Source organism: Flavobacterium sp. 1, from assembly GCF_002797935.1.
Classification (GTDB): Bacteria; Bacteroidota; Bacteroidia; order Flavobacteriales; family Flavobacteriaceae; genus Flavobacterium.
In genome coordinates, this window is record NZ_PGER01000001.1 from 4,152,335 (window position 1) to 4,210,005 (window position 57,671).

Below are 57,671 nucleotides of genomic sequence, written 5' to 3' on the forward strand. Positions count from 1 at the left end.
GCGCTTTTAGAAGTGAAGCCAATGCTCAAAAGAGATACAATCAATTGGTTGCCAAAGGTTTTGATGCAAGAGTATTGGGTGTAAACAAAAATGGCTACTACCCAGTTTTATACGGAAGCTATACTACTTTTGCGGAAGCAGAAAAAGAAAAAAATGAAATTATCGAAACAGATAATCCACAAGCATGGATTTTGATCCAATCTTTGTAGAAATCTAATTTTTCAAAATACAAAATCACGAATAAAACCAAATCAGAAGAGTGGTTTATTCGTGATTTTTTGTTTACCGCTTTTTCATTATGAAATCAAAAAGCTGTTTTAAAGCGCCTGATGCATTTTTATTCCAAAATCAATCGAGAAGAACCATAGATCTTAAAACTCTTTTAAAACAAATAAAATGACCTTTGTAAGACATAAAGCAAATGTCTTAAGAACTCAATCATTTTATAAAGGCAATTTTCAAGAGCAATTGAAGAATCAGCAATTACAGGGCAAAGAAATTGATTACTTGCTATTATAATTTTACAGTCACTCTTGGTTAGTGTCTGATTCCGTTTCGATCTTCCTGCTGCCGAAAGAAATCAGGGGGATTATGACTTCAAAATACAATTTCTGTCCGATGCTGTTTCATAACCTCTTTTAGAAAAAACATTAGCTGCATTTTGCAAAATGAATTTATAGGTCAAAAGTGTTCAGGATTAAAACAGCCGCAGATAAAATGATTTAATCTGTGGCTGTTTTTTGCTAACAACTCTCTATAAATTTAATTGCCAATTTCAATTAATTAAAAACTGACTAATCAGTCATTAATCTTCAATCATTTTCCAAAAAAGTTCAAAAGTTTCATTAATCAATTCCGCTGTTTCGTCTTTAAACGTATCAGCAGAAATAAGATAATAATACAGACCATTTATTTGGGCTGTAAAAAGGGAAAAAATAAAAGCTGCGGGCAAAGATTTTAAAAGTACAAGATCAATTCCTTTTTGAATTAAAACATATAGCGGATGTTCATCTTGACTTAAAGTTCTTGTTATCGCAGATTTGTAATAAGGGGAATTAATAAATTGCTGTAAATACTTAAATTCAATTACGTTTTCTAAATTCCACTGCACAGAAGCTGCAAACAAGGAACGAAATGACTCTTTGGAAACTGAATGCGGTCCTAAGCTTTCAATAATAAAATCATCCATTTTCTTGACAATGCTGTTATAAATTGCAACAACGAGAATCTCTTTGGTTGCAAAATAATTAAACAGCGTTCCGTTTGCAATGCCTGCTTCTTGAGCAATTCTGCTCGTTGCAGTTCCATGAAACCCATTTTCAGCAAAGAGCTTAAGCGCTGCTGCGATAATTACCTGATCTTTATTCATTTTTAATAACTGATTAATCAGTCGTAAAGATAATCAAAAAAATACTTAACTCTGATTCCATTTTACAAATCTAATAGACCTGAATTCTTCTTCAAAATTAAACACTTTTTTTAAATCCTTTAAGCATAAATAATTTGAATGAATATAATTTCAAAATCACAGTATCTATTTGTTAAGCTTAGGTACAAATTTTACCAATCACTTTTATACTCTTTATTTAACAGACAATTCATTTACCTATTACAAAATCAATACAATAACTTTTAGTCTTTAATCGGATTATCGTGTTATATATCAGATTTATTTTTAACAAAAATAACCTTATTATATATTTGTATATATCTTATTCTCAGAAATATATAATAAAACTGGAGTTATTATTGAAATTAAAACTAAAAAAACTAAAGATGAAAACCAATCAAATTACCACCAAAGAATGTGCATATTTAATCTATGCCTATGTAAGCATCTCTACATTTGTATTGATGGCAATTAGCAAAATCACAGACAGTCTTGAAAAAGCCCTAAATTTCAATTCAACGGTGTCACTAATAATTATTTTAAACATGATAATATTTGTCTCTTCGCGTTTTTTATTCAAAAAAAATCATATCGTTCACAAATAATCATCTTACTAAATCCTGCAATTAGATTTTAAACAGATTGACATCAAAAGAGGCTGAATCGGTATTCAGTCTCTTTTTTTTTACCAAAAAGCCATAAGAAATACTTTCCTTATGGCTTCATGAGTTTTCAACCTAATCTCAATTTATAAAATGTAAATATTATCTAACAACTTTATTTACCTGTTTCTACGAACTTTATGGCACGTTCTAAAACTTCGTCTTTTCCCTGCTGAATACTAAGAAGTGCGGGTTTAACTTCAATGTCAGGAATGATTCCGATTCGTTGTGTTTCGCGTCTGTCTGGATAATAAACACCAATTCCTGACATTATTGTAGATATTGCTGACTCTCAGCAGTTTCGTTCAACACCCGTTTCATTGTTTGTGCTGCGCACGCAACGAGACCTTTGCCGTTATGCGAGGTATTTCTATTCGATTTTGAATTTAATATAAATTTGGCTTTCAATTCTAATTTTTTCAAACTCAATATCAATTGGAACATAGTTTTGTTTGTTTCTGTTTGAGTAACCGACGACCACAACTTCTTGTAATTCGAAGTTGCTATTATTATTTCTGTCAACTACTGTTTTTAAGTCAGAGATAAATATTGCGTTTCCAATTTTTTGATTCAATGCTTCAGCCATATAATTGGCTTGATTTTTTGCCTTTACAACTGCTTTTTGTTTTAAAGGCAAAAACATTTCGTTTATTTTGGAATATTCAGTTTTTTCAAGTGTAACATTTGAAATTCCAATTTCTTCTAATTCAGCTAATACTTTGCCTGCAACTTTTGAATCATAAACAACTAAAATATAATTTTTTGTTTTCTGGATATCTTGTTGCTTTAAAAGATATTTTTTATAATTACTCGCTAAATCTTTAAGAGTTAATTGAGTTTGAGTATTTATTCCAAGTTTTTTTAAACTTTCATTCATCGTAGTTTCTAATTCTTCCACCGAAATTTTCCCTTTAGTGTCTTTTTCAGAAATTACAATTTTTAGAAATATTCTGTCAGGTGTTACTAACGTATCACATTTTGCCGAAGTTTCTAAATAGGGTAAATCAATAAAATTTTTCTCTTGCGAGAATGCATTCAAACTTATTAAAGTAAAAATTAAGAGTATTATTTTTTTCGTTTTTATTTGTTTACGTTTTTTTGGTAATATCTCGCCTGACGTCAGTCTGTGAAAAAACTAAAATCAGTCTCTTGAGAATCTCATATTTGAGATTTTTCTTTGGTATTTCCTCCGAATATTTTCTAAATTTAAAGTAGTTTTTTCACAGCCTGACGTTCTCGCGCTACACGCAGTTTGAGATTAAATTAAGTCCTATTTTCGGATTTGCCAAATCTCCCAAATACAAAACCGTTTTTCCATTAAGCCTATTGCCCAGATCCGTTGTAGTACCTGTTGAACTAAACCTTCGGTAGCTGTATTACGTGAATACAACGTCTCAAAAAATAGCTCTAAATCAAATTTCAAAAACAATAGTGCAACATAAATATATTTCTTATTTTTGAGCTGTAAAAAACTAATCAACAAAATTTTAATTCATTTAAAATTAGATATTTGTCGATAAATCCATAATAAGCTTAGTAAGCTTTCTTAAATATTCCTTTTCACACTTTTCGATAACTCCATAGGGATGGATGTACAGCGGTTCCGTTCAACACGGGTTTCATTGTTGGTGCTACGCACCCAACGAAACCCTTGTTGTTAGGCGTTCATTATTTTATTTCGTTTGTCATTCGGTTAAATAATTGTTTTATTTCTGACCAGTCTGTTTTGTCCGTTGGTTCTTGGTCAAGTAATAGAAGAGTTGAGAAAAAGTCATCTTTTCTTTCTTTGTGTTCTTCAACTAATCTTTGCTTGTCAATTTTTATATTTCCCCACTCTTTAGAAACAGCTAACTCAATTTGCTTTTCCATTTCGGCAAAGAAAGACTGACCAAATACTTTAATTTTATTTACAAAGTCAGAATAGTCCATTTCAAAACTACCGTCCTTCGCTGTCCACAAACTTATTCCATTTTCCAAAATATGTTCTGTGTCCCAAACAATTCTCACTTTGTTGTTTCTTCTGAAAAATGACAAATGTGGTCCACCAATTAAGTGTCCAGAGTCAAAGGTTCTTTGGTATGTCCACGAAATCAATTTGTCATACTCTTCAAAATAAAAATCGCTGTATTCGTCTTCGTCTGTGTCGTAAATGTCAAGCCATTTTTTTGAGTCAGATTTGAATTTATTTAGGTCTTTTGTCAATTCGTAAAATTCTTCGGGAATTGTCTCTCTAAACTTGTCAAAAAGTTCCGTGAAGTCTTCAATAAATCTAGCTAACGGATAGTCGTTGTATGGTGTAGGTTTATTTACCCAATGATTAATAGCTTCTGATGAATATTCATAAATTGTTTGGTCGCCAAATTTCAGCCATAAGTCACCATCTGTCAGCCAAAACCAACTTGTAGACAAATTGGGTTCCTGTCCAACGGGTAATATTTTGTCTAATTCTCTTAGTTTAAAATGTATCACTGTCGTTTTTTTATAATGACGCCTAACGTCAGTCTATGAAAAAACTAAAATCAACCTCTTGAGAATCTTACTATTTGAGTTTTTTCTTTGGTAATCCTCCGAATACGTTCAAAATTTAAAGTAGTTTTTTTACAGCCTGACGTTCTCGCGCTCTTATGATGGTGGGGATTTGATAATCCGCTATCCAGATTTGTTAGTTTATTTTTATAAGGATATTTTTGGTAACTGGATCTTGGCTAGAGGTTTTTATGTTAAAAATTTCAAAGCAGTTTTAGAATATTTCTAAAAACTACTTCTAAAACAAGATTATTCTCCAATAATGCAATAATTTATATACCAAACTCTATATAACATGATGCCTTTATCTTTTCTTTCTGAAAAATCAAGAATGTAAATTATTTTGCCCCTATGAAATAAATTACATGCAATGTCTTGATAATCTAAATTTTTTACAGAATTTATTTCAATAATATTTTTTTTATTTTTTTTAAAAATGATTGGTTTACTCTTTTATGTTCTAAAATTTTATCATAATTTCTGACAAATTCAAAAGACAAAGTTGTTTCCTTTGAATTATTTTTCTTATAAGTGTATTCTCTATTTTTAAATCCGTTTTTTTCTTCAGGGTAGTCTATTTTAGTGTTAAACTTTCCTTCTTTAAAAGGTATATAAATAGTGTCTAGTTTTTTTATGTCTTCATAACTCTGTGAAAACATTGTGTTCGAAAAAAAAACTAAAATCGATACATATAGATACTTCATAATAACATATTTTAAGGTTGTAATTCATTATGCCCATACTCTATATATTTGGCAAACAACTTCCATTGATCTGAATTTACTGGAAGATCTTGTTTAAAACAACTTGTCCCATCCAATCCTTTAAAACTAAGATATTTGTAGTATTCAGACCAAATCCACTGTGTTGATGTTAGAGGTGTAGGGTGCATTGTAATTTCAGTATCAACTACGTTTCTCCCTGTTTGAGTCGTTACCAAATCTCTAATTTCTCCAAGCACCTTTTGCATAGTAGGAATCATTTTACCATACATAAAATCGTGTTGTTCATTCGCAGTTGGATACATTGTATTAATTACACCCGTAATATCCATTCCAACAGTCTGATTTGCAAGCTTTATCATAAGATATGCGTGAATACATTCGTGTAAAACGGTTTTAGCATTTTCTATTTTGCTTTGGTTCATAGTTCCATCAGCGGTTAATATTTGCTTGCTAATTTTTATGACAATATTTTTGGTAACTGGATCTTGGCTAGTGGTGGCATGCACTTCTTTATTTGTAGAATCATATACATGCTCTGCAATTTCAAATTTCACATTGAATCTTGTTTGAGTACCGCCAAACAAATCTGTAAAAAGTGTTTTAAATTCAGGTGACTTTGTTAAGGCATCATAAACTTCATTGAATTTCTGTTTTTCTGGAGTGTCATTTCCTTCTACACTGGTTAGGTCAACATTAAAAGGAGAAAGAGCAGAAGCTGCCATATTAATGGATGGATTAATAGAAATCCCTACAGTACCATTGGTCGATGTACCATTACAATCTACGGTAGTTTTATCTTGGCTATTAATTGTCGGATGGAAATAATAAAAATAATATGAACCACTATTTGTGCCATTAGCAGCACCACCAGTGTTGCTTGAAGTTTGCGTACCATCGCTATAGCTTGTATATGTAGTGCCTCCACTAGTCCAACTTACTGAAAAATTATCCGAACCAGTAGAACCAATAGTACTAAAATAGGAAGTGTTGTCTACGTTTGAGTCTGAATTATTTGATTCTATAAAGTCTCCGCTACCCCCTCCAGTATAAGTGATTTCTACAGGAGGGCAATCTCCAGCCGCTTTACTAATATTTTTTTTGTTTTTAGAAAAAATATCGGTGTATTTGTGTAACGAAATAATTCCCTTAAAATATCTAAAGTCATAATTATGAGCTTTGAAACTATCTAAAGCTGATGGACTGCAGGTGTATTTAACAACACTAACTGATTTTTCTCCTGAGGATGAAATATTTACTACAAGATTGTAATAAATATTTTCGGGAGTATCTTCGATTGCAAAATAAATACTGTAATTTTTGTTATCGACTTTATCAATGGTTTCTACAATGCTATTTTCATTAAAGATAGTTTTTGACATTATATCTGAACTGTTATTATTTCTAGAAATAATACTCCCAATTTTACTTTCTATGAAGCTATCGACTTCTGGGATATCTTTGAGGGATACGTTATTTATAATAAGATCAGAGTTTGTAGAATTAGGATTTATTGTCTCTTGATATAAATCTTTCTCGCAGCTTGATAGGATAATAACAAAGCAAAATAGTATTGCTTTTGTGATTTTTTGCAGTTTTTGTTTCATTTCTTCTGTTTTTTTTATTTGTTTCATCTCTATTTGTGCATAACGGGTTTTGAAATATTATTTTTCCAAGAAATATTACTTTTCAAACTGTTAAATATTCGCGACTTTTTATAGCAGTTTGTTTGATAAAATCTCTTGCGACTAATATTTATATGACAAACATCAGATTATTCTTCAAATATAAAGATTTATCTCGATCCAATTCGTTTATTTTTGTATTAATTCTCTCATGGTTTCGAGCCGAATTTCCATTTTTTGTATGATTGCCTCTTTTTCAGCCAGTTCTTCTTTTAGGGCTTTTTCGCGAATGGTTTCAAAACGAAACGGCAGGTATTCGCCCAAGTGCGCAATAAAATTGTAATTCATTGCCATACTCAGCTTCCATAAAATGGCAAACTGCAAGGACTCTTTCTTAAAATATTCGTTCAATCCCGTGGGGAGTATGCCCAATGCTCTGGCAACATCGGCTTTCTTAATTTTATTCTGGATGATGTGATAATGGATAAAATTGCCAATCGCTGGGTAATGTTCCCCTTTTCCATTCTTGTATTTGTTGCTGGTGGATATCATCTTTTGTGTGTTTTAGGTTATGAATACAGGCTGTTTTTCTAAAAAAATGGTGCTAAACACTAATAGTATTGGTTCGAACTACATAGTTTATTGGTTTGAACTACATACATTGTTGGTTCGAACTACATATCTTATTGGTTCAAACTATATGTTTTATTGGTTTAAACTACATACATTGTTGGTTCGAACTAATGGTTCTATTGGTTCGACAAACCAATAAAGCTGGTTTAAACTACCAATACTATTGGTTCGAACTACATAGAATTGCTTTTGGATACCAAAAAAAACGGCAAAAAAATTGCCCCTTTTGAAATAAAAGAGGCGATTGCGGTTATTTAATAAACAAATTGTTTTACGACACCGCTGGTAGTACTGGCGGAGATGTAACGGCATTACCACCACTAGTTGCAAAACGTTTTTTGAGCTGATCGACTATGCTGTCGGCGCCCAGAACTCCAGCATCGGCTGCCGAGCCAAAAGATTTATAAAGTGCCAGTGCCACGCCATAGGCCTCACTTCCTGCCAGCATTTTGGTGTCTTCAATGCGCTCACAAAGCTGGTTGGCCAATCCCGAGATCTCATCCAGCTGGACAAAAAGCGTTAAATCGTTTTGCATATTCGCCACCGAAAGATAAGACGGAACAAGCGTAGTGTTGTTTACTGCCGCATTAATGGCATCTTCGGTAAACGCTTTGTTGCTGACATCGACGGTGTTTAATGATTTTCGCTCATCGGCGGTTAACCCCACCAGAAAAGGAAGATTGGTCAAGATAGTTTGAAAAGCGGCTTTGACTGCCGTTACCTGTGCTGCCGTTGCAGTCGCGTTTACGCGGTTGTTGAGCAAATTTGACATAAATAGTTGTTTTAATGGTTATTACAATAATAGATTGTAAAACCAAAGCTAAACTATTCTTGCTTTTTTGCATAGCGTTTTTTCTTTCAAAACAAACAATTTTGTTATATTTATAAGTAAAAAACTACTCTATTAGTCTACAATAGAAAGATTTATAGCACTAAAATATCGGAGTGCTGCCTAAAAATGGCACACAGCTGACCGCAAAGAATACCATGTATATTTTTTTGCCACTGATTACACAGATTCTCACAGATTTCATTACACTTTAAAAAAATCTGTGTAAATCTTTTTAATCTCTGGCTAATAAGATTCTTGTAACAACTTGAAGCCCGCATGAGGGTAGTGTCATTAAGTTAAGGAATCCAGCGGATTTCAATGTTTATAGAATAATTCAATTATCGAAGTTCCTACAACCCCGCTGGGGTCGGACGTACACCCTGCATTTTTTTCTATAAACATTTGACCTCTCTGAGTTCAATAAAATCCTTAACTCAATGACATTGCGCGTGAGGGATAGAAATAAGCTGCCGAAGCAGCATGGATAGCCCGACCGCTTTGAGAAAAGGAGGCGGATAACCGCTCCAATAAGCTGCCTCCTTTTCTCAAAGGGGTCACGCCCAAACGAGCATTAACGCATTTAATAAGTGATTAATCCTGAATTTATTAGTTCTAATGAAGATTCAAACTCGCCTTAAACATCCGGAGTTCTTCCCAGCTGAAGGTGTCGCCGTATTTTTCTTTTAAGGGCGAAACCGATTCTTCCTTGTAGCCTTCAAAAGCCTCACGGAGCGCTGTGACTTTATCTTCGGGAAGCACTTCGCTGATGGTAATGGTTTTGGACTGAATCAGTTTGGTCAGGTGCGACAAAATGGTTTCCTGGTTGTATTTTCGGATGAGCGCAATTTCGGGAACGGTTTTCTTTTCCAGCCACAGTTCATAGGTTAATTCCACTGTAGATTTTTTGGGTTCTTTAGTGCCGGATTTTTTAGGTGCGTATCGTTCGGCATCTTTTTCGTCCTCAATCAGCGTGATATTGGCTTTCTTGAAATCTTCGAACACACGATTGAGCTTAATGGTTTTGTATTCTTTAATTTCGGCTGAAGTTAATTTCTCCTTCGAAATAGCTTCGCCTTTTACCAGCGTTGCCACCATAAGCTTGGCTTTCAGCAGCTGCAATACTGCCTTGGTCTGTAAGTCGTCGAGTATAGTCAATTCATCATAAAATGATTTGGCTTTTTTGAGCCGTTTTACTTCTTCAATTTTCCACAGGATTTCATATACCAGTTTGTCCATGGGCTCCATGAAATAATTGAACGCGGCATTGATGCGGTCCGAAATATGATTGAACTCCACTTGTTCGCTGTGGAACAATCTGTCCAGCTGTACCAAAAACTTGGATGATGGCTCTAGTAGCTGCCAAATAATTCCGGCTTGGTTTTTGGCCCAAGCAGCGTGTTTGGATTTAGCAGAATTTTCGGCATCTTCGTTGTAACTAAACTGGTGGTTGCGCCATTCTTGTGCCAGTTCGTTCCAGTCGAAGCTGTTTTTCAGATAGTTGAGGATAAAATTTTTGGTTTCCCGTTTCAAAGCATTGGCTAAGGCTTCTTCCGAAGCTTTGTTCTCGGCATAATCCATCACTTCCTGATCGTTTGAAATGCCGTTCATCCGCAGCGGAGAAAGCAAAATAAGCCCGTTTAAGGAGCGTAAACGCGATAATGCTACATACGCTTGTCCGGGCAGAAAAACTTGCGATACATCAAGCGCAGCTTTGTCAAAAGTTAGTCCCTGGCTTTTGTGGACGGTTATCGCCCATGCCAGCTTGATTGGATAATGGACAAATGAGCCAAGAACCTCCTCCTCTATTTCCTTGGTCATTTCGTTTACCGTGTATCGGATATTCTGCCACTCGTACTTATCGACTTCAATGGTTTTGCCCTCATCGGGAAAATGAACCCAGATTTCTTTACTGGTCATCGTTTTTACAATTCCCATTTTTCCGTTGAAATAATTTTTCTCCAGCGACAGATCGTTTTTGACAAACATAACCTGCGCTCCTTCTTTCAGCTGCAGATTGGAATCTACGGGATATATTTTCTCCGGAAAGTCTCCTGTAATTACAGGCAGAAAAGTCATTTGTTTCCCTTCAAGATCTTCAAGCGATTGGGCATTCATTACATCGGCTTTGGCATTATGCGTAGTCAAAGTGATATAGCCTTTATTGGCTTTCAGATCAAAATCGGGTTTCACAAATTCATTCAGTGTTTGTATATCGCTGGGGGTTATCTCGTTGTTGCGCAGATTATTCAAAACCGAAATGAAACGGTCGTCAGTCTGGCGGTAAATTTTGGACAGTTCAATATACAGCGGCGGATACTGCTGAATCACATGTGCATGAAAAAAGAATTTTCCTCTGTAGTAATTTCGAAGTGTGCGCCACTCTTCATCGCGGATAATTGGCGGCAATTGTAACAAATCGCCGATAAACAATACTTGAACCCCTCCGAAAGGCGCCGATTTCTTCCGGACGGTCTGCATCATATAATCCATTGCATCAAGCAAATCGGCACGTAACATACTGACTTCGTCAATGATAAGCAATTCCATGTTCCTGATTACAGCCCGTTTTTGGCCGCTCATTTTGAAATGCCTCCGCAAAGTCGCCTTAGTTTCAAACTTCGAAGTATCAGAAAACTGCGGATCTGAATTATCAGGAATAAAACCGCCAAAAGGCAACTGAAACATTGAGTGTATGGTAACACCGCCAGCGTTCAGGGCCGCAATTCCTGTTGGCGCCACTACAACGGTATTTTTGTGAGTAGTCGCAATAATTTCCTTAAGGAGTGTCGTTTTTCCGGTCCCAGCCTTTCCAGTCAGAAAAACCGATTGGTGGGTTTGGTTGATAAAACGGAGAGCATAAGCGGCGGCTTCAGAGATGGATTGCATTTGGCGTATAATTTAAAGCACTAAAATAGTATAATAATGAAATAAAAAAACCTTCAATCTAATTCAAGATGAAGGTTTTATAAATTTATGAAACTAAAAATTACTTCTTAACTTCTTCCGTTTTTTCAGCTGATTTGTATTTTTCGTTCAATAATTTTGTGATTTCTTTTGTAATGTCATAAGAATCTTTAGCATACAAAACAGAAGCAGCATCACCAGTACCGTAGATATAATCATATCCTTTTTCTTTACCGTAATCTTTGATGAATTTTTTAACTCCTTTTACAAGAGAATCCATTTCTTTTCCGCTTTCCTGCTGTAACTGCATTTGAAGACCCTGTTGCGCCTGAGCTAATTGCTGCTCTCTGCGCTGTAGTTCTGCACCCTTTTTTTGAGCCCATTCCTGACCGTTCGCTTGTGCACTACTTTGAAAACTGGCAGCTTCTTGTTTGAATCTGTTAATCTCAGCTTCTAACTGTCTTCCTTTTTCTGCAGCCTGTCCTTTGTATTTTGCCTCTAAATCTTTAGTTTCTGTATATTCTTTCATCAACTCAGCGGTATCCACATAAGCTGTTTTAAATTCTTTTGCTTCGGGAGCTTTTTTATCACAAGAAATAAGTGATATTGAAATTGCGATAAATAATAATACTTTCTTCATTTTGGTGTATTTCAGTTTTTTTATGTATGGTTGACAAAAATATAAAAAAATAGATAGTATTAATAAAAAGTTTTAAATAATGATTACTCATTTAACATTATCAATTTTAATTATAAATAATACTATTTTAATAAAATTTAGCTATTTTAAATGCTATTGTAATTAAATCCTTAAAAAAGGTTTTATTTGTTTCCAATGATATAAATATGAGACGAATATTCCATATTTTTCATGGCTTTCAAGTTAGACTGGAGTCCAATGAAAAAGGCTTTAAAATAATTCATTTTACCGTTTTTATATTTCTCAGAAAGCAGGCTTACATAGAATGAATCAAATTTCATTGGCAGTACTTTTTGCAGATGCATGTTTTCTTTATCAAAGAGCAATTCGATTGCTTTTTTAGAAAAATGCCAAAAGTGAATCGGCACATCATAAGCCGCCCAAAAATGTCCGTAATGCTTGGCATCAAAAGATTTAAAATTTGGAACCGCCACAATCAAAATTCCAGTCGGTTTAAGCAATCGCTTCAATTCTTTAATTTGTTCTTCCAAATTGGGAACATGCTCTAAAACATGCCACATCGAAATTACATCAAAAGAATGACTTTCTAATTCGGAAGTATTTTCTACAAAAGAAACTCCTTTGCTTTTGGCAATTGCTTTAGCTTTATCACTAGGCTCCACTCCTACCGTTTTCCATCCGTCTTTTCCAGCTACTGCTAAAAACTCACCAGTTCCAGCACCAATGTCCAAAATCTGCCCTTTTGAAGGTTGATACGAATTGATTAAATCTAATTTATTTTTTAATGCAATGTTTTTCACAAAATGATATGCTTTTTCAAAAAGTGATCTTTTGGAATCAGTATGCGAAATGTAATCGGCACTTTCGTAATATTTACCAAGAATATCTAAACTCGGCTGCGGATGCGTAATTAACATGTCCAAAGTTTCGTCATGATACAAATCGAAAGTTTCCTGAGAAACAGAGTAATCTTTTACAGTAAGAAAATGTTTTTTGCTTGTAATGTCCATTAGTATTTTTAAATAAATAATTTCAGCCTTTATTGTAAAAGCTGAATGAAAATCTTTTTTTTATCAGAACAGAAATGCATTTATGCTATTTCCTATCCCATCTTATTTTAACAGCAGAAATTTTATCATTTTCAATTCTTATGTTTTCACAAATAGAAAAGCCATTTTTAAAATAAAATTCCATAGGCGACAAATAAGATTCTTTATTTTGTTTTACATCATTTTGATGATCGGTTGCCCACCCATTCAAAACCGAACTGCACTTTTTTAATTCATTTAACAAAAGAGTTCCATAGCCTTTCTGATGCACATTTGAATTAACAATAATACCAAACCAGTTTTCATTTTCCCTTTCAAAATTAAAAGCCCAGCCTTGCAGTTTGTTTAAATCATCAGCAAGCAAAAAATGTTTTAATTCAGAAAGTCCGTCAAGATAATCCTCAAATTCGGACAATTCAGTATAAACTAATTTCTCAGGATATTCTGAATTCCAAAGTTCAAACAAGGATCGTTTTTGTTCTAAATTTAAAAGCTTGGTTAGAATAACATTCATTTTTAAAATAATTTTAAAAACCGTTTATCCAACAAATATAGGCTTTACAGCTGTGGTTTCACGTGGAACATTTAAAAAAAATACAATATTCAATTTTTAGAATTCAGAACAAAAAACTTAGCAAAAAATTAATTTTGACGAAAGAATTTAAAAAAATTAAAATCCTTATCGTTTCAATTTATCATAACTAAAAACTGACTTAAAGTAAAACTTTACATAAATTTAAAATTTGAATACCGAAGTCATAAAAGCAAAAATCGTTAATCCTCTCTCAAAAAAACTAAAATCTTTAGCGTCCCATATAAATCAAAAGCACCGAAACATCGCTTGGCGAAACTCCGCTAATTCTTGAAGCCTGTGAAATCGTCACAGGACGAATCCTGCTTAATTTTTGTTTTGCTTCAATCGACATGGATTTGATTTTATTATAATCAAAATTTTCAGGGATTTTCACATCTTCCAAACGAGAAAGCTTGTCAGCATTATTTCGTTCCTTTTCAATATAACCAGAATATTTAACCTGAATTTCGGCCTGCTCTAAAATTTCCTGATCCAAATCATTTTCAGCTACATATTCTTTAACTTTTTCAAATTTCATAATATCTTCCAAATCTATTTGAGGTCTGGAAAATATTTTAAACATTTTATCGCCTTGATTAATTAAGGCTGTTTCTTTAGATTCCAAAATAGGATTTGTTTCTGCAACCGAAACACTGGTCTCTTTGAAAAAAGCAACCATTTTTTCAGATTCATTTAATTTATGCTCCATGCGACGCAAACGCGCATCTGATGCCAAACCAATTTCATAAGACAAAGGCGTTAATCTAAAATCGGCATTATCCTGACGCAATAATGTTCTATACTCCGCACGGGACGTAAACATACGATAAGGTTCTTCCGTTCCTTTCGTAATTAGGTCATCAATCAAAACTCCAATATATGCTTCATCTCTTTTTAGAATTAACGGAACTTGTTCATGAACTTTGAGATGCGCATTAATTCCAGCCATCAAACCTTGAGAAGCCGCTTCTTCATAACCAGTAGTTCCGTTTATCTGTCCAGCAAAATACAAACCTTCTACCAATTTAGTTTCAAGCGTATGCTTCAACTGTGTTGGGGGGAAATAATCATACTCAATAGCATAACCTGGACGAAAGAATTTCACATTCTCAAAACCAGCAACTGAACGCAGCGCTTTAAATTGAATATCCTCCGGTAAAGAAGTTGAAAAACCATTTACATAAACCTCACAGGTATTCCATCCTTCGGGTTCAACAAATAACTGATGACGTTCTTTATCAGCAAAACGATTAATCTTATCTTCGATAGACGGACAATATCTTGGTCCAAGACTTTTTATTCTACCATTAAACATTGGTGAACGATCAAAACCTTCTCTCAAAATATTATGCACTTCATTCGAAGTGTACGTCATGTGACAGGATTTTTGAAACTCCAAAGGTTTCGTCAAATCAGAATATGAAAACTTATCAGGACGCGCATCACCTTTCTCTTCATTCATTTTAGAATAATCCAAAGATCGCCCGTCCACTCTAGGAGGCGTTCCTGTTTTCATTCTTCCAGCTTCAAAACCGGCATTGACCAAATCTTCTGTTATTCCATACGCAGCACTTTCTCCGGCACGCCCACCTCCAAATTGTTTTTCTCCAATATGAATCAAACCATTCAAAAAAGTGCCATTTGTCAAAACCACAGATTTGGATCGAATCTCAACACCCAAAGAAGTCCTGATTCCTTTTATCTTTCCGTTTTCAATTATCAGACCTTTTACCATCTCTTGATAAAAATCAAGATTTGGAGTTCCCTCCAACATCATTCTCCATTCTTCAGCGAAACGCATACGGTCACTTTGAACACGCGGAGACCACATAGCAGGTCCTTTTGATTTATTCAGCATCTTGAATTGAATAGCAGTTCTATCCGAAACAATTCCAGAGTAACCCCCAAGTGCATCAATTTCCCTAACTATCTGTCCTTTTGCAATTCCGCCCATTGCCGGATTGCAAGACATTTGTGCAATGTTTTGCAAACTCATTGTCACCAGCAAAGTTTTGGAACCTAAATTTGCGGCCGCAGCCGCAGCTTCAGAACCAGCGTGACCCGCTCCCACCACAATTACATCATACTCTTCTAAAAACATTTTATTATATATTAATCCTTTTTAAAAAGGAATTATGAAACTTCAAAATTTCGTTCCACGTGAAACAATCTAAACAATCTAAACAATCTAAACAATCTAAACAATCTAAACAATCTAAAATGTTTCACGTGAAACATAAAATCTTAACTAACTAAACCACCCAGCACTTTCAGTATAGAGAATTCTTTTACCAAGAGCTTTCAATTCCTGACCATCTTTTATTCAAGAATAAAATTTTGATCACTATTAATATCTTCCCTCAGTAGTTCTAAAAAGATTCATTTACATTTTACAAGTAATATTTCTAATACTTCTAAAATCACAACCACTTGCTTAAAATATCACCAAGAACAACATAGTTTTAATTAAAGAAAAAATACTCGTATGTTTCTTAAAATCTCCCTTAAAACTTTTCAAAGCCTAATTAATATTGTTTTTTACACATATACAAAACCAACTTAATTTTTTAAAACTTCAACTTATTCTGCATCGTATATTTGTATCAAAACTTTACGTAACGCTTTCAAACATCTTCTTGCGTAAATTCAAATCTATAATTCATAACACAAACCACACAGCAGATCAACGAGACTACTACACATAAACCTTTTCTTCTGTTTGCATTCATAGCATGAAAAATAATTTTCCAATATTACAAAAACCTAACGATAAACCACAGAATTAAAACCTATTCAAAAAAACTGTTCCACGTGAAACATATTCATTTCGAAGTAGAAAATTCAAATAACGTTCCACGTGGAACAAGTTGATTTTTTATATGTTTTTAATAAAAACAGAACTATTGTTCCACGTGAAACATAGCTAATTTTTCGTCTTCTTTACTTCTCATTAAAGCTTCATCTTTCTCTGATTTATCTTTGTATCCACAATAATGCAATATACCGTGAACTAAAACGCGCTTTAATTCATCTTCGAAAAAAGTATTGTAATCTTTAGCGTTATCTAAAACTCTTTCGGTCGAAACAAAAATATCGCCACTTATCTCATTACCCATCGTGTAATCAAAACTGATAATATCCGTAAGCGTGTCATGATTAAGATACTCTAAATTAATCTTGTGAAGGTATTCATCATCACAAAAGATATAACTGATTTCTCCTTCTGATTTGTTCTCCGAAACTATTACAGCACTTAACCAAGCAGCGATTGCTTCCTCTTTCTCTAATATAAATTCGGATTCGTAATTAAAATTGATCATTTGTTGTTAAAATATACTTGAACCTTTTGATTAAAATTCGAGCGCAAAGGTAACGATTGTCTGTTTAATATTTCGATACTGTTCAAATAATCTAAAAGCTCCTTTGGTAACGGACTTGCTTGATTACTAAAATTAGTTTTATTAGTTTCAGACTGGCGTTTCGGATCCTCTCCCTGCAGGCGAATAGCAGTGTCTAATTTTAAAAGTTCTTGTTTAATATTGTTTATTCTTTGAAGCGTTTCGTTACTAAAACCTTTATTCAATAACTGTTTTTCTAACTGCTTCATTTGTTCTAAGGCATTGTTTCCATTGTTCCCAACACCCTTTTTATTCAGTTCTTCCTGAAGAGCTTCACGCAACTGTTTTTGCTCTTTGTAAATATCCATAGTTGCTTTTGCATCTCCTTCACCATCTCCATCAGACTCTCCGTCTTGACCCTGTCCTTTACCAGATTGCGACCCTTTATTGTTACTATCACCTGGCTTATTTCCTTCACCAGGTTTGTTGCCAGACTTCATGCCCTGCTTCATTTTATCCTGTAACTCACCCTGCTTTTTAATGATATCAGGTAACTGCATACCTGAACCTTTGCCTGGCTTAGGTTTTCCTCCACTGCTTCCAGACATTTGCATCTGCATACTGTTAAGAGAATCACTTAATAAATCAGCTAACTTATTAGCAGATGAAACAGCATATTGCTGTTGGGAAACTCCTCTTGAAACCTGAGATTCAGTAAAACTATCAAGAGATTTGTCAATGTTGTATTGTACATCCGCAACCTCTTTGGTAACAGATTCAGCTATTTTGGGCTGACGCAAAGACAATGCAAAAAGGCTGTCGTCAATATGCTTGAATTGTGTTTTTAAATTCTGCTGATTTCTAACATACTTACTGAAAGATGGCGAACCCAGCCTAGTTGCCTTGAATTGGTTCATTACATCTTCTTGAGAAAAAGAATAAGCCAATAAATTATCTAATATTTGACGTAACATCTTTACATCTTCTTCTATCTGATCCTTGTCTGATTCTTCCATAGCCTTCTCCATAGCTTTGGACATTTCCTTCATCTTCTTTGATGCGCTTTTTTGATTCGATTTCGCTTTGGATTTATTATTATTCTGCAAATCCGAAGTCGCTTTTTTTAGATCATCCTTTATACTATCTTCCTTATTTAAGTCAGATGGGATATCCATGGGTGACTTTAAATCTTCATTGTCTTTATCTAATTGCTTTAATTCTTCTTGAATTTTCTCAAATTCTTCATTCAATTTCTTTTGTTCAGCAGCAGAATTTTCTTTTTCATTCTCAGATAATTTATCTTCTTTCTGCGATAATTTATCAAGCTTATCCGCCAATTGTTCAGCCTTCTTATCTACATAATAACGCTTCGTCAATTCAACTAACTGAGCTAAATTTTTATTCTGGCTCTTACTGTTCTGTTTAAACTTTTCTAATTTTTCAACAAAATCTTCATCTTTAATTTTATTGTTTAATTCGTTAAGTTCGTCCAATAATTTTTTATTCTTATCTAATTCTTTGTTTGTGTTTTCAAGTCTTTTTTGGAGTAATTCTTTAGTTTCACTTTTCTGATCGGGATTAGATTTATCAAGATTCTCTTTCATCTTATTAGCGAAATCTTTCATGCTTTCGTTTTGCTTTTGCTGCTCGTTAATAAAATCATTGATTTTTTGACGGTCTTTAAAATCTAAACTGTTCTTTTCTTTGCCAGTTTTTTGCAATTTGTCTATTGCCGCAAACTGCTTATCCTGTTTAGATAATGTTTTTTGCAAACTGTTAATTGCACTGTTTTGCTCCTGGAGCGCATTATTTTGCTTTTCCTCATCAGACAAAATTCGATTAGAATAGACAGAAGACCGTGAACTTTTAAAATGATGAATAGCATCATTATCAAAAACTTCGAAATAAAACTCATAATTTACTCCTTTTTCCACATCAAGATTACTTGGGAAGTTGAAAACAATCTGATCAAAAGTATCGTGCTTAATAGCAATTGTTCCACGCTTGGCACTTAGCGGTTTTCCTGATTCATAATAAACAACCTGCAATCTGGAAAAACCATAATCATCGGCAATCTGCCCAACAAAATAAGAACTTTCAACACTTAAACTATCTGGTGCTTTAGCAATATTGATCGTTGGAAACTGATCTTTAACCACATTCAGCTGATAAGTCAATTTTTCGAAGTTTTTTACATTATTATTTGATGTAACTATTTGGTATTCTGTATTTTGAACTATATTTTTAGTCAAATTAAAAGCATTATCGCTCTTAGCAAAGAGAAAAGCTTGTAAATCATTTTTCCACATCACATTTTGGGTCGCATTTGTATTCATTACCCAAGTAACCTGAGTTCCTTCTGGAATAATTCCGTTACCTGTTCCTTTTACAACAGAGCTTTTTTTATTTAAATAAGCTGGATATACAAACCTCATTTCAAAATTAGAAATGGTGGGAACTGCAATAACTTTCAATTCATAATCACGAGAAACAACTGCATTAGCTTCCAAATAAAATGGAACATTTGTAATAGGTTTAGCAATTTTAAATTGAAATTCTCCTGGGCGAATCGTTTCAAGAAAGTAACTTTCATCACCTATATGAATCATAACATTTTCTGGAACAACCGCTCCATCAGATTTGATCTTTAAAACAAAATCTTTGCCTTGTTCTGTAATTAAATTTGAATTTAAAACTTTGAATTTAAAAGGTGCTGGCGGAGCAAATGCAGAATTGAAGTGCACTACCCTATCTAAACTTTGAGAAATAATACGGCTGTTACCTGATAGAAAAAAGAACAATAAAAAAAGAATTGGTAAAACAGCCAAAGGCAGATACTTTTTATTAGTACCAAAATCAATAGCTTTTCCAAATGGTATTGGCCGTAAAGAATTAGCCTTTTGCTCGATGGAAGCTAATAATAATTCGGAATTATAAGCAGAAACATTCTCCTTTGAAAGCTGTAAATAATTAGTTAATGTATCATTTACTTCCGAAAAATGACTTCCAATAATCAAAGAAGCCTGAGTATAATCGATTCCTTTTTGAAATTTTAATATTTTGAAGATTGGAAACAAGATAAAACGAAGCAGTAAAAAGACTTCTACGGTAATAAAAAACCAAAATAAAAAGGTTCTTCCTTGTGGTCTTAACCAAAGGAAATACTCAATAAAGAGTGTAAAAAGAAAATAGATTAATCCCAGCCCAATAAAAAATATAGTGCCACGGATCAATTCATTTGTATAATACTTCTTTATAAAAGCTTCTAACTTTTGATGTATCGAATTTGATTTTTCCAAAATTCACGTATTAATTTAATAACCAATAAAAGTAATAATTTTAATGCTTACGAAAAGGTAAATAAAACATAATATTAAAGCCTTGAAGAAACAGTATTTACAGTTATCGAAAGGACGAATTGAAATTGTATATTTGCAAAAAAATTTACAATAATGTCTAAACCAGTTCGTGTGCGTTTTGCACCAAGCCCGACGGGGCCTTTACATATTGGCGGCGTACGTACCGCTTTATTTAATTATTTGTTTGCAAAAAAAAATGGAGGAACTTTTTATCTACGAATAGAAGATACCGACCAAAACAGATTTGTTCCAGGAGCCGAAGAATACATATTGGAAGCCTTGGAATGGTTAGGAATTGCACCTGAAGAAACCGTTGGAAAAAATGAAAAATTCGGTCCATACAGACAAAGCGAAAGAAAACACCTTTACAAACAATACGCAGATACATTGATAGAATCTGGTAATGCATATTATGCATTTGATACTGCCGAAGCTTTGGATGTACATAGAAAACAGCACGAAGCTGAAGGAAAAACTTTTATTTACAACCATCACAATCGTGAAAAACTAGATACTTCATTAGTAATTTCGAAAGAAGAAACTGCTAAAAGAATTGCCAACAATGAAGATTATGTAATCCGTTTTAAAACTCCGGTAAATGAAACACTGCATTTGCAGGACATCATCCGCGGAGAAGTAAAATTTGAAACTAATCTTTTGGATGATAAAGTGTTATTCAAAAGTGACGGAATGCCTACTTATCATTTAGCCAATATTGTTGATGATCATTTAATGGAAACCTCACACGTTATTCGTGGTGAAGAATGGCTTCCTTCTATGCCGTTACACGCAATGCTTTACCGCTCATTTGGTTGGGAAGCACCAGAATTTGCACACCTTCCATTGATATTAAAACCAATTGGTAATGGTAAATTATCCAAACGTGATGGAGACAAAATGGGATTTCCAGTGTTTCCATTAGAATGGAAAACTGCAGAAGGTGTTTCATCAGGCTATAGAGAAAAAGGATTTTTCCCAGAAACAGTTGTAAACTTTTTAGCACTATTGGGCTGGAATGACGGGACTGATAAAGAACTTTTTTCATTAAAAGAGTTGTCAGAAGCATTTGATTTGAAAAGAGTTCACAAATCAGGAGCTAAATTTGATCCAGAAAAAAACAAATGGTTCAATCATCAGCATTTGATGAAAAAAGATAATACGGTTTTGGCCGAAGAATTCACAAAGATTATTGAATTAAAGAATCTAAACAGGTATTTTTCTTTGGCTGAAATGACAAAAATTGTTTCATTAATAAAAGACAGAGCCGATTTTGTTTCTGATTTTTGGGAAATGAGTGACTTCTTTTTTATAGCTCCAACAAACTATGACGAAAAAGCTACTAGAAATTGGAAAGCTGAAACTCCTGCATTAATGCAAGAATTAATATCGGTACTCGAAGAAATAAGTGATTTCACTTCTTTGAATATTGAAACAATCGTAAAAGATTGGCTGACCAAAAATGAAATTGGAATGGGCAAAGTAATGCAACCGTTTCGATTGAGTTTAGTCGGAGCTCTTAGAGGCCCTCACCTATTTGATATTGTCGAAGTCATTGGAAAACAAGAAACTATTACAAGGCTACAAAAAACAATAGCAACATTATAAAAACAAAAAAAGCTCCCAAATCATTGGGAGCTTTTTTTATACTAATCTTTAAAAAGTGTTACTTTGAAATATTCATTTTCAACGCTTTCATTTAACCAAATTCCTTTATCCGAAAATTCTGCTGAAAAAAACATTTTGTTACTTGAGTTTTTACTGCTTATATAAGCAGCAATTTTAGAATTTAAATTAAAAGCAACGACCCCATTAAAGTCAAACGTTGTATTCTTAAGCTGTTTAAGATTTTTAAAACTCGAATTAATATCAAAATAATTGTTATTAACATCGTTTAAATGAGCGAAGGTTTCATTAAATTCTAAAGCTTGTGTTTTTACTGTTTTCCCAGAAACTTTATCTACAATACTATAATTAAAAAAATCTTTCAGCCCATTAATTCTAATTGTAAAACAAACATTATTATTTAATTGAAATAAATCAACAAAAATGGTGTTCATTACATGTCCTTTATTAAAATCAGAATCATTAATATTATTGATTGATTCCCAAATCTTATTCCCTGATTTATCAAATTTGAAAATATAAAAACCTTTAGGATTAGCCATAGTATTTAACTTTCCTGATTCATCGCCAAATAGTCCATAAATATAAATATCACCATTATTTACATCTTCAATATAGTTGTTTATAGAAAGATCATCTGAAAAATGGAGAAAATCATTATCATAACCGCCATAATTATATTTTCCAGCATCATTTTTTGAATACAGAAAAACATGATTTGGAATTTTTAAATTATAAACTAAATTGTTAACTTTTTTTCCTTCATTTGATAAACGAGTTTTATACAAAATAGTATTTAAATAATCTTTTGAAATAGATTTACTTACTAAATCAATTGTTTCATCATAATTAACAACTAAATCAAATCTAAATTCTTCTTTTATATTTATAAAACCTGATCCAATATAATTGTCTAAATTAGGTTTTTCGATTTTATAAGTATTCTTCTTTCTGGTTAAAATATCTTTTACAGATAAATAAATATCATCTTTCAAAAAATCAATTTTGAAATTCCCTTTTTTATCGACTAAATTATATTCATATTTTGATGTAAAATTATGCTTCTTTTCGAAAAATAAAATATTAGAATCCTTAACTTCAGATTTATTTATCTCAATAATTTTACCGTCAATGATATACATGTATTGAGGATTAAATTTGCTTTTAGATTGATCTACATTAAAAAAAGAGTTCTCAGAATTTGCATGAATTAACATATCAGGTTTAAAACCATCTGAAAGCGGTTTTTTATTGCCATTAACATCATAAATATCTTTCCATATCAGTACAGAATTACCATTTGGCAGTAAGGTAGATTTATAATATAAATATTGTTTGTTATCCTTTACTTCAAAAATTGTTGTAGTCTGAGCAGAGACATAAAGGCAAGAAATTAAACATAAACTAAATAAAATTCTTTTCATAATGAAAATCAGTTGAATAAAATTAATAAGAGCTAAAATAAGTAAATAAAATTTAACAAATAAAATCTTTATTAAACAATTATTATAGCTCAATAATTAATAATAACAAAAAAGAGGCTTAAAAGCCTCTTTTTCTATTAATAAAATAACTTATGAGATAAGGAACTATTGTCTGTAATATAGACCTCAAAGGATTGGGAAAACTGTCTTTATAAGGAGCTAAAAAACCTTTAACAATATTTTCGGGTGTAATCGCATCTCTAGTTTTCTGAATACTCAAAACTAATCTTTGATAACTGATTTGCTTTTCTAATTTCAAGATCTCAAGATCACGATCAATAGCTGCATAAGAAGAATACTTTTTGTTTTCCATAATTAATCATTAAAAAAGATTTCAGAGAATTTTTCTAAAATTGGTCCTTCTATTACTTTGTCTTTAACCAAAAATAAAAGTAAAGTAGCAATTAAGTACATACCTGCTACAGAAATAAAACCTATAGCATAACTGTCAAAATAATTCCCAATAAATAAAGCTAAAGCAACAGACACAAATAATAAAACCATACTAAAGCATAATAAGATCAAAGTAAATTTTAAAATCATGGTAGTTGATTTCATTGCAACCTTGAAACCCCATAATTTATAATAAGATACTGATTTTTCAAAATAAGCTTGAGCTTCATTTTGAATATCTTCTGAACTTTCTTTTATCTTATCAAATGCCATAGTCTAGATTTTATGACTGAAATTTAGCATTTTTTTCTTTAAGTTCAGCTAATTTGTTTTCTAAGTAAGAAACAACATCTTCAGTTTTTTCACTAAGACTAGCTACAATATGATCATAATTGCGATCAATATCCTCTTTATTCAAAATACCTCTGCTTTTAAGCTTTTCAGTAACCTCATGTAATTTACCATTAAGATTGTGTTTTACATCATCAAAACCATCTTTGATTTTTTCTCTAGTATTAGAACCTTTATCTGGGGCAAATAAAATTCCAAGCCCTGCGCCAATAGTTGCACCAACTAAAATAGCTATTAATGTATTTCCTGTGTTGTTTGACATTTTATTAAAATTTAAAAGTTACTATTTAATAAATTTACAACTTTATCAACAAACATGTGTTAACAAGCCGTTAAACTACAAATTAATAGCTAAAAAAGTAAAATAAAGCCTCTATTTGGATTAAAAAAGATAAATGATATATAGATATAAAAACTAAACAAAGTTATATTAAAACAAATATATGAAGGTGATTTTTAATCAAAAATATCAATTAAAAATTATTTTAAAATAGATAAAATAAATAATAAATATATTTTATCTAAAATCAAATAACAATAATTAAAATAAACCAATAAAAAATAAAAAAAGGCTATTTTAAGTTAAACCTTAAATTAAAACTCCTAATTAATCAAAAAATAAAAAACATAAATTGATATAAGCTAAATCAGAAAATAGCTTAGAATCAATTTATGAAAGCTGTTTTTTATAAAAAATATTTATAAAAATTTAAAAAATAATCACTAATATATATAATAAAAAAATCGCTTAATTAAAAGCGATTTATATTGATAAAAACTATAATATAAAATTTATATTGAATTTAAAACTTCCATAACTTTTTCATTCTTTTCTATATTTCTTAAATCAGCAATTTGAGATTCAAAAACAGAATGATTAATTAAATCTTTTTTGATATTTAATAAAACGAAAATTCGAACCGATGCCAATTGACTTTTTAACGACATTGTATATAATTTATGAACAACATCTAAATCAATATCATTAGCCTTAACTTTATCAGAAAAATGTAAAAGTAAATTAGCAAACAATAAAGAATTATTATCATTCTTAACATTCTTAACAACCGTTTGACTCAATAAACTAAAATTATCAATTGATTTAATATTATCAACAATACTATTCAAAAGAGTAATTGCAATACTTTCATCCTTTTCTTTTACATATTTATTGATCTCTTTTTGAGTATTCATCAACAAATTAACCTCTTTCTTATCCTTTTCTTCCCAAGCATCTTTAAGACTCACAGTTTTGTTAAATACTAATTTTGAAGCAGTTGAATCTTTATCAACAACAAAATAACCCAAACGTTGAAATTGGAAATGTTCACCTATTTTAGCATCAGCTAAACTTGGTTCTACATATCCTTTTACAATTTGCAAAGAGGCTGAATTCATAAATTCTAAGAAATTTTTCTCTTTATGACTGTCAGGCGCTTCATCAATAAACAAACGATCATACAAACGAACTTCCGCTTCAACAGCATGTGAAATTGAAACCCAATGCAATGTTCCAGCTACTTTTCGTTTACTCGCCTCACTCCCGCTCCCGCTTAAAGAATCAGTATCATAACTAACTTGAATTTCAGTAATAACACCATTTTCATCTTTAGTAATACTCTCACCTTTAATAATATATCCGTTTTTAAGACGTACTTCATTTCCAATACTTAATCGGAAAAACTTAGCTGGAGCAACTTCAAGAAAATCATCTCTTTCTATATATAATTCACGAGAAAAAGGCACTTTTCTATAACCAGCAGATTCATCTTCTTGATTATTTTCTGCATCCAGCCACTCTTCTTTTCCTTCTGGATAATTAGTAATTACCACTTTTACAGGATCTAAAACAGCCATAACTCTTGGAGCCGTTTTGTTTAAATCTTCACGCAAACAGAAATCCAAAAGAGAAACATCAATTATATTTTCACGCTTTGCTACACCAATCACCTCGCAAAATTTACGGATAGCGGCAGCTGTATAACCGCGTCTTCTAAGTCCGGAAATAGTTGGCATTCTAGGATCATCCCAACCATTTACTATATTTTCCTGCACCAATTGCAAGAGCTTACGCTTACTCATGACGGTATAGTTCAGATTTAAACGAGCAAACTCATATTGATGCGGACGCACTTGATTTTCATCATAGATTTGATCCAAAAACCAATCGTATAATTCACGGTGCATCACGAATTCCAAAGTACAAATCGAATGTGAAATTTGTTCGACATAATCACTTTCACCATGCGCATAATCATACATTGGATAAATATTCCATTCATTTCCAGTACGATGATGGTGGCGGTGTAATATTCTGTACATCAATGGATCACGCATGAGCATATTTGTCGAAGCCATATCTATTTTCGCTCTTAAAACATGACTTCCTTCAGGGAAATCACCATTTTTCATTCCTTCAAAAAGAGCTAAATTTTCTTCAATAGAACGATTTCTGTATGGTCCATCGACTCCCGGTTGTGTAGGGGTGCCTTTTTGAATAGCCATATCTTCAGAAGATTGACTATCAACATAAGCTTTACCATTTTTAATCATAGCAATTGCCCATTCGTATAATTGCTGAAAATAATCAGATGAATACAATTCTTCAGACCAATTAAAACCTAACCATTTTATATCGTCTTTGATAGCATCAACGTACTCCTGCTCTTCTTTAGCTGGATTGGTATCATCAAAACGTAAATTTACCGGTGCATTGTATTTTATACCTAAACCAAAATTTAAACATATAGATTTAGCATGACCAATATGTAAATAACCATTAGGTTCTGGAGGGAAACGAAAACGTAATTTATCTTGTGAAAAACCGTTTGTTAAACTGTCTTCTATAATTTGTTCAATAAAATGAAGGGATTTCTCTTCTGATGCCATTTTTTAAAATTTTAGCAAAGATAAAAAATTGAACATAGATAACACTCAATAAGATAATAGACTTTAAAGAAAAAACAGTTGTCATATTTTAATACATTTGTATAAATTATCTACGCTTATAAATATAAAGAAATGCTTTCTGATTACATAAAAACAAAAAAATGGGAACAATAAAATTAAAAAATATCCGCACTTTTTCATACCACGGCTGTTTGATAGAAGAAGGAAAAATAGGTTCAGATTATAGTATTGATTTAGAAATAAAAACAAATTTGAAAGAATCCTCCATTTCAGATAATTTAAAAGATACGGTAGATTATGTGCATCTGAATAGAATTGTAGTTGAAGAAATGGCTATCAGATCCAATTTATTAGAACATGTAGCCAAAAGAATTATTGATAGAGCCTTATCAGAGCTTGAAACAGTTTCAAAAATCAAAGTAGCTGTTTCAAAAATAAATCCTCCTATTGGCGGTGATGTAGAAGCTGTTACCATAGAAATGGAAGAAGAACGTTATTTCAATTTATAACAATTGTCATAAAAAAGGAAAAAAGTTAACTTTTAGCTTTTAAACTTTAAAAATTTGAGTTACTTTTGCCATCCGTTCAACAATGGCGTCGTGGCCGAGCGGCTAGGCTGGGCTCTGCAAAAGCTCCTACTCCGGTTCGAATCCGGACGATGCCTCAGGAACCTCTAAAGCAATTTAGAGGTTTTTTTTATGTTTAATTTTTAGAAAAAATTAGTTAAAGATATAGTTCGAATCCGGACGAGATTCATAACCCTTAAAGCAATTTAGAGTTTTTTTATGTTTAATTTTTCTAAAAATTAAATAAAGGTTAGGTTCGAATCCGGGTGATATATCTAAAACCTTTAAAGCAATTTTAGTCATTTTTATGACTTATTTTTTATAAAAAAAAAGTAAAATTTAGGCACGAATCCAAATAATTCTTTCGAAACTTCTATAGTAATTTAGAATTTTTTTATTTCTAATTTTTCTAAAAAACATAGAATGAGATTGCTTAGTTCCTCGCAAAGACTTGATATGTCTTTGCGAGGAACTAAGCAATCTTACTAAAATAAGCTAATTATTAGTACAAAAAAAGAGGCTAATTACAGCCTCTTTCATATTATATTTCTTTTAAAAATTACTTATCAATTTTCTCAAAAGCATTCTTTACCATTTGTTTTTCTTCTGGAAACCAGCCTTGAAAAATTAATGCAAAACCAAAAATTATTAAAATAACACTTATTCCTCTTTTAATTTTATAGATATTAGTTGGTGTCATTTTGTGCTTCAATTGCTTTGCCAATGCAATTTTAATACAGTCAATTATTAAATAAGTTAAAATAACTGAGATAAAAAATGTTAATACTCTTGAAGTCTCCATTTCTAATTTTGGTCCTACTGAAATAATTACAGCCAGCCAAAATCCAAGAACGCCAATATTGATAATATTCAGAAAAAAACCTTTTAAAAAAAGACCCAGATAATTCTTTTTTATAATCTCGTTATCAATAGTTTTGGTGTTTACTCTTTTCTCTTTTTTAATTCCAAGGAAAGAAATAAAACCATAAGCCATCATTATAAATCCTCCAAAAATGAACAATGAAGAATTATCATTTAAACTTTGAATCAATCTGTAACTGCCTAAATAGGCAATTGTTATAAAAAAAACATCACCTAAAACTACACCTAAATCAAAAACTAAAGCGGCTCTAAATCCTTTAATAATACTTGTTTCAAGTAAAATAAAAAATACTGGACCAATCATAAAACTTAATAATACTCCCCAAGGAATACCTGTCAAAATATCGTTTATCATTAAAAAATGACTTTAAAAATTAGTTACAAATTTATTATTTCTGAACTATAGTTCCACCCATAAAGGTTTCTTGTCTTAATTCTTTTGGTTTACCATGAACAGTAATAGTTCCTCCGGCTTTTACTTTTGCGTCAACCAGAATACTGGCTTTTACATCAGCGCTTCCCCCTGCAGATAAACTTACTGTAGTTTGAGAAGTTTCTAAATCACCAGCTTCTAAAATCCCTCCAGAATTAATTAAAACCGATTGAGTGACTGCTTTGCCTGTAATTTTAATAATTCCTCCAGAATACGCTTTAATAGTCGCTTTATCGACATCCAATACAGCAGTAATCTTAGCTCCTTCCTGTGTTCCTAAAGTAATAGTAGTTTGCTTGAAAACATCAGCACAGATTACGCTGCTGCCTTCATTAGCATCAATACTCTGGATTTTCTTGAAGTATATTGTAACTTTTGCTTCATCACCAGACATTATTTTTGTTAATGGCATTTTTATTTTTAAAAGTCCATTTTTATTAACAATTTCAACTTTACTTTGATTTGTTCCAGTTATTTCGGCTTTGTTTTCATTGGAAGCTATTAAAGTTACACTCAATTTATCAAATACTTTCAAATCTGTAAAGTCCCCAAGATCTATAGTGGTTTGCGCGAAAGTAATTTGTGCAAGAAGTACAAAAAATACTAAAATTATTCTTTTCATTTCAAAAAAATTTAATTGTTAATATATCTATTTAAAATCCTACTCATTTCTTTTTATAAAATTGAAATCCAATTGTTTTTTAACCAAATCAGCATTTTTTACTTTTACATAAATCTCATCACCCAATTGCAATAATCGATCGGAGTTAGATCCTACCAATGCATACTGTTTTTCATCAAAAGTATAATAATCCTCTTTTATATCACGAGTTCTTACCATTCCTTCACATTTATTTTCTATGATTTCTACATAGATTCCCCATTCGGTAACTCCTGAAATAACACCTAAAAATTCCTGATCTTGATGGTTCTGCATGTATTTTACCTGCATGTATTTTATAGAATCTCTTTCGGCATTAGTGGCCAAACCTTCCATTGTTGAGGAATGCAGACATTTCGCTTCATACACATCTTCATCTACTGATTTTCCTCCATCCAGATAATATTGCAATAAACGATGCACCATTACATCAGGATAACGGCGGATAGGCGATGTAAAGTGTGAATAATAATCAAATGCCAGTCCGTAATGACCAATATTATCAGTAGAATATTTAGCTTTGCTCATCGATCGAATAGCCAAAGTATCGATTAAATTCTGCTCTTTTTTACCATTAACTTCTTCCATCAAAGCATTCAATGATTTGGAAATATCACCTTTATTTCTGAAATCAATTTTATAACCAAACTTAGCAATCAGATTTTGCATCGCTATTAATTTGTCTTCATTCGGCTCATCGTGAATTCTATAGATAAACGTTTTCTTTTGTTTTCCAATGTATTCCGCAACTTTTCTATTAGCTAAAAGCATAAATTCTTCAATCAGATGATTCGCATCTTTTGAAACTTTAAAATAAACTCCCTCAGGTTCTCCTTCTGCATCCAAGTTGAATTTAACTTCTACTTTATCAAAAGAAATAGCGCCTTCATTCATTCTGTTTCTGCGAAATATTTTGGCTAGCTCATCCATTTTTAGCGTAGCTGCTACGATTTCATACGAAACTACATAAGAACTTCCTGTAATAGAAGTTTCAGCAGGAATAGTATTGTCTTTGGTTTCAATAATGTATTGCGCTTCTTCATAAGCAAAACGCTGATCAGAAAAAATTACTGTTCTGCCAAACCATTGATTGACAACCTGACATTTCTCGGTGATTTCAAAAATAGCCGAGAACGTGTATTTCTCTTCCTGCGGACGTAATGAACAGGCAAAATTAGAAAGTACTTCTGGTAACATAGGTACTACCCTATCCACTAAATAAATGGATGTTGCTCTTTGAAAAGCTTCATCGTCTAATATAGTTCCTTCTTCCAAATAATACGAAACATCAGCAATATGAATCCCTATTTCGTAGTTTCCATTTTCTAACTTTTTGAAAGACAATGCATCATCAAAATCCTTAGCATCTTTTGGATCAATTGTAAAAGTCAGCGTATCGCGCATATCTCGGCGCTTGGCTATTTCACTGGCTTCAATCGAAGTATCGATTTTCTGTGCGAAGGTTTCAACTTCAATAGGAAACTCAGCAGGCAAACCATATTCGGCAAGAATTGCGTGAATTTCGGTATCGTGTTCTCCAGGTTTTCCAAGAACTTTCACCACTTTTCCAAATGGACTGTCTGCTCTGGCAGGCCAGTCTTCGATGTGAACTAAAACGACATCTCCCTGTTCAGCCTCCCCTATTTTATCTTTCGGAATAAAAATATCTGTGTACATTTTTGGATTGGCAGTCGATACAAAAGAGAAATTCTTTTGAATATCAATCACTCCAACAAAATCGGTCTTGTATCTTTCGATTACTTCAATAACTTCACCTTCAGCCCTTCTGCCGCTTCTTTTATTATAAACATATACCTTTACAGTATCTTTATCCAAAGCGTGATTCAAATTATTACTTGGTATAAAAACGTCTTCTTCAAATTCCGGACAAATAAAATAGGCAGTTTTACGGCCAGTCATGTCAATTGTTCCTTCGTAATACTCTTTGCTTGCCGCTTTTATCAAATATTTTCCAGGTTCGGATTCTATAATTTTTTTTGAAGCTGCCAAAATCTTTAAATCTTTTATGATTTGATTACGGCTTTGGGTATCGTCTAATTCTAACTTTGCTCCTATTTGCTTATAATTAAAGGCTTTATTGGCACTTTGCGATAATATCTTTAAAATTTTATCCGAGAAGTCTTTCTCTTTCTTTATCGGCTTTCTTAATCTTTTACTCATGTATCTTTTCTTAAAAGCCTAAAATTACGAAATTGTATTCACTATTCTGTCTTCTCCAGTAGTTTTAAACTAATTATAACTTTACTACATTTATAAAAAATTCAAAATGAAAGGCTTTAAAACAATTGCTATTTTTAATTATCCGCATGAAATCGTGATACTTAGACATATTTTGGATCAGGAAAAAATTTATTATTTTTTCGAAAACGAACACATTGTCTCCATTGACCCCCTGGCAAGCTTTGCTTATGGCGGCATCCAGCTCAAAGTGCATCCAAACGATTTTGAACAAGTGCAGGAAATACTCGATAATTTGAATCCAAAACTTTCCATCGTTTAAAAAAATTCTTGATTCAATAATTTTTTGGCGTGACCACAAGGGTCGGGCTGTACGTTCCCGCTTCCAGATGAAAAATCGGGAGAGCTCCACTTCCATCCCTCACGCAAATCCTGAAAAACAACATTAGTAGTAGAAAAAAGAAAAGAACTTTTGAAGAAACTGAATATTTTTAAAATTTTTCTTTTTTAAACTTTCAAAGTTGTCAACATATATTAAATACAACAAAAAGAAAATTTAAATTTAAATTAATTATTTATGGTTATTATAGCTTGTTAATTGTTGCTATAAATTTTTAAGAAAATGTATTGAAATCAAGTTTTAGGTATTTATTTTGAGTTATCAACACTGATATTAATACTTAAATACTTAGTTTTTAAGGTGTTTTTTAAATTAGTTAACAACTGTTAACAATTCAAAAAATATGTAAATTGTAAATAAGTGAATTTTATTTTTTTGTTGAAAAACCATTTTTAAGTATTGATAACTTTTCTAAAAATTCACCAAACTTTATTTGGATTTCTAATATCAGTTTTGGATTACTTTTTTTTTGTTTACAAAACTAAAAAACTTCTAAAATTCTATCTAAAGTTATAAACATTTTATGTTAATTTAAGGTTAACTGAATATCAATTAGTTACGTTTTAGTATTAACAATACAAAATATTAACATTTAAATTACATTCTGTGTATTGATTTACAGACTATTATGTTTTTGTGTAAATGTTAATAAACTAAAAAATTTCTTAGCATCAATCAGTTATGGTATTTTTTTTAAATAAAATTTTTTGTTTTTTTCTTAATCTGTTCTTAAGAATTGAATGACTGTTTTGTGGCTTTTTCTAAAATACTTTGGTTAAATTTGCAGTTTAAAATCTAATACAAAAAAAAATGAAAATTTCTATAGGAAACGACCACGCAGGACCAGATTATAAAAAAGCAATTGTTCAGTATTTAGAATCAAAAGGACATGAAGTAACTAATTATGGAACAGATACAGAAGCTTCTGTAGATTATCCAGATTTTGGGCATCCTGTTGCTGTTGATGTTGAGGAAGGAAAAGCTGATTTTGGCATTGTAATCTGCGGAAGCGGAAACGGAATAGCAATGACTGTTAACAAACACGCTGGAGTTCGTGCTGGTTTATGCTGGACCAAAGAGATTGCTTATTTAACCCGTTTACATAATAATGCTAACATTGTTAGTATTCCGGCTCGTTATACTTCTATTCAGCAAGCTATTGAAATTGTTGAAACTTTCTTAGAAACTGAATTTGAAGGAGGAAGACATCAAACTAGAGTAGATAAGATTAGCTGTTAATATATTTTGGAAAATCACAGCCATCATCACAGCCATCACCATCATGTAGAAGGTAAGAACTTATTGTTTTCGATTGTTTTAAATATTGTTATCACCGTTGCACAAATTATCGGCGGTATTCTCTCCGGAAGCTTAGCTTTGCTATCAGATGCACTGCATAATTTCTCCGATGTACTTTCTCTGGTATTTAGTTATGCTGCTCATAAATTATCCAGAAAAAAAGCCTCCGTTAATCAAACTTTTGGTTATAAAAGAGCTGAACTTATAGCCGCTTTTATTAATGCAATGACATTGATAATAGTGGCTTTGTTTTTAATTTATGGAGCAATAGAGCGTTTTTTCAATCCGCAGCATATTGAATCAGGATTGGTGATTTGGCTTTCTATTTTAGGAATTGTAATGAACGGTTTGTCTGTGCTATTATTAAAAAATGATGCAGATAAAAACTTGAATATGAAATCGGCATATTTGCATTTATTTACTGATATGCTGGCTTCTATTGCAGTTTTGATTGGCGGTTTGCTGATGAAATATTTACAATGGTTTTGGGTAGACAGCGTATTGACATTGGTTATTGCAGTTTATCTGATTATTGTTGGTTTTGATTTACTAAAAAAATCGACCCAGATGCTTATGCTTTTTACACCGATCCACCTTGATATCAATGATATTATAGAAGAAGTGCATAAAATTTCGGGAGTTAATAAATTACACCACATTCACGTTTGGTATCTTAATGAAGAGGAATTACACCTTGAAGCCCATTTAGATTGTTCTGATGATATAAAAATGTCTGAGTTTAATGCACTTTTAGATAAAGTGGAGCATGTTTTATTCGAAAAATTCCATATCAATCACATCAATATTCAGCCTGAATATAAAAAAGCAGAAGATTCTAAGGATTTTATAGTTCAGGATTAGTTTTGAAAAAAATCGGGGTGCTTCGCACCAAATAATCTAAGCTCGGTCGAAAAACCGGGCTTTTTTATAGTTTATTTCCAATTACCCAAATAAAACCAACTTATTAAAATCTGTACAATTACAATTAGCCAAAATTTTAAAAGATAGCTTTTTTTAACTGTTTTATGTCGGAAAGTAAGCATTGCTAAACCTGAACCAATAGTTCCTCCAAATAAAACAATGCTTAATAAAGTCCGCTCCGAAATTCTTTGTTTTTGACATTTCGCCAAATGTTTATCATAAGCCATTAGCATAAAAGCGATTCCGTTCAAAATCAAAAAATAATAGAATAAAATATCCATTTAGCTAAAATTAAGTTTCAAAGATATTATTTTAGCTGTCCGAAAAAAATCAAAAAATGACTAACATACAATTTATCTCCAAATCCGTTAACACGGCTGCTATAAATATTCAAAATACCGTTCAATTATTACAGGAAGACTGCACGATTCCGTTTATATCTCGTTATCGAAAAGATAAAACAGGAAATCTCGATGAAGTTTTTATTGAACAAATAGCCAAATCTCAAAAAGAGTTTGAAACGATTGTAAAGCGTAAAGAAGCGATTTTAAAATCCATTCAGGAGCAAAACGCATTGACTCCCGAATTGGATAAAAAAATTCAGCAAAGCTTCGATTTACAGGAATTAGAGGATTTTTATCTGCCTTATAAAAAGAAAAAAAGAACCAAAGCAGACGTAGCTCGTGAAAACGGATTAGAACCTTTGGCCAAAATAATTATGGCGCAAAGCAAAGACGATGTTGATTTCTTGGCTACACAATATTTGAATGATAACGTGATCAATGAAGAATCGGCTCTGCAGGGAGCGAGAGACATTATTGCCGAATGGATCAATGAAAACATTTATGTTAGAAAACAATTGAGGAGATTGTTTGAGCGTAAAGCCACAATCACGACTAAGGTGGTTAAATCCAAAAAAGAGGAGGAAGGCGCACAAAAATTCAATCAATATTTTGAATGGTCAGAACCGTTGACCAAAGCACCGTCGCACAGATTGCTTGCGATTATGCGTGCCGAAAATGAAGGTTTCATCAAGTTTAAGGTTGATGTGGAGTTGGATGACGCTTACGACATTATTGACGAATTAATCATAAAAGGGGATAATAGTACGACGTCACATATTCAATTGGCGATTGAGGACAGTTATAAGCGTTTGTTGAATCCAGCGATTTCAAACGAAGCTTTGCAAGAAGCTAAAGCTAAAGCGGATATAAATTCAATTCAGGTATTTGCCAATAATTTAGGGCAGTTGTTATTGGCGCCGCCATTGGGTGAAAAACGAATTTTGGCAATTGACCCAGGATTTCGTTCGGGTTGTAAAGTAGTTTGTCTGGATGAAAAAGGCGATTTGCTGTATAACGAAACCATTTATCCGCACGCTCCGCAAAAGGAGGAAACTATGGCGATAAAAAAAATCCGTTCGATGGTCAACGCCTATCAAATAGACGCAATATCAATAGGAAACGGAACGGCTTCGAGAGAAACAGAATTCTTTATCAAGAAAATTGCCTTTGACAAACCCGTTCAGGTTTTCATTGTTTCGGAAGCTGGTGCTTCGGTGTATTCGGCTTCGAAGATTGCGAGAGAGGAGTTTCCTAATTATGATGTTACGGTTCGTGGATCGGTTTCCATTGGGAGAAGATTGTCGGATCCGTTAGCGGAATTGGTAAAAATTGACCCGAAAGCAATTGGAGTGGGGCAGTATCAGCATGATGTGGATCAAACTAAATTAAAAGAAGAATTGGATTCAACTGTAATTCGCTGTGTGAACTCAGTTGGTATAAACATCAATACCGCGAGCAAGCATTTATTGAGTTATGTGAGCGGAATAGGAGAGAAGCTAGCCGAGAATATTGTTGCTTATCGTTCTGAAAACGGCCCATTTACAGATAGAAAACAGCTAAAAAAAGTGCCTCGTTTGGGCGATAAAGCCTACCAACAAGGAGTCGCTTTTATCCGAATTTCGAATGCTAAAAATCCGTTGGATAATTCGGCAGTGCATCCAGAAGCGTATGCCATTGTCGAAAAAATGGCGAAAGATTTAAAACTTTCAGTAAATGATTTGATTGCCAATAAAGAGAAAACGGCTCTGATTAAACCCGAAAATTACGTTACGCCCGATATTGGAGTTTTGACCTTGAAAGACATTATTAAAGAGTTGGAAAAACCGGGATTAGACCCAAGAAAAGCCGCCACTATTTTTGAATTTGATCCGAATGTAAAATCAATAAAAGATGTTCGTACAGGCATGATTCTGCCTGGAATTGTCAATAACATTACCAATTTCGGCTGTTTTGTTGATATTGGGGTGAAAGAAAGCGGATTGGTTCATATTTCTCAACTTAAAGCGGGTTTTGTGAGCGATGTGAATGAAGTGGTAAAATTACATCAACACGTTACTGTAAAAGTTGTGGAGATTGATGAGGATAGAAAGAGGATTCAGCTGACGATGATTGTCTAGAAAAGGGTAGTAGATTAGATAAAAATAAAATATATTTGTTTATTAAAAAAAAAATCAAATTTTGAAAATAAAAGAAGCATTACATACTGGTTTTAAATCACTTGGTTTTGACCAAGAAGTAAATGAATGCCTTTTTTTATGTGAAGAAAAAAATGAAGTAGATGATTTAGATTTAAAATTTAATATAGAAACAGCCAGAAAATTTGATGCAGATGCTGTTTTTTTTAGAAAAGAATTAGAACATTTCAAGCCTCAAATTTACATTTATGATTTTACTGGAAAATTGTTTACTGAAACGGAAATACAATTAACAGAAATCCATAAAAAGGTTTGGAGTAGTGGAAATGTTCCTTTGGTTTGTGTTTTCTATGATACTGAAATAAAAATACTCAACTGTACTACACCTATAAAAAACGATAAACCAGAATATCTTCAAACTATTGAGTTGGTTAATACTGCTGAAGGTTTGTATGATAAACAGTTTGCTATTAGAATAAAAACAGGAACTTTTTGGGAAGAAGAAGAAAACAAAAAAAAATTTAGTTTTAGTAAATCTTCTTATGAAATACTTATTAAATGGATAAAAGAACTTAAAAAATCTTTATTCGTTCAATTTCAGACAAGAGAAAATGAAAGAGTAATTAATAAAATTATTATTCAATCCATTTTAATAAAATATCTAGAAGAAAAAAGAGATCACAAAGGGAAAAATCCATTTCCTAAAAAATATTTTTCAAGTAGTAATAAGATAAATACTTATACAGATATATTGCAAAATGGTAATTTACTTGTAGATTTATTAGAAAAACTACATAAAGATTTAAATGGTAATTTATTTGATTGGACCATTGAAGAAAAAGGAATTTTAAAAACAATTAATTTAGAACCTTTAGCTGATGCTTTGAAGGGTTATAAAAACCCAAATAATCCGAAACAGCTAGTAATAGAATTAGAGTATATAAGATATTACGAATTTAATTTCGTGCCAGTTGAATTAATTAGTCGTTTATACGAGGAATTTTTAGCTGGTCAAGATGATCAAAAAACCCAAAAACAAAAAAAGCAAAAAGAGGGAATTTATTACACACCATCACATCTAGCAAAAATGCTTGTTGATGAGGCAATGCCATTAAAAAAAGATTTAAAAAACTTTGAAATAAGTACTTATAAAGTTTTAGATCCTTCCTGCGGATCGGGAATTTTTTTGGTATTAGCATTTAAGAGGTTAGTGCAATGGTGGAAAATTCAGCAGTGGGAAAAGACAAAAGATTTTACAATAAAACCAGACTTAGAAGATTTAAAAAACCTTTTAAGATGTGTTTATGGTGTTGATAAAGAAGAACAAGCAACAAAATTGAGTACATTTAGTTTGTGCCTGGCTCTTTGTGATGAACTTTCACCGATGCAAATTATATCAGATTTAAGATTTGATGATTTGACACAAACAAACATTTTATATTCGGATTTTTTTATTGACGAATTGGAGACACCTATAGATGTAAAAAATAAAACGGAATATAATAAACAGGCACAAAATTTTTCAAAAATAAAAGCTCTTTCATTTGATTTAGTTATTGGTAACCCACCATTTAAGAGAAGTGGAAATAAAAAAGACACTAAAAAATATTGGCAATGGGATATAAACGGAAAGACTATTGCAATACCTTCGAAGCAAATTGCATTAAAATTTTTAGTTAAATCAATAGTTTCTTTGAAAGAAAATGGAACCCAATGCTTAATATTAAAATCGTCTGGATTTTTATACAATAGTACTTCAGATTTTTTTAAAAGAGAATTTCTGTCGAATTATAACGTTAATAAAATTTTGGACTTTACTGCATTGGCAAGAAATTCTAGTCTGTGGGAAAATGGAGCGGATGTAGATACTTTAGCGGTTTTCACTCAAAAGATTCAACCAAAATATGATATAAATATTTTACATATTACTTTTAGAAGAACTAAGGCTATTAAAGATAGGATTTTATTTGAAATAGACGATTACGATAAGCATTATATTAATCGTTTTGATGCTATTAATAATCAATATATTTGGAAAAATAATTTATTGGGTGGTGGAAGAATAAATGTAATTGTTGATAAATTAACTAAATTAACTAAACTAAATAAGTTTTTAGAAGACAATAGAATAATCCCATTTGAAGGGGAAGGAGGGGCTAAAAGTATTCCAAACAATGCTTTTGAATTTAATAAGATAGACGAAAGCCTTTTGCCAAATGGATATTTTCAATCTTTTAAAAACACTTTAGTTGAAAAATTTAACCCACCAATTTTATTGATAAAAGAAAATCTCGAATTACCAATTTCATGTTCAACTAATAGAACAATTCCTTTTAATAATGAAGTTGTAGGTTTTCAGGTGCCTGATAATGGGATTTTAATGCAAATGGTTTTTTATTTAGAAACTTTTAAAAAATATTTAAAATTTTATTTAATTACAACTAGTGGAAAAACATTAGTTTATAAAAACACCGCTATAAAAATGGAAGATATTTTAAATTTTCCATTTGATGGTGAAATTAAAAATTATTTGAATTCAATTGATGAAAAAATTATTGATGATGTTGTTTCGTTTAATCAATTTTTTTTAAGAAATGGAGAGAATTCTAAAACAGTAAAACAAATAGAAAAGAATGATTTTAAAAATATTCTTTGTAATTATGGCAAAGAATTCTCAACTGTTTTAAATGAGGTTTATGAGCAGGATAATAATAAATTCAGATTAAGTGAAGTACTAGAGTTAGAAAATTTACCATATACTATTACAGTTTTTAGATATGACGATTTAAACGAAGATCCAAATTTTAATATTAAAATTGAGGATTTAGACATTAAAAACCTTACTATTAATGAAATTTCATCTTCATTGACCATAACTAGAATTGTAAAAATTTATGAAGAAAATACTATAATTTTTATAAAACCGAATCAATACAGATATTGGCTTTCTTCGATTGCATATAGAGATGCAGATAAATGTTTTATAGATTTAATAAAAGCTGGATATTAAATGGAAAATAAGAATCTATTTTCGTCAGCCGAAGGGAAGTTTTCGTTTAAAAAACTTACAGCAAAGGATAAAATTATTAAATCAATTTTTGAAACGTATGAACCTTTTTTAAGAGTTTTAAAAACACATAAAAATAAAAATTTAAAAAACGAAAAGCAATTAACTCAGGAATTTACCATTCAAAACCATACTCAATTATTGAAATACTCAACTTCGATAAGAATTCATAATGAGTATTCTGATAATTTTTACGGAACTAAAGGTATTCCAGATTTTGCTTTTTTGCCATTAATTGAAGGAGAATCACACGAACCGTTATTTATAGTTGAAGCAAAAATTCTCCCAACTCCAAAGCCTAGTAAAGAAAGGGAAGCAACAGAATATGTGTTTTACAAACAAGTTAAAAAACAAGGAGGGATTGAGCGATTTAAAAAGGAAAAACACGGAAAAGGTCTTTCAGAATGCGGAATGTTAGCATTTATAAAAAATGAAAACTATCAATATTGGTTTTCTGAAATTAATAATTGGATTGATGAAATTTCTTTAGAAAAGAATACTTTATGGAATAAAAATGAAAGACTTTTAAATCAAAATTTAGAATTTAATTATCATATTTCTGAAGTTAAAAGAGAAAAAGACACTTTAAAGCTACACCATTTTTGGCTTATTGTTGACTAAAACTGAACCAATACATTGGGGTGATGTTGATAGAAAAGAGAATAGAGTTGAACTCAGTAATATAAATTTTAAAATAAATTAAAATTTCAAATTCCAATCCAAACTCTCTTGGATTGGGATTTTTGTTTGAGTAAAAAACTACAAATAGTAAAAAGCTACGTATTTTTACTTATTTATAAATAATTATGAATATCTAAAAAGCACAGACTCTAAGTAGATGAAATGATAATTAGCATCATTTTTTCGGGTTCATTTATAAAAAATGCATAAAAAAAGACTCTTTTTTTGAGCTGATTGTATAGCTGATTGGCTTTTGTCAATTATCATTTATTATGAAAAAGCCATACATTTACTTCTAATAAAGACAGTTACAGTATAATTTTTACTGGTTTTATCATTTAACCAAGATTTGTTCATTGAACAAAATGTCTCGTTCACCGTTCGCGTGAGGGATAGGAGAAAGCTACCGAAGTAGCCCGGATAGCCCGACCCTATTGAGAAAAGGGGCTGTGTAAGCGGTGCTATAAGTAATCCCTTTTTCTCAACAGGGTCACGCTCAGAAGATGAATGGAACAATTGGTTTTCGAGATTTTAAACACTTAAAACGCAAACAATAATTAACTACAGATGAAAGAGAGTCAAGTCATTTGCAACAGTTGTAGTAATGAAAATTGTTTTATCAAAAAGCATATTCATTTGCCCAACATGCAAAGTTATATAGAGAAGAAACACAGTTTTACCTGCAAGAAGGCACAGCAGTTCATTATTGAGGGTGCGCCTATTCAAGGGCTATACTTTGTGCAAAAAGGGAAAGTGAAAACGGTGAAAACAGGAATCAACGGCAGGGAACAAATTGTTCGGTTTACAACGAATGGGGACACTGTTGGTTTCAGGGGTTTTGGGACGAGCAATCGGTATTTGATAGGGGCCTATGCGCTGGAGGATACGGTTTTGTGCAATTTTAACAACGAAGTGATGATGGACATTTTAAAAAATGTTCCTGAATTCACTTATGATATGATGCTTTTTTATGCCGAGGAATTAAACAAAAGCGAGAACAACATTCGGAAAATTGCTCACATGAATGTGAGGGAGCGCGTGATCGATACCTTATTATATATACACAGAAAATTTGGCCAGACCAATGATCTGATTAATATTGATTTGTCTCGAAAAGAAATCGCGGATTTTGCAGGCACAACTGAGGAGCAGGTAACCCGAGTGATTTCGAGCTTAAAGAGAGAGGCATTAATTAAAACCGTTGGAAAGAAAATAGGATTGGAACAAATTAATAAAATGAAATCCGAAATAATGGAACATAAGTACATCTAAGTATTCCTATTATTCAATTTTGATTTAAAAAGACCTTTTTCGGGTCTTTTTTTTATGGAAATAAGTCTCCTTCTTGATTTTTTTCAAAAAATAGTTTTAGGGCTATTTACTAATTACGTATTAATTCTAAAAACTAAGTGTTGAAAAATATCAACAAATACAGAGGTTAAGAAATAATTATTGCGTAAACGCAGTTTTTAAATTGCTATTTGAATTTTTATAGCTGTGTAAAAAAGTTGTTTTGTACTGTGAAAAGTAAATACGTAAGTATAAATACGTATATATCTTTGCTTCATACTAATTAAAACATATTCATTATGCAAAAGATTACAACCACAATCCAAAAAATAAAAGCATTAAAAGAAGGCAAAAATTCAAAGTCTATTTTATTAGGTTTGGCCATAACATTGTTTGGTTCATCAGTAGCTAACGCACAGTTAACTGCAACAGGACAGTTCAGACCAAGAACAGAATTCAGAGACGGGTACAGCACTTTGCAGGCAAAGGATGCCGAGACTGCGGTATTTACTTCACAAAGAACAAGATTGAACGTTGGGTTTACAGGATACAGATTTAAATTTTTTGTAGCCGTTCAGGATGTTCGTGTTTGGGGACAGGATGCTTCAACAATCAACAGAACGACTACGGCAGAAAATAACGGAGTTCAATTGCACGAAGCTTGGGGTGAAATTATGTTGAATGACACAGTAAGCAACATTCAAAATCTATCTTTAAAAATAGGACGTCAGGAGATTTCGTATGATGATCAAAAGGTTATTGGAGGTCTTGATTGGTTACAGCAAGCGCGTTACCATGATGCGATTGTCTTGAAATATTTTAACAAAGGATGGACAGCTGATTTTGGAGCCGCATTTAATCAAAACAAAGAACTATTAGCTGGAACAATTTATAATGGTGTTCCGCCTGCAACAGCTGGTTATACTGCAGGAACCAACGGTTTAGGAACTAATTACAAATCACTTGAATATGCGTATTTGGCCAAAAAGTTTTTCTTTGGTGACATTTCGTTTCTGTTCTTAAGCGATAATTTCAACAAATATACTAATGTGACTGCAGGAACTCCGCCAGTGGTGACCAAAGTGAATGAGCAAGGAATTTGGACCCGTAACACTACCGGTTTCTACTATAATGTGAATGCAACTCGAAAATTGAAATTCGAAGGAAGCGTGTATCATCAATTTGGACATGACAAAAACGGTCGCAGTTTGAGCAGTAATTTGGCTTCGATTACAACGACTTTGCAAGTAGGAAGAAAATTATTTGTAGGACCTGGAGTTGATTATTTGTCAGGAAACGACGGAACAAAAGCTGTTACAGCGACATCGGAGAACAATCAATTTGATCCGCTTTATGGAACGCCTCACAAATTTTGGGGATCTATGGATTACTTCTATGCCTCAAGCGGTTTTGGTGCACAAGGTTTGTTAAACTACTTTTTGAAAGCCAAATACAATCTAAAAGACAATTTAATTCTTTTTGCTGATTTACACGGATTTGAATCTGCAAACAGTTTATCAAACGGAGCTGGAGGAAAACAAACCAGTTACTTAGGAACTGAATTGGATTTGAAATTATCTTATAGTCTTACTAAAATGGTCAATATAGAAGGCGGGTATTCTATAATGAAAGCTACTAATTCTATGGCATCGGCACAAGTGAAAAATGTTGCTAATGCGAACCTAACGCCACAATGGGCTTATGTGATGGTGAATATTAAACCAAATTTTTTGAACAAAAAATAATTGATGCGAATCTTTAAAAACTAATAAAATGATACAAGCTAAAAAACATATAAATGCACTTTTTACGGCCTCGATGTTGATAGTGTGCGTGGTTTTGTTCTCTTCTTTCAAAACAAATCCAAAACCGCCTGTTGCAAATGATCCAGTTAAATTAGGCTTCATTCCCTTAACCGATTGTTCGCCAATTGTAATGGCCAAAGAATTGGGTTTATTTAAAAAATATGGAGTTGAGGTTATAGTAACCAAAGAAACTTCTTGGGCAAATGTCCGCGACAAAATCTTAACAGGAGAATTGGACGGAGCTCATTGCCTTTACACGATGCCTTTTTCAGTATACACAGGAGTAGGTGGAAAAGCGGGTTCTGAAATGAAAATAGCAATGATGCTGAACGTAAACGGACAGGCAATTACTTTATCTAATGATTTTTGCGGTAAAGTAGGTTTCAAACAAATGAATAAAGTAACACCTGTTGTGGCTGCAAAACTGAAAGCTGAAAAAGAAGTGACTTTTGCAATGACTTTCCCTGGAGGAACTCATGATTTATGGTTGAGAAACTGGATGTCATTGGCCGGCTTGAATCAAAAAGCGGTAAAAATTATCACGATTCCGCCTCCGCAAATGGTTGCCAACATGAAAGTGGGCAATATGGATGGATATTGTGTAGGTGAACCTTGGGGCGGTGTAGCCGTAAAACAGGGAATTGGTTTTACACAAATCGCTTCACAGGATATTTGGAAAGACCACCCAGAAAAAGCGTTGGTTGTCAACAAAGAGTTTAGTGAATCACGCCGCGAAGATCTAAAAAAAGTAATGAAAGCGATTTTGGAAGCCTGTATTTGGCTTGACAACCCTGCCAACCGCAAAAAAGCTGCCTCTATCATCGGGAAAGCGCCTTATGTAAACGCTCCTGCCGATGTTATTGAATCGAGATTAATGGGTGATTATAACTTAGGCTGTAACCAGGGAACAGAAGTATACAGTAACAATTATATGCTTTTTTACAAAGGCGGAACGGTAAATTACCCTCGTAAATCCTACGGAATTTGGGCAATGGCACAATTTGTACGATTTGGATATTTGAAAGAAGAACCAAATTATCAAGCGATTGCCGATAAATTAATTCTTCAGGATTTATACGAAGAAGTGGCGAAAAGCATGAAGATTAAAATCCCTACAGATGATATGAAACCGTTCTCGCTTACAATGGACAAAACGGTGTTCAACCCTGCAAATCCATCAGCTTATTTAAAAGTGGTAAAAAGATAAATTAAAAAAAGATGTTCTCAATTAACCCCCAGTTTTCCCTCTTGGTTTGAGGGAAAACAAAGGTTAGAGATTTATAAATACCAAATTAATATCAAATTTCAGCATTATGTCAAATTCAACTACAGCAACAATCGAACAAGACGAGGTAGCAGGAAGCTATTCTCTTCTTAACACTTTTGGTAAAGTAATTAAGAAAAAAAGCCTTAAAAAAGCGTCACGTTATATTATGGAAAAAGCAAAATCAATTGTGTTTGCTTGTATTGGATTGACGATTTTTTGCGGATTTTGGAGTGTATTAAGTTTTTATACCAAAGAAGCGCTTCCAGGGCCAACGGCTACTTTAAAAGTATTATATGAAATGTTGAGCGATCCGTTTTATGATTACGGACCAAACGATAAAGGAATCGGACTGCAGTTGTTTGTTTCCATCAAAACCGTTTTGACCGGATTTTTATTGGGTTCTTTATTTGCAATTCCTTTTGGAATCTTGATAGGGGCAAGTTCTTTTTTCAAAAAAATATTTTATCCTATCGTACAGTTTTTAAAACCGGTTTCGCCTTTGGCTTGGTTTCCTATTGGCTTGGTTGTTTTTAAAGATACAGGTTTAGCAACTATATTTATTGTGTTTATTACTTCTTTGTGGTCTACATTAATCAATACTTCTTTTGGGGTGAGCACCATTCCGCAGGATCATAAAAATGTAGCGAAGGCTTTTGGTTTTTCAAAATGGAGGTATTTGACCAAAGTTGTTTTTCCATACACATTACCGCACATTATTACAGGATTACGTTTGAGTATCAGTGTTGCTTGGTTGGTTATCGTTGCCGGCGAAATGTTATCTGGCGGTGCAGGAATCGGATTTTTTGTTTGGGACAGCTGGAATGCATTGAGCTTAGAAAAAGTGATTTCGGCCATTATCATCATTGGATTTGTGGGAATTATTTTTGACGGATTTTTTACAATGATTGAAAACAAGGTATCGTATAAAGGGTAGGAAAGTTGCTAAGAAGCTGAGTTTCTAAGATTTTAGCAACTCCACAACTCAGGAACTTAAAAAACAGAAGGCTGATTTTTAGCCCCGATAGCAGTAAAAATCCTTGTTTGCCGGGGTTCGGCAAACAAGATTGCAACGGAGAGCGGGACGAAATGTCTTAAAAAATAAATACTTCTGCTCCCAAAAAAACTTTGAAACTTAGAATCTCAGAAACTTAAAAACTAAAAAAGATGGGCTATTTAGAAATAAAAGATTTAGAAATCTCTTTTCCAACTCCAAAAGGGAAATATATTGCAGTAAAAGACATTAACCTTTCTATCAAAAAAGGGGAAATAATATCCATCATCGGACATTCGGGCTGCGGAAAATCGACGATTATGAACGCGATAGGAGGGATGCTGACTCCAACGGGAGGATCAGTAGTATTGGACAATAAAAACATAAAAGGCCCGGGCCCGGACCGTGGCATTGTTTTTCAAAACTATTCATTACTGCCTTGGCTGACGGTGGAAAACAATATTTTCCAAGCGGTAGATTCGGTTATGGATTGTTCCAAAGCCGAGAAACACGAAATTGTGATTAAAAATCTTAAAATGGTGAATTTGTTCCAACACAAAGATAAATTGCCGGGACAGCTTTCGGGCGGGATGAAACAAAGAGTAGCTATTGCGAGAGCTTTTGCCATCAACCCTGGTGTTTTATTGCTGGATGAACCATTTGGAGCATTAGATGCTTTAACAAAAGGATCTATGCAGCTCGAAGTTTTAAAACTGTGGAATCTGGATAATAGAGAAAAAACGATTATAATGATTACGCACGATATTGAAGAAGCATTGTTTTTGTCAGACCGAATTGTGGTTTTGCATAACGGTCCTGCTTCGACCATTAGAGAAATTGTAACGGTAAATTTACCAAGACCAAGAAATAAAATTGAAATCGTAAAAACCCCTGAATATATTGAATTGAGAGATCATTTATTACATCTCTTGACTGATCATTTCTCAATCGAAGATATGGGTGTAAAATATAAAAATTAGTTAATTTTGTTTGCCCTAAAAAGGTCTTTTTAGTATTGAAAAGACCTTTTTTAAAATAAAAAATTCCAAACTCCATATATAATATCGGAATTTGGAATTTTTATATTTGAAAGAATTTCTAATAAAATTTATTCTTTAGTTTCTTCTTTTTTGTCAGCTGGCTGATCTTCTTTGGCTGCGTTTTTAAATTCTTTAATACCGCTTCCTAAACCTTTCATTAATTCTGGAATTTTTTTACCTCCAAAAAGCAATAAAAGAACTCCAATAATCAAAAGTATTTCTGTAACTCCTAATCTTCCCATGATTGAATAATTTATGCCGTAGCAAATTTGTAATTATATAATGGACAAAGGTATATAGAATAAATTTATGAGCATTGCTTTTGAACTTTTTTTTGTTTGAGATAGCGTTAAATATTTTATAAAATTACAGTGTTTGTAATACAACTACTTATAATAGGCTAGTGTTGACAACGCTTTTAATTATTATATTTGTGACATAAATACACATCATGCCTAAAAATCGGTTAAAAAGGAAAAAATTTTGGGACAGATTATTAATCAAAAACAGATTAATAATTTTGAACGAGAACACTTTTGAGGAAATTTTTTCTTTTAAATTGAACATAATGAGCGTTTTTGTTACGCTTACATTAGGAGCTATCTTTCTGATTTCGGCGACAACAATATTGATTGCTTTTACTCCATTGCGAGAACTTATCCCAGGCTATTCCTCTTCGGAGCTAAAAAAAAATGCTACCGTTTTAGCATTAAAATCTGATTCGCTTTCTATAGCCTTGAAGAAAAACGAAGCCTATATAAAATCAATTCAAAAAGTGCTGAACGGCGAATTAGAATATGCCAAATTCAGCAAAGATTCCATACTTTCGGCTACTGATGAAGCAAGGGAACCAGTAGATTTGTCTCCTTCTGAAAACGAAACTGAATTGAGAAAAAGAGTGAACGAGGAAGAAAAATTGGATTCTGAATCTCGAAAAGGTAATTCCAAGCACCATAAAAAATAATTAAATTTTAAAAATAATACCCAAAAGAATGTCGATAAAATCGCTTGCAGCAAGATTGTTTGCACAAAGAATATACAAAAAGACACAGGCTTGGGCCAATTCTCCGATAGAAACCCAAAAAGCTGTTTTCCAAAATTTAATACAGGCTGCAAAAGAAACGCAATTTGGAAAGGATCATCATTTTGATCAAATAAAAACTTTCGAAGATTTTTCAAAACAGGTTCCTATTCGCGATTACGAAGCTTTAAAACCGTATGTGGACAGAGTTGTGAAAGGCGAAGAAAATATACTTTGGAAAGGCAAACCATTGTATTTTGCCAAAACTTCTGGGACAACTTCGGGAGCTAAATACATTCCGCTGACCAAGGAATCGATGCCGTTTCATATTGAAGCAGCCCGAAATGCTATTTTACATTATATACACGAAACTAAAAATGCCGATTTTGTAAACGGAAAAATGATTTTCCTGCAGGGAAGCCCTATTCTGGAAGAAAAATATGGAATAAAATTGGGACGATTATCTGGGATTGTGGCGCATTTTGTTCCAAAATATTTGCAAAAAAATCGACTGCCTTCCTGGGAAACCAACTGCATCGAAGATTGGGAAACCAAAGTGAACGCTATTGTAGACGAAACGATAAACGAAGATATGACCGTGATTTCGGGAATTCCGTCTTGGGTGCAGATGTATTTTGAAAAACTGCAGCAAAGAAACGGTAAATCTGTGGGGGACATTTTCAAAAATTTCAATTTGTTTATTTACGGAGGTGTTAATTATGAACCTTACAGAGCTAAATTCGAAAATTTAATTGGCAGAAAAGTTGATAGCATCGAATTATTTCCAGCATCCGAAGGTTTTTTTGCCTATCAGGATTCCCAAAAAGAAAAGGGAATGTTACTGTTGCTGAATTCTGGAATCTTTTACGAATTTATAAAAAGCGAAGAGTTTTTCACCGAAAACCCAAAACGATATACGATTGGAGAAGTGGAGTTAGGCGTGAACTATGTTTTGATTATTTCGACCAATGCAGGACTTTGGGGTTATAATATTGGAGACACGGTTCAGTTTACTTCATTGAAGCCTTATCGTGTTATTGTTTCAGGTCGAATCAAGCATTATATCTCGGCTTTTGGAGAGCACGTAATTGGCAAGGAAGTCGAATGCGCTTTGCAGGAAGCAATGGAAGGAACATCTGTAAGTGTAAATGAATTTACGGTGGCACCACAAATCACGCCTGCCGACGGATTGCCGTATCACGAATGGTTTATCGAATTTGAGAACGAACCAGAGGACAGCAATACTTTTGCGGAAGCGCTGGACAATGCGATGCGTAAACAAAACATTTACTACGATGATTTGATCGTGGGTCATGTTTTGAAAAAACTGGTTGTGACGAAAGTGGCAAAAAATGGTTTTCAAGAATACATGAAATCAATTGGAAAATTGGGAGGACAAAATAAAATTCCGAGATTATCGAATGACAGGAGTATTGTGGATTTATTGGCTTTATAAAAAAGCGAATAAATTAAAACACCTAATTTTTTTGTTGTAACGGAAAAATTAGGTGTTTTTGATTTAAAAAGGGAAGTAAGCCATGTTGAATGATTTTTAGTAAGAAATTGAAATAGTTACATTTCTATAGTATTAATGAAAAGAACAAAATCCTTACATTTGAGGGTTATAAAGAATATAAGAATGAAAGACACCAAAAATATATCCAGATCCAGAGCGCATGAATCATCAGCGGCAATTGAAAAAATGTACATTACGATGCGTCATCTTTTTAATAGAGGTTTCTACAAACCGATGGGAGTTTCAGGAGACACGTTGAGAGAAGCTTTATTGGCTCTAAGACCCGAAATTTATGGAAACATTGCTGAAGAAAAAGTAGAATTAAACGGTCTTTTATATGTAATAGAACGTCTTCCGATAGGAATTGAAGAGTGTCGTTTTATTAATTTGACATCGGATGAGGGTTATTCCAAATCCCATTTTAAAGCTATTGTACCGCCAAAAAGACGCCGCAATTGTTATCGCATTGATGAGGAACAGATGAATGTGGAAATTACCAGAGGAAGATCGGACATTTACGATATTCTGACGCATTTAACATTCATCTTTATTGAATCCCATAAAATCAAAAATAGAGTTTTACAGGATGAAATTGGAGAAGTTTCCCGTGATTGGGTTAAGCTGGAAATAGCGGTTTCTCAAACCAAAAAATTGACTTTGGTCGAAAAGGAAAAAGCGATTTCTCATGCCGCCAACATTCTAGGAAGAACATTTGAGGAGGTTTTGAATATTTATGATGATTTTGGAACAGACACAGCTCCTGACCGCTTTTTGCACGTGATTTATTGGCTTGGAAAATTGGCAATTGAAGAAGTTGCGGATAATCAAAAAAGAACGATTACTTTTAGTCCTGTTTTGAGAGAACGTTTGGGACATCACATTCACGGTGAAATTTGGGCCAACAACATCAAGGAAGTCTTGAAAGACAATCAATTGCTAGAGAGACCCATTCATGTGATTAGTGCGAATATGCACTCGGTGATGAATTCTATTTTTGCAACACCGCTTTTAAAATCGAAATTCAAAGACAAATCTGATTTCTTTATTTATGAAGAATTGAGCAAGTCTGGTGCGAATGAAGTTCGTAGCCAAGTGGAATCATTAGCATTGAAACAGGGAATGATTACTTTACCCGATACTTCTGGAACTAATATAGACGTTCAAATTTTTGATACAGCCAAAATAGATTGGTCAAAAACAGCTTTTCCAAAGGCAAATTTAGCAGAAAAAAAACCGGTGATTATTGTTATGGATTATGCTTTTGGAGAGCAAGCCTATGAAACAATCGATGAGCTGTTAAGACCTTATAAAAAAGATACGCTGCTTAGGGTAGAATCAGTTTCTATTATGGGCAAGGCAGGAATTCTGGAAGGCGGAAAGGGAGATATCATGATTCCGAATGCACATATCAATGAAGGAACGGCGGATAATTATTTCTTCGAAAATGAATTAATTCCAGAAATGTTTGAAGGCAATGACATCGCAATTTATGCAGGACCAATGGTTACCGTTCTTGGAACCTCATTGCAGAACAAAGATTTATTAAAGTTCTTTCATGAATCGACTTGGGGAGTTATTGGACTTGAAATGGAAGGATCTTATTATCAAAAAGCCATTCAGGCGGCATCCAAAATCAGAAAAAGCGTGCCACATGATATCAAAGTCAGATATGCGTATTATGCTTCGGATAATCCATTAGAAACTGGAAGTACTTTGGCTTCTGGCGGACTAGGTACAACAGGTGTAAAACCAACTTATTTGATTACGATTAAAATATTAGAACAGATTTTCAATATAAAATAAAAAGGCAGCATGAGTGTACCAAAAGGAAATAATTTGGAGAATCCAGAAATTGATTTACTAACGGTTTTTAGTAAAATTGGTGATTTCTTCGAATGGATTAATACTTTGTTGTTTAAAGCAATTCGTTTTTTAGTGAAAAATGTAATTGTTGTGGTTGCATTAGTCGTTGTTGGAGTTGGAGTTGGTTATTTTTTGGAAAAAGCATATCCTCGCTTTGAACAAAAAATAATTGTAGGGCCAAATTTTAAATCGACGGATTATTTATATTCTAAAATTAATTTTTTGGAGGATAAAATTGCTTTAAAAGACACCTTGTTTTTAAAATCTATTGGAATTCAAAATCCGTCGGGTATAGTTTCGATTGCTATTGAGCCTATTGTGGATGTTTATAATTTGATGAATAAGGATGGCAAAAATTTAGACTTGCTAGAATTGATGGCACAAAATGGAGACATAAAATCCATTGTTAAGGAAACAACGACGAGTAAAAATTATGCACTTCATACTATTATTATAAATACGGCTGCCGTTGTTTCTTCCCAAAATTGCATTGAACCTCTTTTGAAATATTTAAACACAAGTGCTTATTATGAGGCTTATAAAAAAATTAATTTAGAAAATATTCAAAACAAAATAAAAAGAAAGGAAGCTACTATTGTTCAAATAGATGGGATTTTAAACCAGTTTTCAGAACCTTATGGGAATCATGCAAATAATGAAAAACTTATTTACTATAATGAGAATTTAAATTTAGACGGGATTATTAAAACCAAAGATTCCTTGTCTGCTCAAATAGGGACATTAAAAATAGAGCAATACAATACCGATAAGATAATTAAAGAAAAAGGGATTGTTTTAAACCTAAAAGATCATAAAACGATAAAAAGAAAATTGATCTTTATTTTACCATTACTTTTTATTGGCGTTTTTGTTTTCTTTAGTTTTTTCAATTCTTTTTATAAAAAACAATCTTTGAAAGCGAAAACAAATCTGCAGTAAAGAAGAAGTTCATTGTAAAAAGGTGGAATGTATATTATGGGGAGAGAGAATCAAATATGTTAAAAAAAATTCAGGATCGACTGATGCAAATCAACAAAAATTCCTTTGTTCAGCAAAGTTTAATCACTTTAATTCTGAGGGTTTTTGGTGTGATACTATTATTTGGTTTCACAATATTTCTGACCAAGACGTATTCGCCAAAAATTGTTGGACAGTATGATTTTGCTCGTTCTTTTCTATTGGCAGCCAGCAGTATTTGTCTTTTGGGTTTTGATCAGTCTATTTTATATTTTAAAGGGAGATTATCAGGTCAGAATGCTTTTGACCAATTAAAAAGCATTTACATCAAAATGGTTTGGATGCTGTTCGTAACTTCTTTGATCGCATTAATAAGTATCTTTTTGATTAATGAAAAAACAATAAACAATTACTTTTCTGATCAGGAAGTTTATTCGATATTTTTAAAAGCTGCAGCAACCGTATTTTTCTATGGAATATCAATTTTAAACACAGAAGTTTTTAGAGCGTTAGATAAATTATATGTAGCCGAATTGTTTCGGAATGTTATCAAATATATTCCGTTAATTATTGGTGCAATAGTCTTGTTTTATTGGCATGAAGAAAGTTATTTGGTGGATGTTTTTTTGGTTGGGTATGTTTTGCTGTCATTAATCAGTACTATTTTGGTTTACTATTATTTTAGGAATACAGCCAAAATTATAATAGCAGAAAACATTTCGTATCAAGAAGTATTTTTAAAATCATATCCAATTGCCATCAGCGGTATGGCAATATTTTTATTGATGTGCTTTGATATTATGTTTTTGAAGAAGTATCGAAATACGGAAACGGTTGCTTTTTATTCTATAGGAGTTAAATTAATGACAATTGTTTCGGTAATAGTTTTAACGATAAACATTACGGTGTCTGCAAAAATAGCAGCATTTTTTGCGAATCAAAAAATGATAGAATTAAGCAAAGCGGTTAGAAATAGTGTTCGATTAATCTTTGGAATAACATTTCCTGTAATAGTGCTGATGTGTATCTTTTCAGAATATATTTTGTCATTTTTTGGGACTCAGTATATCGTAGCCAAAGAAGCTTTTTTGATTTTGATTATCGGTCAGGGAATTTGTTCTGCATTTGGAACGGCTCCAGTTTATCTAAATATGACAGGAAGGTCACATATATTTCAGGTTGTTTTAATTACTGCGGTGATTATTAATTTTGTTTTGAACCGTTTTTTAATTCCAATTTACGGAATGACTGGAGCGGCTATTGCATTTGTTTTGAGTTCTTTTTTCTGGAACTTTGTTTCGGCAATTATTATTTATCGAAAAGATAAAATAACCGTTTTTTTGCATTAAGCAAAATTATAGACCAATATGAAAACCCTAATTAAAAGAAGCCCATTTGCATTTTTACTTCTTGTGGCAGTCAATTTATTTGTTGCGGTTTTTTCATTTTATATTTTGCCGAAAAAGTTTTTTTATGATGCTACGATTATTGCTTTAGACAAAGGCAATGAAATAGGTTTTATTGGAAGTTATCCGCTTACTATTTTGTTTTATAAAATAACAGGTTTACGGTATTTGCCTTACCCAATAATTGGATTGATTCAATTTCCAATTCTAATGTTTGTGCTGCATAAAATAGGAATTCCGAACAACTTCGAGAAATTAAACATAAAAAACGGGATTGTTTATTTGGGAATTTTTATGACGGCTATTTTTATGTCGATGCCCTCCAAGGAATTTATTACCTATTTATTTATTTCTTTAATTGTTTTCTTATTTCTAAAGGGAAAGAATTCTTTTCGGAAAGCTCTTTTTGCTATATTTTTTTTATTAGCTGTTTTTGGAATTTTTTATCGGCCTTACTTTTTTTTGATTCCAATTATTGCGGTAGGGATGTATGGAGCAATTTTAATCAATTTTAAGAATATGACTTTAGCTGCTATTTTTTATGGATTATTGACAGCCATATTTTTATCATTGATTTATGGAATTATCGAAGGGCAATATTTTTCACAAGTTAGCAGAGAAGTGGTAAATAATGTAAGAATAGGATCTGCAGATGCTAATTCAATGATTATGCCACCAATAAAACCAGACACCTGGTATGGCGAAACTATAGGTATATTTTATGGTTTTTTCTCCGTAAATCTACCGGTTAATGGATTCAAGCATATTTTATCACCTCAGATTTTAGTTTTCATAATCTGGCAACTTTTTTTGTTTTACATTCTTCTGGTACGATTTTCAAGATGTATTAAATCAAGAACGGAACATAAAAATGAACTTTGGGCTTTAGTTATTTTGTTTGCTTTTTTTATAGTTCAAGGTGTTTTCGAACCCGATTTAGGGTCGGCCGTTCGACATAAAATAGGTGTTTTTCCTCTAATTTATTATGCATTATACTATGATCATTTCAGAAAAAAATTTCAATAAAATATTCAATGGTTTTTTAGTTGTATTGGCTATTACCATGATTTTTAGAAAACCATGCACGCTGTTGATTATAGTGTTTGCCGTCTTTAATTTGCTTTTTATAAAAAAAACGAATTATACTAAGCAATCTCTAATTTTAATAGCGCTTATTACCTCTCCTTTGCTAATAGAAATTGTAATGTTTTGGAATAATGACTCTTTTTTAAAAGGGCTAAAATCATTAGAAAAATACAGTTCTCTCCTTGTTTTCTCTTTATTTATTTTAGGAAATTATCAGAGAGTCAGTTTTTTTAAAATCCTTCGGTTTTATAGTATTGCGACAACGATTATATTATTTTTTTTCTTTTTCAGATTTGTCGTTTATTATCCGGAGTTAATGAATAAATACCTAAGCGGAATCGATTTATGGGAAATGGGGTATGCTTTTTCCAATAGTATTGGGATTCATGCACCGGCATTGAATATGCATTTGGCTTTTGTTTCGATCTGCAGTCTTTATTTTGTTTTTGAAGGATTTAGAGAAAGTGGACAAAAGATATTCAGATGGATTAATTGTCTTGTGTTTGTGTTCTCTTTTTTCTTTGTTCTTTTTGTAAATACAAGAATGGCATTGTTCAATACACTGATTGGTTTTGTGTTGGTCTTTTTCACAGAAGTATTTCGAAAATATAACTATAAAAAAGTAGTAGGGTTTTTGGTTGTTTTGATTGTTGTATTAGGAACAGTGCTTTTCTTTTTTGTTCAAAAGAATCCTTATATGAAAGAGAAATATTCTACGGTTACCTTTGCTTATATAGATAAAGTAGGAAAGCTGGATGAGATTGAGAATCCCGAAGCAAAAGTATTTAACTCTTTGGTAACCCGCATTTCTATCTGGAAATCGACTTGGGAATTGTCTTTACAGCACCTTCCTTTTGGTGTTGGCGCTTCAGATGGGAAACCTGAATTAGTTAAGTATTTTAAACAGACGAACCAGCAATTTTTGGCCAAATATGAATTTCCTACCCACAATCAATTTTTGGATTATTTACTAAAATTTGGACTATTGGGACCAATTGTAGTTTTGCTTTATATTGGCACTATTGGCTATTTAGGAATCGATTTAAAAAACGCAATTGTGTTTTCTTTCTTTTTTCTTTTTTTTACTTCTAATCTTACCGATGATTTTTTGCTGCGTTTTGACGGGATTGCCTTCAGCGGATTGTGGATGTCTATTTTCGCAAGTTGTCGGATTCAAAAAAAGAGTGTTGATAAAGAGTTGACAGTGCTTTAAAATTTTTGTTTTTATCAAATAAAGCATAACATCTTTTTAATGCGTTATTACCAAAGTCAATTCGGATTTTCTCCTCTTTTAAGAGTTCAAAATAGCCATCAAGTTCTTCAATGGTGTCAAAAAGAAAACCAGTTTCATTTGGAACAACAATATCTTTATTGCCGATTATATTGGTTGCTAAAACTGGTTTTTTCAAGGCCATTGCCTCCAAAACCGCAATTGGCAGACCTTCCCAAACAGAAGTTTGAATGTAAATATCAATCGCATTGAGTTCTTTTAACACTTCAGTTCTATCCAAAGACCATCCTTTTATTCGAATATTTGGAGCAGTTAGCAAAGAATTTAATTCTCCATCACCAATCCAGACAAAATTAAAATCTGGAAACCGTAATGCAATTTGATTAAATAAACTTGGATTTTTTTGAAACGTGATACGTCCAACAATACCAATTGTCAGTTTTGCATTTTGATGGAATAATTGATGTAGCTGAATTTCCTCAATATTGATGCCGTTTCGTATTAAATACGATTTTCCTATTTTTTTTGCTATTTCATATTCAGTATCTCCGCAGGCAATGGTTACGCTGCCAAACAGTTTCGGAAAACTTTTTTCGATTAAGCAAAACAGCTTTTTGGACAAAGAAGAAATGTCTGTTCTCAGAAAAGAATATCCATGTGGCGTATAGAATATTTTTTTTCTTTCAAATAATAAAAAACAAGCAATTCTCCCCAAAACGCCAGCCTTGGAAGAATGTAGATGGATAATATCCGGGTTTAGTCTTTTAAGTTCTTTTCTTAACAGAAGTACCGCTTTGAAATCTTGAATAAGGGATATTTCCCGGATCATATCAATCCTTGTCAGTGATACTCCTTTTGAGAATTCGGATCCGATTTTTTCAGGATCAATTTCTTTGCGGATTCCGCTATAAATAATGGTTGTAGAAACGTCTTTTCTTACTTCATCTTCTCCAAAATAACCAGACAAATCTTTAAAATAAGTATAAACACCTCCTCCTAATGCTTCGATTACATGGACAACTTTCAAATTAACTATTTTTAATGCTATAAAAAAAGGCTAAAGTAGATAAAATATTTCTTATGTTTAATCAAAAAACAGAGGATTATTTATGAATCCTTAATACAGAAAATTAAAAGGTAAAATATTTTACTATATTTGCTTTTACTGCAAAATTTTTGAGGAAAGCAGTATATATAAACTATGAAAAGAATACTCATTACTGGAGCGGCAGGATTTTTAGGTTCTCATTTATGTGACCGTTTCATCAAAGAAGGTTATCATGTAATTGGAATGGATAATCTGATCACTGGAGACCTTAAAAACATTGAGCATTTGTTCAAATTGGAACATTTTGAATTTTATCATCATGATATTACCAAGTTTGTACATGTTCCAGGAAACTTAGATTATATTTTACATTTTGCTTCGCCAGCAAGTCCAATTGATTATTTGAAAATTCCGATTCAGACCTTAAAAGTAGGATCACTTGGAACACATAATCTTTTGGGTTTAGCAAGAGTAAAGAAAGCCAGAATTCTTATTGCTTCCACATCCGAGGTCTATGGAGATCCAT

48 protein-coding genes and 1 tRNA gene (2 of these 49 running past the window's edge) are annotated in these 57,671 nt (G+C 32.4%); 23 read left to right on the forward strand and 26 right to left on the reverse strand.

Translation table 11 applies throughout. The features are described from left to right. Window positions 1-209, forward strand: the 3' portion of a protein-coding gene (locus tag CLU83_RS16680; RefSeq protein ID WP_100432647.1) for an SPOR domain-containing protein. The gene continues 775 nt to the left of window position 1, outside the view; the window shows 209 of its 984 coding nt (coding positions 776-984); the start codon falls outside the window, past its left edge; the stop codon is at window positions 207-209. Between the two features lie 596 nt (window positions 210-805). On the opposite strand, the gene CLU83_RS16685 is transcribed toward CLU83_RS16680, so the two are convergent. The 15 genes from CLU83_RS16685 to CLU83_RS16760 all read right to left on the reverse strand — a co-directional run bounded on the left by CLU83_RS16685 (window position 806) and on the right by CLU83_RS16760 (window position 20,215). Then, a complete protein-coding gene (locus tag CLU83_RS16685; RefSeq protein WP_100432648.1) occupies window positions 806-1,369 on the reverse strand; it encodes a TetR/AcrR family transcriptional regulator in 564 nt (187 codons plus the stop codon). Window positions 1,370-2,167: 798 nt separating this feature from the next. Beyond that, window positions 2,168-2,323: a hypothetical protein gene (locus tag CLU83_RS22170; protein WP_157802129.1), complete on the reverse strand. Its 156-nt coding sequence runs from the start codon at window positions 2,321-2,323 to the stop codon at window positions 2,168-2,170. 99 nt (window positions 2,324-2,422) lie between these two features. Then, window positions 2,423-3,091: an SIMPL domain-containing protein gene (locus CLU83_RS16695; RefSeq protein ID WP_232727150.1), complete on the reverse strand. Its 669-nt coding sequence runs from the start codon at window positions 3,089-3,091 to the stop codon at window positions 2,423-2,425. Window positions 3,092-3,720: 629 nt separating this feature from the next. Next, window positions 3,721-4,521: a DUF5984 family protein gene (locus CLU83_RS16705; RefSeq protein ID WP_100432652.1), complete on the reverse strand. Its 801-nt coding sequence runs from the start codon at window positions 4,519-4,521 to the stop codon at window positions 3,721-3,723. 458 nt (window positions 4,522-4,979) lie between these two features. Continuing rightward, window positions 4,980-5,282 (reverse strand): hypothetical protein, encoded by a 303-nt coding sequence (locus CLU83_RS16710; protein ID WP_157802130.1) that lies wholly within the window; start codon window positions 5,280-5,282, stop codon window positions 4,980-4,982. A gap of 11 nt (window positions 5,283-5,293) precedes the next feature. Then, window positions 5,294-6,934, reverse strand: a complete 1,641-nt coding sequence (locus CLU83_RS16715) for a hypothetical protein (RefSeq protein ID WP_100432654.1) — start codon at window positions 6,932-6,934, stop codon at window positions 5,294-5,296. Window positions 6,935-7,114: 180 nt separating this feature from the next. After that, window positions 7,115-7,477, reverse strand: a complete 363-nt coding sequence (locus tag CLU83_RS16720) for a transcriptional regulator (protein WP_100432655.1) — start codon at window positions 7,475-7,477, stop codon at window positions 7,115-7,117. 352 nt (window positions 7,478-7,829) lie between these two features. Further along, window positions 7,830-8,330, reverse strand: a complete 501-nt coding sequence (locus tag CLU83_RS16725) for a hypothetical protein (RefSeq protein ID WP_100432656.1) — start codon at window positions 8,328-8,330, stop codon at window positions 7,830-7,832. A 672-nt stretch (window positions 8,331-9,002) separates the two neighbouring features. After that, a complete protein-coding gene (locus CLU83_RS16730) occupies window positions 9,003-11,276 on the reverse strand; it encodes a helix-turn-helix domain-containing protein (RefSeq protein ID WP_100432657.1) in 2,274 nt (757 codons plus the stop codon). A 100-nt stretch (window positions 11,277-11,376) separates the two neighbouring features. After that, complete coding sequence (locus CLU83_RS16735) at window positions 11,377-11,934, reverse strand: OmpH family outer membrane protein (RefSeq protein WP_100432658.1); 558 nt, start codon at window positions 11,932-11,934, stop codon at window positions 11,377-11,379. 182 nt (window positions 11,935-12,116) lie between these two features. Further along, window positions 12,117-12,965: a bifunctional 2-polyprenyl-6-hydroxyphenol methylase/3-demethylubiquinol 3-O-methyltransferase UbiG gene (locus tag CLU83_RS16740; RefSeq protein ID WP_100432659.1), complete on the reverse strand. Its 849-nt coding sequence runs from the start codon at window positions 12,963-12,965 to the stop codon at window positions 12,117-12,119. An 85-nt stretch (window positions 12,966-13,050) separates the two neighbouring features. Further along, entirely contained in the window at window positions 13,051-13,518 is a 468-nt protein-coding gene (locus CLU83_RS16745) for a GNAT family N-acetyltransferase (RefSeq protein WP_100432660.1), read from the reverse strand. 289 nt (window positions 13,519-13,807) lie between these two features. Next, entirely contained in the window at window positions 13,808-15,679 is a 1,872-nt protein-coding gene (gene mnmG, locus CLU83_RS16750) for a tRNA uridine-5-carboxymethylaminomethyl(34) synthesis enzyme MnmG (protein ID WP_100432661.1), read from the reverse strand. Window positions 15,680-16,478: 799 nt separating this feature from the next. Beyond that, the gene (gene ybeY / locus CLU83_RS16755) at window positions 16,479-16,898 is read right to left on the reverse strand and encodes an rRNA maturation RNase YbeY (RefSeq protein WP_100432662.1); all 420 of its coding nucleotides are present in this window, start codon (window positions 16,896-16,898) and stop codon (window positions 16,479-16,481) included. Beyond that, window positions 16,895-20,215: a hypothetical protein gene (locus CLU83_RS16760; protein WP_100432663.1), complete on the reverse strand. Its 3,321-nt coding sequence runs from the start codon at window positions 20,213-20,215 to the stop codon at window positions 16,895-16,897. The genes ybeY and CLU83_RS16760 overlap by 4 nt, the downstream gene beginning before the upstream one ends. A 153-nt stretch (window positions 20,216-20,368) precedes the next feature. Here CLU83_RS16760 and gltX point away from each other — a divergent pair, with 153 nt between their 5' ends. After that, the gene (gene gltX / locus CLU83_RS16765; RefSeq protein WP_100432664.1) at window positions 20,369-21,880 is read left to right on the forward strand and encodes a glutamate--tRNA ligase; all 1,512 of its coding nucleotides are present in this window, start codon (window positions 20,369-20,371) and stop codon (window positions 21,878-21,880) included. Window positions 21,881-21,921: 41 nt separating this feature from the next. Here the strand turns inward: gltX and CLU83_RS16770 are convergent, their stop codons facing one another. The 5 genes from CLU83_RS16770 to CLU83_RS16790 all read right to left on the reverse strand — a co-directional run bounded on the left by CLU83_RS16770 (window position 21,922) and on the right by CLU83_RS16790 (window position 27,015). Continuing rightward, complete coding sequence (locus tag CLU83_RS16770; protein ID WP_100432665.1) at window positions 21,922-23,322, reverse strand: hypothetical protein; 1,401 nt, start codon at window positions 23,320-23,322, stop codon at window positions 21,922-21,924. Between the two features lie 118 nt (window positions 23,323-23,440). Beyond that, on the reverse strand, window positions 23,441-23,695 hold the full coding sequence (locus CLU83_RS16775; RefSeq protein ID WP_100432666.1) for a DUF6327 family protein: 255 nt from the start codon (window positions 23,693-23,695) through the stop codon (window positions 23,441-23,443). A 2-nt stretch (window positions 23,696-23,697) separates the two neighbouring features. Beyond that, window positions 23,698-24,048 (reverse strand): competence protein, encoded by a 351-nt coding sequence (locus CLU83_RS16780; RefSeq protein ID WP_100432667.1) that lies wholly within the window; start codon window positions 24,046-24,048, stop codon window positions 23,698-23,700. Window positions 24,049-24,058: 10 nt separating this feature from the next. Next, on the reverse strand, window positions 24,059-24,388 hold the full coding sequence (locus CLU83_RS16785; protein ID WP_100432668.1) for a YtxH domain-containing protein: 330 nt from the start codon (window positions 24,386-24,388) through the stop codon (window positions 24,059-24,061). Window positions 24,389-24,918: 530 nt separating this feature from the next. Then, window positions 24,919-27,015 carry a glutamine--tRNA ligase/YqeY domain fusion protein gene (locus tag CLU83_RS16790; RefSeq protein ID WP_100432669.1) on the reverse strand — a complete coding sequence of 699 codons (2,097 nt, stop codon included), beginning with the start codon at window positions 27,013-27,015 and terminating at the stop codon, window positions 24,919-24,921. A gap of 161 nt (window positions 27,016-27,176) precedes the next feature. On the opposite strand from CLU83_RS16790, the gene folB reads away from it, so the two are divergent. Further along, entirely contained in the window at window positions 27,177-27,545 is a 369-nt protein-coding gene (gene folB, locus CLU83_RS16795; protein WP_100432670.1) for a dihydroneopterin aldolase, read from the forward strand. A gap of 84 nt (window positions 27,546-27,629) precedes the next feature. Beyond that, a tRNA-Cys gene (locus CLU83_RS22175) sits at window positions 27,630-27,700 on the forward strand. A 461-nt stretch (window positions 27,701-28,161) separates the two neighbouring features. Here the strand turns inward: CLU83_RS22175 and CLU83_RS16800 are convergent. From CLU83_RS16800 to rnr, 3 genes are read right to left on the reverse strand one after another with little or no spacing between them, the layout of a single operon-like run. Then, window positions 28,162-28,839 (reverse strand): LysE family translocator, encoded by a 678-nt coding sequence (locus CLU83_RS16800; protein WP_100432671.1) that lies wholly within the window; start codon window positions 28,837-28,839, stop codon window positions 28,162-28,164. A gap of 34 nt (window positions 28,840-28,873) precedes the next feature. After that, window positions 28,874-29,539 (reverse strand): head GIN domain-containing protein, encoded by a 666-nt coding sequence (locus CLU83_RS16805; RefSeq protein ID WP_100432672.1) that lies wholly within the window; start codon window positions 29,537-29,539, stop codon window positions 28,874-28,876. Between the two features lie 39 nt (window positions 29,540-29,578). Further along, the gene (gene rnr, locus CLU83_RS16810) at window positions 29,579-31,759 is read right to left on the reverse strand and encodes a ribonuclease R (RefSeq protein ID WP_100432673.1); all 2,181 of its coding nucleotides are present in this window, start codon (window positions 31,757-31,759) and stop codon (window positions 29,579-29,581) included. Between the two features lie 106 nt (window positions 31,760-31,865). Between rnr and CLU83_RS16815 the strand changes: the two genes are divergently transcribed. From CLU83_RS16815 to CLU83_RS16825, 3 genes are all read left to right on the forward strand, one after another. Next, entirely contained in the window at window positions 31,866-32,099 is a 234-nt protein-coding gene (locus CLU83_RS16815) for a hypothetical protein (protein WP_100432674.1), read from the forward strand. Window positions 32,100-32,987: 888 nt separating this feature from the next. Next, on the forward strand, window positions 32,988-33,416 hold the full coding sequence (gene rpiB / locus CLU83_RS16820) for a ribose 5-phosphate isomerase B (protein WP_100432675.1): 429 nt from the start codon (window positions 32,988-32,990) through the stop codon (window positions 33,414-33,416). A 3-nt stretch (window positions 33,417-33,419) separates the two neighbouring features. Beyond that, complete coding sequence (locus CLU83_RS16825) at window positions 33,420-34,337, forward strand: cation diffusion facilitator family transporter (RefSeq protein WP_100432676.1); 918 nt, start codon at window positions 33,420-33,422, stop codon at window positions 34,335-34,337. Between the two features lie 71 nt (window positions 34,338-34,408). Here CLU83_RS16825 and CLU83_RS16830 read toward each other — a convergent pair whose 3' ends face one another. Next, window positions 34,409-34,678, reverse strand: coding sequence for a DUF1294 domain-containing protein (locus tag CLU83_RS16830; protein WP_100432677.1), 270 nt, complete (start codon window positions 34,676-34,678; stop codon window positions 34,409-34,411). A 56-nt stretch (window positions 34,679-34,734) separates the two neighbouring features. Here CLU83_RS16830 and CLU83_RS16835 point away from each other — a divergent pair, with 56 nt between their 5' ends. The 8 genes from CLU83_RS16835 to CLU83_RS16870 all read left to right on the forward strand — a co-directional run bounded on the left by CLU83_RS16835 (window position 34,735) and on the right by CLU83_RS16870 (window position 46,957). Beyond that, window positions 34,735-36,858: a Tex family protein gene (locus CLU83_RS16835; RefSeq protein ID WP_100432678.1), complete on the forward strand. Its 2,124-nt coding sequence runs from the start codon at window positions 34,735-34,737 to the stop codon at window positions 36,856-36,858. Between the two features lie 61 nt (window positions 36,859-36,919). Continuing rightward, window positions 36,920-39,886 (forward strand): N-6 DNA methylase, encoded by a 2,967-nt coding sequence (locus tag CLU83_RS16840; protein ID WP_157802131.1) that lies wholly within the window; start codon window positions 36,920-36,922, stop codon window positions 39,884-39,886. Then, window positions 39,887-40,564 (forward strand): hypothetical protein, encoded by a 678-nt coding sequence (locus tag CLU83_RS16845; protein ID WP_100432680.1) that lies wholly within the window; start codon window positions 39,887-39,889, stop codon window positions 40,562-40,564. A 627-nt stretch (window positions 40,565-41,191) separates the two neighbouring features. Continuing rightward, window positions 41,192-41,896, forward strand: a complete 705-nt coding sequence (locus CLU83_RS16850) for a Crp/Fnr family transcriptional regulator (protein WP_100432681.1) — start codon at window positions 41,192-41,194, stop codon at window positions 41,894-41,896. A gap of 317 nt (window positions 41,897-42,213) precedes the next feature. Next, complete coding sequence (locus CLU83_RS16855; RefSeq protein WP_100432682.1) at window positions 42,214-43,659, forward strand: alginate export family protein; 1,446 nt, start codon at window positions 42,214-42,216, stop codon at window positions 43,657-43,659. A gap of 28 nt (window positions 43,660-43,687) precedes the next feature. Then, a complete protein-coding gene (locus tag CLU83_RS16860; protein WP_100432683.1) occupies window positions 43,688-44,926 on the forward strand; it encodes a CmpA/NrtA family ABC transporter substrate-binding protein in 1,239 nt (412 codons plus the stop codon). A gap of 106 nt (window positions 44,927-45,032) precedes the next feature. Then, on the forward strand, window positions 45,033-45,920 hold the full coding sequence (gene ntrB, locus CLU83_RS16865; RefSeq protein WP_100432684.1) for a nitrate ABC transporter permease: 888 nt from the start codon (window positions 45,033-45,035) through the stop codon (window positions 45,918-45,920). Window positions 45,921-46,150: 230 nt separating this feature from the next. After that, window positions 46,151-46,957: an ABC transporter ATP-binding protein gene (locus tag CLU83_RS16870; protein WP_100432685.1), complete on the forward strand. Its 807-nt coding sequence runs from the start codon at window positions 46,151-46,153 to the stop codon at window positions 46,955-46,957. 128 nt (window positions 46,958-47,085) lie between these two features. Here the strand turns inward: CLU83_RS16870 and tatA are convergent, their stop codons facing one another. After that, window positions 47,086-47,259, reverse strand: a complete 174-nt coding sequence (tatA, locus tag CLU83_RS16875) for a twin-arginine translocase TatA/TatE family subunit (RefSeq protein ID WP_100432686.1) — start codon at window positions 47,257-47,259, stop codon at window positions 47,086-47,088. A gap of 326 nt (window positions 47,260-47,585) precedes the next feature. Between tatA and CLU83_RS16880 the strand changes: the two genes are divergently transcribed. The 7 genes from CLU83_RS16880 to CLU83_RS16910 all read left to right on the forward strand — a co-directional run bounded on the left by CLU83_RS16880 (window position 47,586) and on the right by CLU83_RS16910 (window position 56,079). Continuing rightward, on the forward strand, window positions 47,586-47,981 hold the full coding sequence (locus CLU83_RS16880; RefSeq protein ID WP_369828779.1) for a peptidase: 396 nt from the start codon (window positions 47,586-47,588) through the stop codon (window positions 47,979-47,981). A gap of 28 nt (window positions 47,982-48,009) precedes the next feature. Next, complete coding sequence (locus CLU83_RS16885) at window positions 48,010-49,494, forward strand: GH3 auxin-responsive promoter family protein (protein ID WP_100432688.1); 1,485 nt, start codon at window positions 48,010-48,012, stop codon at window positions 49,492-49,494. A 183-nt stretch (window positions 49,495-49,677) separates the two neighbouring features. Next, window positions 49,678-51,357 carry a hypothetical protein gene (locus tag CLU83_RS16890; RefSeq protein WP_100432689.1) on the forward strand — a complete coding sequence of 560 codons (1,680 nt, stop codon included), beginning with the start codon at window positions 49,678-49,680 and terminating at the stop codon, window positions 51,355-51,357. Window positions 51,358-51,366: 9 nt separating this feature from the next. Then, window positions 51,367-52,356, forward strand: coding sequence for a hypothetical protein (locus CLU83_RS16895; protein WP_100432690.1), 990 nt, complete (start codon window positions 51,367-51,369; stop codon window positions 52,354-52,356). Between the two features lie 56 nt (window positions 52,357-52,412). Beyond that, window positions 52,413-53,723 (forward strand): MATE family efflux transporter, encoded by a 1,311-nt coding sequence (locus tag CLU83_RS16900; protein ID WP_100432691.1) that lies wholly within the window; start codon window positions 52,413-52,415, stop codon window positions 53,721-53,723. An 18-nt stretch (window positions 53,724-53,741) separates the two neighbouring features. Continuing rightward, complete coding sequence (locus tag CLU83_RS16905) at window positions 53,742-54,806, forward strand: hypothetical protein (protein WP_100432692.1); 1,065 nt, start codon at window positions 53,742-53,744, stop codon at window positions 54,804-54,806. Between the two features lie 376 nt (window positions 54,807-55,182). After that, window positions 55,183-56,079: an O-antigen ligase gene (locus tag CLU83_RS16910; protein ID WP_232727152.1), complete on the forward strand. Its 897-nt coding sequence runs from the start codon at window positions 55,183-55,185 to the stop codon at window positions 56,077-56,079. On the opposite strand, the gene CLU83_RS16915 is transcribed toward CLU83_RS16910, so the two are convergent. Further along, complete coding sequence (locus CLU83_RS16915; RefSeq protein ID WP_100432694.1) at window positions 56,018-57,124, reverse strand: glycosyltransferase; 1,107 nt, start codon at window positions 57,122-57,124, stop codon at window positions 56,018-56,020. The two genes, CLU83_RS16910 and CLU83_RS16915, sit on opposite strands and share 62 nt — an antisense overlap. Window positions 57,125-57,298: 174 nt before the next feature. Here CLU83_RS16915 and CLU83_RS16920 point away from each other — a divergent pair, with 174 nt between their 5' ends. Further along, window positions 57,299-57,671, forward strand: the 5' portion of a protein-coding gene (locus CLU83_RS16920) for a UDP-glucuronic acid decarboxylase family protein (RefSeq protein ID WP_100432695.1). The gene runs 611 nt beyond the window's last position; 373 of the gene's 984 nt are visible here — the first part of the coding sequence; it begins with the start codon at window positions 57,299-57,301; its stop codon lies off the right edge, out of view.

Coding starts and splice junctions, on each gene's coding strand:
- ntrB (WP_100432684.1), top strand. CDS start 45,033: ATGTCAAATTCAACTACAGCAACAATCGAACAAGACGAGGTAGCAGGA.
- mnmG (WP_100432661.1), bottom strand. CDS start 15,679: ATGTTTTTAGAAGAGTATGATGTAATTGTGGTGGGAGCGGGTCACGCT.
- CLU83_RS16685 (WP_100432648.1), bottom strand. CDS start 1,369: ATGAATAAAGATCAGGTAATTATCGCAGCAGCGCTTAAGCTCTTTGCT.
- CLU83_RS16885 (WP_100432688.1), top strand. CDS start 48,010: ATGTCGATAAAATCGCTTGCAGCAAGATTGTTTGCACAAAGAATATAC.
- CLU83_RS16835 (WP_100432678.1), top strand. CDS start 34,735: ATGACTAACATACAATTTATCTCCAAATCCGTTAACACGGCTGCTATA.
- CLU83_RS16900 (WP_100432691.1), top strand. CDS start 52,413: ATGTTAAAAAAAATTCAGGATCGACTGATGCAAATCAACAAAAATTCC.
- CLU83_RS16720 (WP_100432655.1), bottom strand. CDS start 7,477: ATGATATCCACCAGCAACAAATACAAGAATGGAAAAGGGGAACATTAC.
- CLU83_RS16815 (WP_100432674.1), top strand. CDS start 31,866: ATGAAAGGCTTTAAAACAATTGCTATTTTTAATTATCCGCATGAAATC.
- folB (WP_100432670.1), top strand. CDS start 27,177: ATGGGAACAATAAAATTAAAAAATATCCGCACTTTTTCATACCACGGC.
- CLU83_RS16850 (WP_100432681.1), top strand. CDS start 41,192: ATGAAAGAGAGTCAAGTCATTTGCAACAGTTGTAGTAATGAAAATTGT.
- rpiB (WP_100432675.1), top strand. CDS start 32,988: ATGAAAATTTCTATAGGAAACGACCACGCAGGACCAGATTATAAAAAA.
- CLU83_RS16740 (WP_100432659.1), bottom strand. CDS start 12,965: ATGGACATTACAAGCAAAAAACATTTTCTTACTGTAAAAGATTACTCT.
- CLU83_RS22170 (WP_157802129.1), bottom strand. CDS start 2,323: ATGTCAGGAATTGGTGTTTATTATCCAGACAGACGCGAAACACAACGA.
- CLU83_RS16845 (WP_100432680.1), top strand. CDS start 39,887: ATGGAAAATAAGAATCTATTTTCGTCAGCCGAAGGGAAGTTTTCGTTT.
- CLU83_RS16725 (WP_100432656.1), bottom strand. CDS start 8,330: ATGTCAAATTTGCTCAACAACCGCGTAAACGCGACTGCAACGGCAGCA.
- CLU83_RS16785 (WP_100432668.1), bottom strand. CDS start 24,388: ATGTCAAACAACACAGGAAATACATTAATAGCTATTTTAGTTGGTGCA.
- CLU83_RS16805 (WP_100432672.1), bottom strand. CDS start 29,539: ATGAAAAGAATAATTTTAGTATTTTTTGTACTTCTTGCACAAATTACT.
- CLU83_RS16770 (WP_100432665.1), bottom strand. CDS start 23,322: ATGAAAAGAATTTTATTTAGTTTATGTTTAATTTCTTGCCTTTATGTC.
- CLU83_RS16745 (WP_100432660.1), bottom strand. CDS start 13,518: ATGAATGTTATTCTAACCAAGCTTTTAAATTTAGAACAAAAACGATCC.
- tatA (WP_100432686.1), bottom strand. CDS start 47,259: ATGGGAAGATTAGGAGTTACAGAAATACTTTTGATTATTGGAGTTCTT.
- CLU83_RS16735 (WP_100432658.1), bottom strand. CDS start 11,934: ATGAAGAAAGTATTATTATTTATCGCAATTTCAATATCACTTATTTCT.
- CLU83_RS16775 (WP_100432666.1), bottom strand. CDS start 23,695: ATGGAAAACAAAAAGTATTCTTCTTATGCAGCTATTGATCGTGATCTT.
- CLU83_RS16780 (WP_100432667.1), bottom strand. CDS start 24,048: ATGGCATTTGATAAGATAAAAGAAAGTTCAGAAGATATTCAAAATGAA.
- CLU83_RS16855 (WP_100432682.1), top strand. CDS start 42,214: ATGCAAAAGATTACAACCACAATCCAAAAAATAAAAGCATTAAAAGAA.
- CLU83_RS16715 (WP_100432654.1), bottom strand. CDS start 6,934: ATGAAACAAATAAAAAAAACAGAAGAAATGAAACAAAAACTGCAAAAA.
- CLU83_RS16880 (WP_369828779.1), top strand. CDS start 47,586: ATGAGCGTTTTTGTTACGCTTACATTAGGAGCTATCTTTCTGATTTCG.
- rnr (WP_100432673.1), bottom strand. CDS start 31,759: ATGAGTAAAAGATTAAGAAAGCCGATAAAGAAAGAGAAAGACTTCTCG.
- CLU83_RS16910 (WP_232727152.1), top strand. CDS start 55,183: ATGAATAAATACCTAAGCGGAATCGATTTATGGGAAATGGGGTATGCT.
- CLU83_RS16870 (WP_100432685.1), top strand. CDS start 46,151: ATGGGCTATTTAGAAATAAAAGATTTAGAAATCTCTTTTCCAACTCCA.
- CLU83_RS16830 (WP_100432677.1), bottom strand. CDS start 34,678: ATGGATATTTTATTCTATTATTTTTTGATTTTGAACGGAATCGCTTTT.
- CLU83_RS16895 (WP_100432690.1), top strand. CDS start 51,367: ATGAGTGTACCAAAAGGAAATAATTTGGAGAATCCAGAAATTGATTTA.
- gltX (WP_100432664.1), top strand. CDS start 20,369: ATGTCTAAACCAGTTCGTGTGCGTTTTGCACCAAGCCCGACGGGGCCT.
- CLU83_RS16730 (WP_100432657.1), bottom strand. CDS start 11,276: ATGCAATCCATCTCTGAAGCCGCCGCTTATGCTCTCCGTTTTATCAAC.
- CLU83_RS16860 (WP_100432683.1), top strand. CDS start 43,688: ATGATACAAGCTAAAAAACATATAAATGCACTTTTTACGGCCTCGATG.
- ybeY (WP_100432662.1), bottom strand. CDS start 16,898: ATGATCAATTTTAATTACGAATCCGAATTTATATTAGAGAAAGAGGAA.
- CLU83_RS16800 (WP_100432671.1), bottom strand. CDS start 28,839: ATGATAAACGATATTTTGACAGGTATTCCTTGGGGAGTATTATTAAGT.
- CLU83_RS16890 (WP_100432689.1), top strand. CDS start 49,678: ATGAAAGACACCAAAAATATATCCAGATCCAGAGCGCATGAATCATCA.
- CLU83_RS16790 (WP_100432669.1), bottom strand. CDS start 27,015: ATGGCATCAGAAGAGAAATCCCTTCATTTTATTGAACAAATTATAGAA.
- CLU83_RS16710 (WP_157802130.1), bottom strand. CDS start 5,282: ATGAAGTATCTATATGTATCGATTTTAGTTTTTTTTTCGAACACAATG.
- CLU83_RS16905 (WP_100432692.1), top strand. CDS start 53,742: ATGAAAACCCTAATTAAAAGAAGCCCATTTGCATTTTTACTTCTTGTG.